This is a genomic window from Okeania sp. SIO2C9 (assembly GCF_010672455.1).
Taxonomy (GTDB): Bacteria; Cyanobacteriota; Cyanobacteriia; order Cyanobacteriales; family Microcoleaceae; genus Okeania.
Genome location: NZ_JAAHGO010000003.1, coordinates 57,672 through 115,342, shown reverse-complemented (window position 1 = coordinate 115,342; position 57,671 = coordinate 57,672). Strand labels below are relative to the sequence as shown.

At 38.9% G+C, this 57,671-nt stretch carries 46 protein-coding genes and 3 pseudogenes (1 of these 49 only partly in view); 19 read left to right on the top strand and 30 right to left on the bottom strand.

Annotated features, from left to right (window positions below; genetic code table 11):
• Positions 1-838: 838 nt before the first annotated feature.
• Positions 839-1,543 (bottom strand): annotated as a pseudogene (locus F6K23_RS02870) (RNA-guided endonuclease TnpB family protein); the annotation flags it as partial.
• A gap of 675 nt (positions 1,544-2,218) precedes the next feature.
• On the opposite strand from F6K23_RS02870, the gene F6K23_RS02865 reads away from it, so the two are divergent.
• A complete protein-coding gene (locus F6K23_RS02865; RefSeq protein ID WP_293150335.1) occupies positions 2,219-2,632 on the top strand; it encodes an NUDIX domain-containing protein in 414 nt (137 codons plus the stop codon).
• A gap of 349 nt (positions 2,633-2,981) precedes the next feature.
• On the opposite strand, the gene F6K23_RS02860 is transcribed toward F6K23_RS02865, so the two are convergent.
• The 4 genes from F6K23_RS02860 to def all read right to left on the bottom strand — a co-directional run bounded on the left by F6K23_RS02860 (position 2,982) and on the right by def (position 8,583).
• Positions 2,982-5,273 carry an ABC transporter substrate-binding protein gene (locus tag F6K23_RS02860; protein ID WP_293150333.1) on the bottom strand — a complete coding sequence of 764 codons (2,292 nt, stop codon included), beginning with the start codon at positions 5,271-5,273 and terminating at the stop codon, positions 2,982-2,984.
• 786 nt (positions 5,274-6,059) lie between these two features.
• Positions 6,060-7,421 carry a PrsW family glutamic-type intramembrane protease gene (locus tag F6K23_RS02855; protein WP_293150331.1) on the bottom strand — a complete coding sequence of 454 codons (1,362 nt, stop codon included), beginning with the start codon at positions 7,419-7,421 and terminating at the stop codon, positions 6,060-6,062.
• Between the two features lie 280 nt (positions 7,422-7,701).
• On the bottom strand, positions 7,702-7,902 hold the full coding sequence (locus tag F6K23_RS02850) for a hypothetical protein (protein WP_202221930.1): 201 nt from the start codon (positions 7,900-7,902) through the stop codon (positions 7,702-7,704).
• 114 nt (positions 7,903-8,016) lie between these two features.
• Positions 8,017-8,583: a peptide deformylase gene (gene def / locus F6K23_RS02845; RefSeq protein ID WP_293150329.1), complete on the bottom strand. Its 567-nt coding sequence runs from the start codon at positions 8,581-8,583 to the stop codon at positions 8,017-8,019.
• Between the two features lie 452 nt (positions 8,584-9,035).
• Between def and F6K23_RS02840 the strand changes: the two genes are divergently transcribed.
• Positions 9,036-10,343, top strand: coding sequence for a pentapeptide repeat-containing protein (locus tag F6K23_RS02840; protein ID WP_293150327.1), 1,308 nt, complete (start codon positions 9,036-9,038; stop codon positions 10,341-10,343).
• Positions 10,344-11,362: 1,019 nt separating this feature from the next.
• Here F6K23_RS02840 and F6K23_RS02835 read toward each other — a convergent pair.
• Positions 11,363-12,004: a TenA family protein gene (locus F6K23_RS02835; protein ID WP_367267599.1), complete on the bottom strand. Its 642-nt coding sequence runs from the start codon at positions 12,002-12,004 to the stop codon at positions 11,363-11,365.
• A gap of 410 nt (positions 12,005-12,414) precedes the next feature.
• On the opposite strand from F6K23_RS02835, the gene F6K23_RS02830 reads away from it, so the two are divergent.
• On the top strand, positions 12,415-13,353 hold the full coding sequence (locus F6K23_RS02830) for a glycosyltransferase family 2 protein (RefSeq protein ID WP_293150325.1): 939 nt from the start codon (positions 12,415-12,417) through the stop codon (positions 13,351-13,353).
• A gap of 643 nt (positions 13,354-13,996) precedes the next feature.
• On the opposite strand, the gene F6K23_RS02825 is transcribed toward F6K23_RS02830, so the two are convergent.
• The 4 genes from F6K23_RS02825 to F6K23_RS02810 form a co-directional block, all read right to left on the bottom strand.
• Positions 13,997-14,800: a Uma2 family endonuclease gene (locus F6K23_RS02825; RefSeq protein ID WP_293150323.1), complete on the bottom strand. Its 804-nt coding sequence runs from the start codon at positions 14,798-14,800 to the stop codon at positions 13,997-13,999.
• A gap of 518 nt (positions 14,801-15,318) precedes the next feature.
• Entirely contained in the window at positions 15,319-15,465 is a 147-nt protein-coding gene (locus tag F6K23_RS02820; RefSeq protein ID WP_293150321.1) for a hypothetical protein, read from the bottom strand.
• A 6-nt stretch (positions 15,466-15,471) separates the two neighbouring features.
• A complete protein-coding gene (locus F6K23_RS02815) occupies positions 15,472-16,659 on the bottom strand; it encodes a hypothetical protein (RefSeq protein ID WP_293150319.1) in 1,188 nt (395 codons plus the stop codon).
• 695 nt (positions 16,660-17,354) lie between these two features.
• Complete coding sequence (locus F6K23_RS02810; protein WP_293150317.1) at positions 17,355-17,624, bottom strand: hypothetical protein; 270 nt, start codon at positions 17,622-17,624, stop codon at positions 17,355-17,357.
• A 161-nt stretch (positions 17,625-17,785) separates the two neighbouring features.
• Between F6K23_RS02810 and F6K23_RS02805 the strand changes: the two genes are divergently transcribed.
• Entirely contained in the window at positions 17,786-19,003 is a 1,218-nt protein-coding gene (locus tag F6K23_RS02805) for a glutathione S-transferase family protein (RefSeq protein ID WP_293150315.1), read from the top strand.
• 344 nt (positions 19,004-19,347) lie between these two features.
• Here F6K23_RS02805 and F6K23_RS02800 read toward each other — a convergent pair whose 3' ends face one another.
• Positions 19,348-19,956, bottom strand: a complete 609-nt coding sequence (locus F6K23_RS02800; protein ID WP_293150313.1) for a hypothetical protein — start codon at positions 19,954-19,956, stop codon at positions 19,348-19,350.
• A gap of 283 nt (positions 19,957-20,239) precedes the next feature.
• On the opposite strand from F6K23_RS02800, the gene F6K23_RS02795 reads away from it, so the two are divergent.
• Complete coding sequence (locus tag F6K23_RS02795) at positions 20,240-20,425, top strand: hypothetical protein (RefSeq protein WP_293150311.1); 186 nt, start codon at positions 20,240-20,242, stop codon at positions 20,423-20,425.
• A 720-nt stretch (positions 20,426-21,145) separates the two neighbouring features.
• Here the strand turns inward: F6K23_RS02795 and F6K23_RS02790 are convergent.
• The 4 genes and pseudogenes from F6K23_RS02790 to F6K23_RS41405 form a co-directional block, all read right to left on the bottom strand.
• Positions 21,146-21,742 carry a Uma2 family endonuclease gene (locus F6K23_RS02790; protein WP_293150309.1) on the bottom strand — a complete coding sequence of 199 codons (597 nt, stop codon included), beginning with the start codon at positions 21,740-21,742 and terminating at the stop codon, positions 21,146-21,148.
• A 94-nt stretch (positions 21,743-21,836) separates the two neighbouring features.
• A pseudogene (locus F6K23_RS02785) lies at positions 21,837-22,035 on the bottom strand (DUF433 domain-containing protein).
• A 277-nt stretch (positions 22,036-22,312) separates the two neighbouring features.
• Positions 22,313-22,873 (bottom strand): hypothetical protein, encoded by a 561-nt coding sequence (locus tag F6K23_RS02780; RefSeq protein ID WP_293150307.1) that lies wholly within the window; start codon positions 22,871-22,873, stop codon positions 22,313-22,315.
• A 79-nt stretch (positions 22,874-22,952) separates the two neighbouring features.
• The gene (locus tag F6K23_RS41405) at positions 22,953-23,246 is read right to left on the bottom strand and encodes a VWA-like domain-containing protein (protein WP_367267608.1); all 294 of its coding nucleotides are present in this window, start codon (positions 23,244-23,246) and stop codon (positions 22,953-22,955) included.
• A gap of 35 nt (positions 23,247-23,281) precedes the next feature.
• On the opposite strand from F6K23_RS41405, the gene F6K23_RS02775 reads away from it, so the two are divergent.
• Positions 23,282-23,539: a type II toxin-antitoxin system HicA family toxin gene (locus tag F6K23_RS02775; RefSeq protein ID WP_293150305.1), complete on the top strand. Its 258-nt coding sequence runs from the start codon at positions 23,282-23,284 to the stop codon at positions 23,537-23,539.
• Positions 23,526-23,753, top strand: a complete 228-nt coding sequence (locus F6K23_RS02770) for a type II toxin-antitoxin system HicB family antitoxin (protein ID WP_293150303.1) — start codon at positions 23,526-23,528, stop codon at positions 23,751-23,753. The genes F6K23_RS02775 and F6K23_RS02770 overlap by 14 nt, the downstream gene beginning before the upstream one ends.
• A 7-nt stretch (positions 23,754-23,760) precedes the next feature.
• Here the strand turns inward: F6K23_RS02770 and F6K23_RS02765 are convergent, their stop codons facing one another.
• The 5 genes from F6K23_RS02765 to F6K23_RS02745 all read right to left on the bottom strand — a co-directional run bounded on the left by F6K23_RS02765 (position 23,761) and on the right by F6K23_RS02745 (position 29,490).
• Positions 23,761-25,059 carry a VWA-like domain-containing protein gene (locus F6K23_RS02765; protein ID WP_293150301.1) on the bottom strand — a complete coding sequence of 433 codons (1,299 nt, stop codon included), beginning with the start codon at positions 25,057-25,059 and terminating at the stop codon, positions 23,761-23,763.
• Between the two features lie 187 nt (positions 25,060-25,246).
• A complete protein-coding gene (locus F6K23_RS02760; RefSeq protein ID WP_293150299.1) occupies positions 25,247-25,867 on the bottom strand; it encodes a Uma2 family endonuclease in 621 nt (206 codons plus the stop codon).
• Between the two features lie 127 nt (positions 25,868-25,994).
• Positions 25,995-27,080, bottom strand: a complete 1,086-nt coding sequence (locus F6K23_RS02755) for an AAA family ATPase (RefSeq protein WP_293150297.1) — start codon at positions 27,078-27,080, stop codon at positions 25,995-25,997.
• 521 nt (positions 27,081-27,601) lie between these two features.
• Positions 27,602-28,132: a hypothetical protein gene (locus F6K23_RS02750; RefSeq protein WP_293150295.1), complete on the bottom strand. Its 531-nt coding sequence runs from the start codon at positions 28,130-28,132 to the stop codon at positions 27,602-27,604.
• A 491-nt stretch (positions 28,133-28,623) separates the two neighbouring features.
• On the bottom strand, positions 28,624-29,490 hold the full coding sequence (locus tag F6K23_RS02745) for a Uma2 family endonuclease (RefSeq protein ID WP_293150293.1): 867 nt from the start codon (positions 29,488-29,490) through the stop codon (positions 28,624-28,626).
• A 367-nt stretch (positions 29,491-29,857) separates the two neighbouring features.
• Between F6K23_RS02745 and F6K23_RS02740 the strand changes: the two genes are divergently transcribed.
• Together F6K23_RS02740 and F6K23_RS02735 are read left to right on the top strand one after the other, a co-directional pair.
• Positions 29,858-30,175, top strand: a complete 318-nt coding sequence (locus F6K23_RS02740) for a hypothetical protein (protein ID WP_293150291.1) — start codon at positions 29,858-29,860, stop codon at positions 30,173-30,175.
• The gene (locus tag F6K23_RS02735) at positions 30,172-30,303 is read left to right on the top strand and encodes a hypothetical protein (protein ID WP_293150289.1); all 132 of its coding nucleotides are present in this window, start codon (positions 30,172-30,174) and stop codon (positions 30,301-30,303) included. The genes F6K23_RS02740 and F6K23_RS02735 overlap by 4 nt, the downstream gene beginning before the upstream one ends.
• Before the next feature lie 8 nt (positions 30,304-30,311).
• Here F6K23_RS02735 and F6K23_RS02730 read toward each other — a convergent pair whose 3' ends face one another.
• Both F6K23_RS02730 and F6K23_RS02725 read right to left on the bottom strand, forming a co-directional pair.
• Positions 30,312-30,590, bottom strand: coding sequence for a DUF5615 family PIN-like protein (locus F6K23_RS02730; protein WP_293150287.1), 279 nt, complete (start codon positions 30,588-30,590; stop codon positions 30,312-30,314).
• A gap of 79 nt (positions 30,591-30,669) precedes the next feature.
• Entirely contained in the window at positions 30,670-31,020 is a 351-nt protein-coding gene (locus F6K23_RS02725; protein ID WP_293150286.1) for a DUF433 domain-containing protein, read from the bottom strand.
• A 168-nt stretch (positions 31,021-31,188) separates the two neighbouring features.
• On the opposite strand from F6K23_RS02725, the gene F6K23_RS02720 reads away from it, so the two are divergent.
• Together F6K23_RS02720 and F6K23_RS02715 are read left to right on the top strand one after the other, a co-directional pair.
• Positions 31,189-31,392, top strand: coding sequence for a transposase (locus F6K23_RS02720; protein ID WP_293150284.1), 204 nt, complete (start codon positions 31,189-31,191; stop codon positions 31,390-31,392).
• Between the two features lie 317 nt (positions 31,393-31,709).
• Positions 31,710-32,045 carry a hypothetical protein gene (locus tag F6K23_RS02715; RefSeq protein WP_293150282.1) on the top strand — a complete coding sequence of 112 codons (336 nt, stop codon included), beginning with the start codon at positions 31,710-31,712 and terminating at the stop codon, positions 32,043-32,045.
• Positions 32,046-32,112: 67 nt separating this feature from the next.
• Here F6K23_RS02715 and F6K23_RS02710 read toward each other — a convergent pair whose 3' ends face one another.
• From F6K23_RS02710 to F6K23_RS02685, 6 genes are all read right to left on the bottom strand, one after another.
• Positions 32,113-32,547: a hypothetical protein gene (locus F6K23_RS02710; RefSeq protein WP_293150280.1), complete on the bottom strand. Its 435-nt coding sequence runs from the start codon at positions 32,545-32,547 to the stop codon at positions 32,113-32,115.
• A gap of 787 nt (positions 32,548-33,334) precedes the next feature.
• Positions 33,335-36,145, bottom strand: a complete 2,811-nt coding sequence (gene secA / locus F6K23_RS02705) for a preprotein translocase subunit SecA (RefSeq protein ID WP_293150278.1) — start codon at positions 36,143-36,145, stop codon at positions 33,335-33,337.
• 487 nt (positions 36,146-36,632) lie between these two features.
• The gene (locus F6K23_RS02700; protein WP_293150276.1) at positions 36,633-37,922 is read right to left on the bottom strand and encodes an MAC/perforin domain-containing protein; all 1,290 of its coding nucleotides are present in this window, start codon (positions 37,920-37,922) and stop codon (positions 36,633-36,635) included.
• 119 nt (positions 37,923-38,041) lie between these two features.
• A complete protein-coding gene (locus tag F6K23_RS02695) occupies positions 38,042-38,701 on the bottom strand; it encodes a hypothetical protein (protein ID WP_293150274.1) in 660 nt (219 codons plus the stop codon).
• 665 nt (positions 38,702-39,366) lie between these two features.
• The gene (locus F6K23_RS02690; protein ID WP_293150272.1) at positions 39,367-39,912 is read right to left on the bottom strand and encodes a diheme cytochrome C; all 546 of its coding nucleotides are present in this window, start codon (positions 39,910-39,912) and stop codon (positions 39,367-39,369) included.
• Positions 39,913-40,101: 189 nt separating this feature from the next.
• Complete coding sequence (locus F6K23_RS02685; protein WP_293150270.1) at positions 40,102-41,007, bottom strand: MBL fold metallo-hydrolase; 906 nt, start codon at positions 41,005-41,007, stop codon at positions 40,102-40,104.
• 540 nt (positions 41,008-41,547) lie between these two features.
• Here F6K23_RS02685 and yqeK point away from each other — a divergent pair.
• The 7 genes and pseudogenes from yqeK to F6K23_RS02650 all read left to right on the top strand — a co-directional run bounded on the left by yqeK (position 41,548) and on the right by F6K23_RS02650 (position 54,870).
• On the top strand, positions 41,548-42,105 hold the full coding sequence (yqeK, locus tag F6K23_RS02680; protein ID WP_293150268.1) for a bis(5'-nucleosyl)-tetraphosphatase (symmetrical) YqeK: 558 nt from the start codon (positions 41,548-41,550) through the stop codon (positions 42,103-42,105).
• Positions 42,106-42,693: 588 nt separating this feature from the next.
• Complete coding sequence (ltrA, locus tag F6K23_RS02675) at positions 42,694-44,526, top strand: group II intron reverse transcriptase/maturase (protein ID WP_367267598.1); 1,833 nt, start codon at positions 42,694-42,696, stop codon at positions 44,524-44,526.
• Between the two features lie 302 nt (positions 44,527-44,828).
• On the top strand, positions 44,829-45,248 hold the full coding sequence (rsfS, locus tag F6K23_RS02670) for a ribosome silencing factor (protein ID WP_293150266.1): 420 nt from the start codon (positions 44,829-44,831) through the stop codon (positions 45,246-45,248).
• A gap of 66 nt (positions 45,249-45,314) precedes the next feature.
• The gene (locus F6K23_RS02665) at positions 45,315-45,815 is read left to right on the top strand and encodes a CGLD27 family protein (RefSeq protein ID WP_293150264.1); all 501 of its coding nucleotides are present in this window, start codon (positions 45,315-45,317) and stop codon (positions 45,813-45,815) included.
• A gap of 559 nt (positions 45,816-46,374) precedes the next feature.
• Positions 46,375-47,328, top strand: coding sequence for an asparaginase (locus tag F6K23_RS02660; RefSeq protein ID WP_293150262.1), 954 nt, complete (start codon positions 46,375-46,377; stop codon positions 47,326-47,328).
• A gap of 1,780 nt (positions 47,329-49,108) precedes the next feature.
• Entirely contained in the window at positions 49,109-51,796 is a 2,688-nt protein-coding gene (locus tag F6K23_RS02655) for a CHAT domain-containing protein (RefSeq protein ID WP_293150260.1), read from the top strand.
• Positions 51,797-52,413: 617 nt separating this feature from the next.
• A pseudogene (locus tag F6K23_RS02650) lies at positions 52,414-54,870 on the top strand (CHAT domain-containing protein).
• 464 nt (positions 54,871-55,334) lie between these two features.
• On the opposite strand, the gene F6K23_RS41400 reads toward F6K23_RS02650, so the two are convergent.
• Together F6K23_RS41400 and F6K23_RS02645 are read right to left on the bottom strand one after the other, a co-directional pair.
• Positions 55,335-55,484, bottom strand: a complete 150-nt coding sequence (locus F6K23_RS41400; RefSeq protein ID WP_367267607.1) for a DUF928 domain-containing protein — start codon at positions 55,482-55,484, stop codon at positions 55,335-55,337.
• Between the two features lie 47 nt (positions 55,485-55,531).
• Positions 55,532-56,200 (bottom strand): glutathione S-transferase family protein, encoded by a 669-nt coding sequence (locus tag F6K23_RS02645; protein ID WP_293150258.1) that lies wholly within the window; start codon positions 56,198-56,200, stop codon positions 55,532-55,534.
• A gap of 727 nt (positions 56,201-56,927) precedes the next feature.
• Between F6K23_RS02645 and F6K23_RS02640 the strand changes: the two genes are divergently transcribed.
• On the top strand, positions 56,928-57,671 hold the 5' end (the start) of the coding sequence (locus F6K23_RS02640) for a phytase (protein ID WP_293150256.1). It continues 5,274 nt past the right edge of the window; the window shows 744 of its 6,018 coding nt (coding positions 1-744); it begins with the start codon at positions 56,928-56,930; the stop codon falls past the right edge of the window.

Genomic DNA, 57,671 nt, shown 5'->3' with positions numbered 1-57,671 from the left:
CAACAAAAAGTAGTTTCAAAGCAAAAATTATATAAGAAGGACAAAATATAGGTTTAACTTATCAAGTCAGCTATTAATATTGTTTATTCCAATCAAACAAGCCCTGATTTTTCCCAAACCATTACAAAATATTTCACGAACTTGCGTTATTTCAGCAATTTGGTATCATACAGATACATAGCTTATTGTGCCAATGTTGTATTTAAAAATAAGAAATTTTGTCTAAAAAAAGCTACAACCTTCTATTTTTCGTCAATATAGGGTGCAAAAATTTATACTTTCTCCACGGTTGAATAAATCTCAAAAAAACAAATTTTAGAGCAGTATAAATGCTTAAGTAATTATGGCTATTGACAAAATACTTATTTATAGGGTAAAAAATTTCTCTTCAAGATAAAATATGTCATAAATGTCCAAATAATACTCTATCTATAATTTTGTTATTTTGTTCTGAGAGCGATCGCCAATCAAAATTTTTAATCTCTACTTAGGGCTTGCTGAAAAAGTCTTTTGGCAGGGGTAGGAGACAGGAGACAACCCACCCCTCGCCCCTCCCCCTCCCAGGAGGGGAAGACAGGAGACAGGAGAAATTGGAATTTATAGGAGGTAGGAGCTAAGTTTTGTCAGAGTGATTTTTCTGCCCAATTATGCGCCTAAAATACTAACTTTTTGAGCATAAAGAGCTGAAAAATCTGCACTTTTTTTCGACTCCAAAAAGGCTTTAGTCTTTATATATCAATGCTTTTAGATTTAATCAGCAAGCCCTACTTAGAAGAGGCGATCGCCGAAAATTATCGTGGTATTCAGAAAAATCGAACACAGCTAAGAACTACAATTCTTATAGAGAGCTTGCATTGACATCCTCCCGACGCTGCACTTGCGTGACAGCGTGGGATTCCCTAGCATCACTGTTAGAGGCTTTCTGTTTCAATGCACCAGCATAAGCGAGATTTACTCTCAGATGGTCTAAAAGCGCGCTCCACAGACAAGCCAGCGCGGTCTTGGGGGTCTCCCCCATGAGCGACTGGCGCTGACACTGCGAGTCCCGAGCCAAAATATTTATACTTGCATTAATGTCCCTGTCATGGTGGCTACCACACTCAGGGCAATCCCACTCTCTAATATTTAGAGGTAATTTTTCTACTATGTGCCCACAATTAGAGCAACGTTTAGAGCTAGGGAAATATCTATCAACTTTGATTAATTCTCGTCCATACCATTCAGCCTTATACTCTAATTGCCTGACTAATTCTCCCCAGTTGGCATCACTAATTGCTCTGGCTAATTTGTGATCTCTTGGTGCGCGTTCCCTTGCGACTATCGTCGTCGCGGGGTCGCACCGCTTCTTGACCATATTTTTTACCGCTAAATCTTCAACTACAATAGTTTGATTTTCTCTAATCAGTTGAGTCGTTACCTTGTGAGTATAGTCAAGCCTCGAATCTTTAATTTTTGCGTATATCCTAGCTACTTTAAGCCTAGCTTTTTGATAGTTATTAGACCCCTTAGTTTTTCTCTTTAGAGACTTCTGAGCTAACCTCAGTATAAATCAGAGTGTGGGAAGTGTCGGAAGTGTGGAGACCCACCCCTAACCTCTCCCAGGAGGGGAATGTGAGAAGTGTGGGGACACAGAGAAAGTAGGAGGAATAATTGTACCTGTATCTTTCTGTGCTTGTCTGCGTTTTATCCTAACTTTTTAGTCACTCAAGCTGAAAAGTCCGCACTTTTTTTCCCTCCAAAAAGGCGCTTACTTTTATCTGTCAGTGCTTTTAGAATGGGAATAATTGTTTTTTTCTTGCTATTTTGAATAATCAAGCATTAACAGAAAAAAAGTTGTAGAAAATCAGCAACTTTTATTGACAAACTCAAAAACAAGTCATAACAATACATTCAGCATAAATTGAGTTAAAATCGACAAAAGTAATTTTAAACATTGTCGATTTTCGACAGTCAACATTCATTATCAGGATGGTATAATATCGCGTCTGGTTTAATAGTTATAATTACCGAAAAATTGTGGTTTAAAGCCTCCCCTTTTAAGGGGATAATAAAAAAAAATTTTCATGAATTTGTCAATCCTCTTCTTTTCAAGGAGAGGTAATTATTCATTATTCATTATTAATTGTTGAAAGCGGTTTTCATTTGAGTAGACTACAAAGTAGGGATATTCCATGCAACGTCCCTACAGAATTATTATTTTTTTTACTAGGAGAAAAATATGAACAAGCTGCAAGGTTGTGTAATTATTTTGTTTAACAGCTCTCAGCAAATTTTACTCGTGCTTAGAGATAATAAATATTCTATTCCTTTTCCTAATACTTGGAATTTATTAGGAGGATTTATTGAAAATAGTGAACTTCCTGAAGATTGTATATGCAGAGAAATAAGGGAAGAAATCGAAATTGAATTAACAGATATTAACTTTTTTCAAAAGTACAATATTTATGATAGAGAACATTACGTTTTCTGGAAACAAATAGATTTAGACTTAACGGAAATTAAACTTAATGAAGGTCAGCGTTTAGCTTATTTTACTAAAGATGAATTAGACCAAAATCAACTGGCATTTCAATGTAACAAGATTTTGAATGATTTTTTTGTCCAGGTGTTATGGCCTCAGTTTGGTAGATAAATTTTAATATAGTTATGATTTACGGAAAAACACTATATGTGTACAAAAAAAACTAAAGTACTAAACTATATATAGGATTCATCAAGAAAATAGTTAAATTTGCATTACCATCGGAGGATGGGGACGCATACCTAATATAAAATACAAAAAATTGTGCAAATAATACGAATCTCTCCATCTCCCCATCAATCTTTGGTAGCAAACATTAACGTATTTCATATAAGTAATGGGGAAATTTATATAGGGCAATAAATACCCATAATTGCCTCATACACAACCCCGAAAATTTTCCCCTCTGCGAGTCCAAAAAGCAGAATGTAGAATATTTTCTATTGGGCTATCAACAGTGCTATAAATAAAGCAAATAAAGCCATATAGAGCCAACCAAAAGAATCACTGGAAACAGCACCCTCCCTAATAAAATTAACTGTTTACGCTGTGCTTTATTATTTTTAAACTTGTCCCTAGACCCTACTGTTACTAGCGTTAATTCTAACCCACATAAGAAGTACAATAAATAAAAAGCATAGTCAAGGGCCACAACATAACCTATTCCATCAGGCAGAGACTCTAGTAAACTCAAATGGTAAAATACAATCGCTAGTAATAGCCCACTAAATAACTCGGCTGAGAGTAGATCGAAAGGCAAAAATAATAACTGATATGCCACAACAACAAAAAACCACAGAGGCAGCAAATTTTTGATACTGAAACTGAGTAGTTTCCTTTTCATCTCAATGACAGCATTAAACTGGGAGTATTCTAAATTTGACTTAGTGTCGATCAATTGCCGATAGCCTAGTGTAGAATCATTTACTAGAGTATTTTGGAAAAAAGTTATTTTTGTAGGTGTCCAAGAGGTAATTTCTTTGAAAACTTTTTGTTTCCACTGGTTAAATAATTCCTTTCTAGTAATATTTTGCATACCAATTAAGTCAATAGCATAAATCAACCGATCTCTTGTTAGCTCTGTATGTCGAAACCTTACACTTAAACGCTGTTTATCAAACGGGTAACTGTGAAAATCAAACTCTTCGTGAAAATCGGCTTTAATTCTATATATTTTATACTTAACTCCATTTTCTTCCCCGCTTTGTATAGGTTCTCCGATAGTTAACCTTTCTCCAGAGTCTAAACGCTCGATTCCATAGTTGCTAAACTCAATTTGATCAGGATTCAGATTACCTTTATATCTAAACCACAAATAAAAATCCACAACATAGGTTGAACTTTTCTCGTCTAGATAGTTAACTTTGTTGATGTCAAGACCTACATAAACAATGTCAGTTTTTTCCAAGTATTGCTGCCCCATTTGTAAAATATTCCCACTAGCGATTTTTGCATCTGAATTTAAAATTGCCTCGATATTGGGAATTATTTGTAGTTGGGTAAAAGCTGATACAATCTGACCATGGTCAAAGATTCCCACACTAGGAGGAACAGCAACAGTATTATTCCTATCAAAGTAAAATCTTCTCGTTCCTGTTTCGACAGCAGTATCGGGACTGTCGAACCGAAGCAAAGCCTTTCTAACCCTAGAACGATCTTTTTTAATATCTTTACCAGTAAAAGCTGATTTTGCTAAATCTTTCTCTGTTAACAGAGTACGATGAATAGCTTCGACAACTGCGGTGGTAGCATCATAGTAAGAAGCAGCAGACCAACCGGGGGGAATTTCGTAAACCTTTTCAAATGTTTTCCTAAATTCTTGAGTTCGATCATTAGCTACGTCATAGATAATTGGTACTATGGCGAAAAGGCCGTTGGTAAAGAATCCTGGAGTTTCTTTTTCTTCAGGAAGGTCAGTAAAAGATTGAGCAATACCTACATCACCTATATCATCACCACCAAATAGGAATAAATTCAGATTGCGATTTTTGATTTCCCGGAGTAAGTTCGTCACTTGATCGCGATTAGTAGCAAAGACAATTGCTTCTGGAAGTCGCTCATCCTCTTTGAGTTCCTCCAATTCCTGAATAATTATCCGATCTGTAACTTTGCTCTGGTTTGTTGGTAGTTGCCACTGAGCTACTATCTCTCCTCCTAGTTCCCGAAAAGCTGTTTCAATAGTTTTACCTAAGTTTAAACCGTAAGCATCGTAACCCCGGATAATACTAATTTCTGAATATCCTAGAACTTTTCTCAAGTAAGTAGCGATAAATTTGCCTTGAAAGCTGTCGTTAAAAATTGTACGGAAGTACCACTCATTATCTGCGGTTACTGCGTCGGCAGTTGCTGAACCACTTATGGCTGGAATGCCAGTGGCTTGATAAATTTTTCCAGCTGCCAGAGATGCGCTACTAGAATAGTGACCAATGACGGCGATCGCTGGAGATTGGACAATCTCCCGAGCTACTTTCTCAGCTATGTCTATTTTCCCTTGATCATCATAAATTTGTAGTTGCAACTGCTTGCCTTGAATTCCGCCAGCTTTGTTTACCTGCTCAATGTAGAGTTGCGCCCCTCTAACCATTGATTTGCCTACTCTTTCTGTCACTGCTCCGGCATTGCTTAAGGGAGCAGCTATCGCGATCGTTATATTTTCTTGATTTTGTTCCTGAAATTTAGTAGTAACTATAACTGCCATCACCGTTAATAACACAGTTAGCAGCCAAATTATCAATTTTTTCTTTGGGCTCATTTTCCTCTAGATTTCTCTAAAAATTTTCTCATTGATTAATCGGTGGTGAATCAGTAATATCAAATCCGTTGGCTACGGTTCCCGAGAAATCGGAGTAATATAATTCTGTCATCGTCATACAATAGGTAGGGGCGAATGGCCATATAGCCTGACGGCATGGGCTTCGCAATTGCGCCCCTACAATGTAGACTCTATATCTTCAACGAAATAACACCGATGCTATCGGATTTGATATAAAGTATTAGGATAGCAAATCGAGTTTTTAAAGCTTAAACTAGGCATCTTTTTCTCACCCAGTTAAATATATTTAACTGGGTGATATTTTTTATATATATAGCGTTTTGAAAATTGATGAGATATACAAGTTTTAGATTTTAGGCAACAGGCAATAGGCAACAAAAAGCAGGGAATAAGGAATAAAAAAAATACTTTACCGAAAAATTGTGGGTATGCGTCTCCCCTTGGATAGGGGATAATAAGCGGTCGTTTGCGCAGCATGACCTAGGATGGGATGGCGAGGTCTCCTCGCCATATCCAATCGACTCCTGTGAAGAAAAATTTTCATGAATTTGTCAATCCTCTTCAATTCATGGAGAGGTAATTATTCATTATTCATTATTCATTGTTGAACTGATCGAGGATAATAACCACTATATCAACACTTCCTCAATCAAATAGCTTTTGGTGAAATTAGTTGAATTGTGGGTTTTACTAAATGTAATATGGTCACAAAGCCAAAACCTATAGACCATGGTTAATACTACTTTTTTTCCCTCCAATACAATTTCATTTATTAACTATAGCCTGAGTCGCAAAATTTTCATTTCTTGTCGGAGAGAGAACTCTTGCTTTTAAAATAGCTGCTCCTAAAAAAGCATAAGAAAGTACTCCTACAAATGCCAAAAGAAAAATATTTAAAATCCCAGAAGCATTCCATAAAGCATGAAGAATAGATGCGGTAAAATAACCAACTCCCAAAATTAACCAACTATTACGACGTCTTAAAACACTTAACCCGATAAAATAACCAAAATAACCACTATAAGCCATGTGTCCAGCTACTGAACCTAAAATTCTGGGAATTAACAATTGTAATCCTACCAATTGACTCCCATCTACTCCCAATTGTAAACTAGCACTATCCACAATACTCGGAACATATTGTCCTAGAGTTTCTAATAAAGTAAATCCTACTGCAGAAGCTGTACCTAATAAAATTCCATCTAAAGGTTCCCAAACACCAATTTTGTTTCCCCAAGGAGCGGGTAAATTACGACCTATTAATAGTACTAAAAACACGGGTAATGCTTTTAACAATTCCTCCATTAATCCTGCACCAAAAAACATTATAATCAGGAAATCAAGAAAGCCAACTTGTTGAGGATTTACTGATATATCACCAGGAAGTATAAAACGAAATACTCCAATAAACAATGTCAAAATTGGACTTAATAAGATAATAACAGTTGTTAAAGCTACTCCAAATAATACCCACCAAGGTTTTTTTTTGCCACAAAGTTGATAAACAAAATAATAAGCTGCACTAGCAATATAAGCTGCCAATAAAACATTGAAAGCTATTACTTGACCCACTGTTAAAAACATTAAAATCACAAAAAATACAGTGATAATACCTGGATAAAGATAGGCTTTTTTAGCTAATTGCTTTCCTGTAGAGGCAATAGGAAATAACTGGGTCAAAGTTATCGAACCAGTATCTCCAAGATCTTCAACACTACCAACAGAATTAACAGGAAGTGAAGTAGGGTTTACTGATGGTGATACTAATGAGGTAGGTTTTTGGTGGGATAAATTATCAAAGATGAATTCTGGCCCTTTGTAACCCAGACGAATACGATCGCCCACCTGTAAAATTTGACTTCCCTGTATTCTTCGTCCATTAATATAAGTACCATTAGAACTATTGAGGTCGCAGATTTCCCATATTAAACCAGTAGTTTTGGTCTGTTTAGTCTGAATACGAATTAGCGCATGACGGCGAGAAACCGTTCTATACAATTTTGTCTCTAGAACAATTTGACACTTTGGATCACGTCCTAGCACTACCTCCTCTGTCTCAGATAGATACTCTTTTATGAGTTTTTCCTCATATACCCCTCTTGTAGACAGTTGTCGCAGAAATGCCATTTTTTAGATATCTTTAAAATTTGTAGTCAAAATAATTATTGATAAGCAATGAACAATTAATTGTCAATTAAAAATTGTTCATTGTTCATTGCTTAACTAGCTATCAGCATTTTCCGTACCGGAATCCTCCGCAAACAGCTTTCAGGGGGCTAAAAGCTTGGGTTTAAATCCCCGACTTCTAGCTTGTCGTTTAATTTTATTAGGGGTCGCGTATCCCCTTTCTGACAGGTTCAAAAAAATAATCTTGCTGAGTGCTGAGTGCTGAGTGCTTCTTTAATTTCTACTGATTCGCCTTAGCGTCTTGAATTGCTAAATAAAAGAGTAAAGTAGCTAGAGGAATGCTCAGACTCAAAATTATCCCTGTTACTAGACCACCTAATTCTGGTTCCCCAGAAGATAACTCAAAAATAGAACCAACTGCTGCGATCGCTGCTATACAACACCCACCCAAAAGCAATGTTGATTTAGGAGTTCCTACCATACTTTCTTCTCCAAAAATATTGACTGTTTTGATTTTTTATGATATGCACTAAAGTTAAGAACTGATAAATCTTAGACTTCTGGACTATTGCTTTTGTATTAATTTCGCGAGACTTTAAGCAACAGATTTAACAGCTTTAGGAGAGAACTTATGCTTAGTCAACTCTTCATTCAGTGCCAATTTATTTTCTACTCGGTCTACAAATAGCACCCCTTGAAGATGGTCCATTTCATGCTGAATTGCTCTAGATAATAATTCTTTAGCCTGAAGAGTTTTCGGACGACCATTTTCATCTTTGTAGGCAACTTCAATTATTGCGGGACGTTTAACATCTAAATAAACCCCAGGAATACTCAAACATCCTTCTTGGAAAAGACAAACTTCTTTGCCATACCTTTTGATTGTAGGATTAATCAAAACTAGAGGGGGCGTAGCGGGATTATCTAGCTCGCAGTCTATCACAATTACTTGTTTTTGGACAGCCACCTGGGGTGCAGCCAGACCAATACCATCAGCAGTATACATAGTTTGGAGCATTTCTCGTATCAGTTTCCGAATATCATCATCTACCTTAGTCACCCGCTTCGCTGACTGACGCAAAGAGCGATCGCCCAAATAATTTATTTCCAAAGGTGGGTTCTTTAATTTTTCCTTCTTAACTAGAATTTCAGAAGTTGTCATAATTTTACACTTACAAAAAATGGCTAAATTTGAAACAAAGGTACTTTTTGAACCTCTTTCTATCTATCCTAATAGAAAATACACGGCCTCTGAGCCATGAATAGTCAAGCTAACTTATCAAATCCAACCCAAAGTCGAAGTCCTGATATTAATTAATCAAAATCCCTATATTAATCAATTAACACAACAGTATAAATTTTTTCTCTGGCCTGAGTCCGAGATTAATCAATATTTTTGCTTTTGACTTTTGACTTTTGACTTATAGGCAGCAGTTAACCTTTGTCTTGATAGGTTTAGTCCCAATATAATTGATATAAAGCCTAACCTCTAGCTAAACTTACCCGTAAAATTATTGGTATAACTTCCCTTTCCTAATCTTTCTAGCTTTTTATAGATATTACAAAAACTTAACTAATTAATTGTCTGTCAAAAAAATAAAAATTAAAAATTCTATGAATAATGATTCAAACTCTTCTCCAACTAATTCTCCAAACACCAGTCCTACCTCAGAAAATTCTAATGGTACAAAAGCAGCAATCGCTCCTGTAAAAACACCAATAGAACAATTAAACTTGGTAGAAAATGAAATAGAACAAATGCTACCCGCTTCTGCTACACAGCTCAATGGTTTGGCAAACAATCAAGTAGATGAAGGGCCAAAGAATCGAATTACGTCCATTGTCTCCCTCACAGCAATTGCAGTAATGATTCTGGGGTTAGCGATGGATAATGTGCTGCTTGGTTATACCAGTGCGGTTGTGGCAATGGCAGCTTCAATCAGAATGATTTGGCCTAGTTGGGGTAAAGTCTGGAAAACCCTCATTCCTCCAGTTTGGCGTAACCTGATTATTGCTTGCTTTGGCATATTGGCCGCTATTGTTGGCTTACTAATGTTAAGTGGGGCAAACCAAGAACCAGGTACTCGTAATATTCAGATTAACTGGGATGCCATTGGAGCGGTGGGCGAACTCATCGGAGCTTTGGGTCAAATCTTAATTGCAATTATTGCTGTATATGTAGCTTGGCGACAATACGTTATTTCCAAAGATTTGACCATTCAGCAAAACCGCATCACTCAACAACAAACCATTGATGCTTACTTTCAAGGAGTTTCCGATCTGGCAATGGATGAAAAAGGTTTCTTGGAAGATTGGCCACAGGAAAGAGCGATCGCTGAAGGACGTACAGCAGCTATTATTAAAAGTGTAGATGGAGAAGGTAAAGCGAAAATTCTCAGATTTTTATCTCAGTCTAGATTAATAACACCGATTAAGCGCGATCGCCAACTTGGTCGGCCTATTTTAGATGGTAATGGAGGTTATGCGGAAGATAGGGAATATGGTATTCGCGTGATTGACTTAGGAGTAATGTTAGCTGGTGCTGACCTGACAAAAACAGATTTGCGGTGGACAGAATTAAGTGACGCTAATCTTGTCAGAGCTAATCTTAGTTATTGTGACTTGGTCAAAGCCAACTTTTCCCGTACTATTTTGTATGAAGCAAGTCTGGTGGGTGCTGACTTGAGGGGAGCAAGATTTTTCTATGGTAGTGCGGAAACTGCTACTCCTCGCAGTCGTACTCATGTACCTAACTATCAAACAGGTGTTTGTACTGGTGCAGTGGTAGAAAATGTTGACTTTAATGGAGTTAAGCGGTTGTCTGACGAACAACGTTATTATTGTTGTGCTTGGTCTGGTGAAAAAAGTAGAAGAAAGATACCTGGTGGTTGTGAAGGTATTCCGAATAAGTTGGGACGTTAGAAGAAGGAGTCAGGAGTCAGGAGTCAGGAGTCAGGAATTATGTCAAATCCGGTTGAATACTTATTAGAATTCTTGGGAGATGGGGAGGCGGGGAGATAGAAGTGTGGATGGAATTATCAACATATACTGTATAACGGGATTCTATAGAACTCATTTGATAGCTATATAATTATGGTAGTCAAGTTTTTTCGCGCATCAATTTTGAGGAAAAACCATATGAAGGAGTGTTGAATTTTTTGTATTATCTCTCCCCACATCTTCTCCTCTTCCCTCCTGTCTCCAGTATAGCTGTCTCCTGTCTCCTGACTCCTAGCTAAAAAAACTTGATATTTATAAAGATACGATCGGGGGTTCTATATAAGGAGTCGGGAGAAAGGAAGGATGAGAGTGGGAATTATATCATGTCCGGTTGAACAGTTATAAATAAATAACTACGGAGGAGTCAGGAGTCAGGAGTCAGGAGTCAGGAGGGAAGAAAGAAGAAGGAAGAAGGAAGAGTAAGAACTGGAGTTGAAGGAGAAAGTTTTTTTTATAACTAATTATCCGGACATGATATTACCTAGTGCCACTACCCGGAAGTTAAAAGTCATGGATTTAAAAGCGAGTGCTAATTGGCGAGGTTTCCTACGGCGCGCCTACTGTGCGGAAATAGTTCCGCACACATCGCCTTCAAAATGTAAGACGCACATCTGACAGTCAATTATTTTTGATTTGTAATTGTTTTAGGATTTTGTAACAGGTCAGTTATTTCCGCCATCCTGCACTAGTGCCGCTACGCGGAAGTCAGAAGTCAGAAGTCAGAAGTCAGAAGTCAGAAGTATTGATTTGTAATTGTTTTCGGATTTTGTAACAGGTCAGTTATTTCCGCCATTCTGCACTAGGCATATTCCGGCATTTTATGTCTGCATTGATATGTAGTGGCGAATGGCATTTGCGTTCCGCATAGCTGCCGAATTGCGCCCTCACTGGATTTAGTATCCGTGCGTAAGTCCTGTTAAATTATTTTCTCCTCCTCCTACCTAGTCCCCTACTCTGTTGACACCTGCCATTTCCCAAGCTGCCTGAAAGAAATCTCGTTCGCAGAGCATGGCATAACAGTAAATTGATTCTGCTTCTTGAATATTGTCTGCGTAATTGTCTATCACTTTCTCCAGCTTTTGCGTCAAATGTTCAAAATCATGACTGCTGTAAGTACGAATCCATTCAGAATATTGATGCTCTGGAATTTGTGGTGTAGCTAACTTTTGTCCCAAAAAAGCATAAAGTCGCATACAAGGAGTCATTGCTGTGGCGATCGCTCCAATATTATTACTCCAAGCTGTTGCTAGCAGAAAATCTGTGTAACGCCGTGTAGAAAATCCTGGCGTAATAGTTTCTAGGTTGACTCCCCATTTTGCAGCATAGTTTTGATGAAGTTGTAGTTCCTCTTTTACCGCACCTGCGAGAGCATGAAACAGTTCAAATATTTTCCAGTCTGGGGACTTAGCTGCAGCAATACTGTAAGCACGAGCAAATGCTCTGAGGAAAAAAGCATCTTGTCCCACATAATAAGCAAAACTTTTATGAGGCAGTGTACCGTTAGCAATTCCTTGCACAAAAGGATGGGATAAACAGACTGTTGCTAATTGTTGATTTATTTTCCATAAATTATTTGATATCATAATATTTAACCCAAAAATTTATATAGTGGTATTATATTTCAATCAATCAGGACTTACCCATGAGGTAAAAAAAACTAGGGTTTGAGATTGCTTCTCTGTGGGTCGCAATGACGAAAATACCTTGTAATGCGTAAGTCCTATTAATATTATTAGACATCTCCAAAAATGTAAATATATTTCATCTAAAGTACTACAATAGTTGCTTGGAAAAGCTGGTATAATTTCTGGAAAAATCTATTTGAATAGAAAATTGTTGTTGCTTCCCTCTTTCTTTTTTTAGGAACAGGACTTACGCACGAACACTAAATCAAGAGGGCGAATGCCATTCGCCCCTACAGATGAGGAAATTATTATTTCTTCCCCCTTCCCCTTTCCTTCTTCCTTATTCCTTCTTCCCTCTTCCTTCTTGTATGAAATATTCTATAGTAATTCCTATTTATAATGAAGAGAAAAATATCCCAGAATTATATCGGCGTATGAGTGCCATTCTGAATAGAATGGATGGAGATGTAGAATTAATTTTAATTAATGATGGGAGTCGCGATCGCTCTCTACAAATACTCCGAGAATTACATCAACAAGATACTCGAATTTGTTATTTAAGTTTTGCCCGTAATTTCGGACATCAAATTGCTGTTACTGCTGGTTTAAATTTTGCTAGGGGGAAAGTTATTATAGTTTTAGACGGAGATTTGCAAGACCCACCAGAATTAATTCCAGACTTAATTGAAAAGTGGCGACAGGGTTATCAAGTTGTCTATGCTCAACGCACAAAAAGACATCAAGAAAGTTGGTTAAAAAAGTTGCCTGCTTTTCTATATTATCGGATTTTAAAACATTTAGCAGATGTGGAAATTCCCATTGATACAGGAGATTTTTGTTTAATGGATAGATGTGTGGTGGATGTGTTGAATAAAATGCCAGAAACTAATCGTTATATTCGAGGTTTAAGAGCATGGGTTGGTTTTAAACAAACGGCAATTAAATTTGAGCGCGAACCTCGTTTTGCTGGTGATATTCAATATACTTTTGCCAAGTCTTTAGCTTTAGCAATTAATGGTTTAGTCTCTTTTTCTAAAGTACCTTTACGACTATCTACTTATGTAGGATTATTTGCTGCTTGTGTTGCTTTATTGATGGCTTGTTTAGTTTTATATTGGCGAATTTTTTATCCAGATTCACCATTAACTGGTTTGGCAACAATTATCATGGCAATATTCTTTTTAGGAGCAGTACAATTAGTAAGTATTGGAATTTTAGGAGAATATATCGGACGTATTTATGAAGAAGTAAAAGGTAGACCTCTTTATACTTTATCTGAAGTGGCAGGATTTGAGGATAAGAATTAATACCAGTTTGATAAATCTTTGCTACAAATATTTAGATTACTGTTTAGGAGTCAGGAGACAGGAGTCAGGAGTCGTATGGGAATGGGTTTTATACCATTTATTATGTAGTAATTTATCTTTTTCCTCCAATAGATATTTCCTACAAATTATTTTAATACTGCTTATTATCTGTAACGTTCTTTTTTCAAATTGGTATAATACCATATTTTTTTGAGTAGGGGAGTAGGGGAGTAGGGGAGTAGGGGAGTAGGGAACCCACCCCTAACCCCTCCGGTGGAGGGGAAAATAGAAAGATTTACTGTTTAAGCAAGAGGATAAGTTTTTTCCAGATTGCTCTTATCCGGACATGATATGATTGACTAATATAGAATCCGGTTATATAGTATATGTTCATTATTCAATATCCCCATCTCCCCATCTCCCCATCTCCCCCAACAATACAATTAAGTATTCAACTGGATTTGATATTACTCGTTACTCGTTACTCGTTACTCGTTACTCGTTACTCGTTACTCGTTACTCGTTACTCGTTACTCGTTACTCCTTACTCCTTACTCCTCAGTAATACGATAACTAATTACCCGGATTCTATATAATTGAGGTTGAGTAGGGTACTGCCTCACCCAACCTACAAAAAAACTATTTAACTCAACTTGTCAGGATCGATACCCAACTCTCGCAGTTTTGCTGCCAAGCGATCTTTTTGTTGTTTAGCTGCTGCTAACTCCTCTTTAGCTACTGCTGCCTCTTGTTCCGCCTCGGTAGCTCGTTGCTTGGCCTCCTCTTCTGGAGTCAGTATCAAATCTCCTTCCAAGGTCATCCACCGCAACCAGAGTCTATCTATCTTATTGTAACTACCCTGCCACAAACCCAGACTAAGTTCTACCCTCGGAAGCAACAAACGTCCCTGACTCAACTCTGTCCTTTGGTAGCGATCGCCCACTAAATGAAACGCCTGTATTTGATTAGTATAGCGACTGAACGTCACATAATAAGGTACTCGCAGAATGCTCTCATAAACTTCCCATTTAGTAGGAGGTTTTCCCTGTTCTACTATTGTCTCTCCTAAATCTTCATCTTCTGTACCCGGAGATAATAACTCGACCACCACCAATGGGTTAACTCCTTCTTGCCAAACTACATAACTCAAGCGCATATCCCGTTGTTCGTACAACCTGGGTACTCCCACAACTGCAAACCAGTCTGGGCGTTTGTACCATTTAGGATGTTTGACATCGTAGTAGAGATTCATATCGGCGCCACAAAACAAGAGATCGGGATCTTTGTTAGGTGGTTGAAAAGTTTGACGCAAAAGTTCAGGTTGAAAGTTGTGAAATTCGTCTGGCAAACCAGGTTCTGTAGGGTCTTCGCTTGGTAAGTCGTACATGGTAGGCAAAGTTTCCTTTGCTGGAAGTGGTGGTTCATATTGAACGGATATATTAGTCATATTATTGCTTTCGACATAGTTTTTATAGTTTTAAAAGTTACCAAAAAATAAGGTCTCAATCCTTCCCTTGGCTGCGCCGCGAGCTGTCGCTCTACAAGGGGATGAACAAAAATAAACTTCAGTATTTCAATCCCAATCGTTTCCTAGGTCATGCTGCGCAAACAGCCAGAGGTACTGTTAACGCAGTTCCTCCGGAGGAGGCTAACTGAAATGACCCTATCTGCGCGCACTTTTTCCCATGCTTACAGAGTAACACAGTATTTTGATAAATGCGAATCAAATCTTACTTTTGACTTTTGACTTTTAACTCCTCAAGGGAATGGTGGCGGAGAGCATCCATTTATTGATAGATTGCTCTCCTGCTAGCTCACCCTAAACGAGCGGCAATCGCTCATTACTACAAAATCGGATCATCGAACTTGAAGAAAATTATTGTGTTTAGGATAAGTGGTGAGAGGGAAGCGGTTTGTCATATCATGTCCGAAGGCAATCGTTTGTGTAAACCCAAGGGTGAATATCTACAGGGAATTTAGATTTTTTTCTGGCTCAATAGCCTTCCTCCCTCTTCTTTCCTCTTCCCTCTTCCTTCTTCCTTCTTCCTTCTTCCTTCTTCCTTCTTCCTTACCTTTGCTATACAATACCGATGCTACCGGACATGATATCACTCATTTTTAGAGAACTGACTGAAGTATACGTGCTAACAAACGAATTCCGTCAGAACTTTTCATATTTTCCCAGGAAGGTGCCCAACCTTCAGATGCGGTCATTAAAGATTCATCAAGTTCTGGGTGAAACTGGGTAGTTAGTGCTTTCCGGCCGTTATCCCAATAAATACCGGTTGCTGCAACCTCACATAGCGGATCGCCAGTTTGAGTATGTGTTGAAGCTAAAATTTCGACACCAATGGGTGCAGTCATTAGGCTTTGTAGGTCTAGTGTCGAGGCGGCTTCAAGGCTGTAAGCAGTTATTGCATGGTTAATTTCCTGATAGGCCCAACATACGAAGCGTATTGATTCTTCTGATACTTCGTTGCCATGAAATGCCTGAATGTGCAGATCGTTCTCGTACTGGAGTGCTACATCAATGATGGCATCAAAACGTTTTGCTACTACACGATATGTCTCCGTGATTTCAGTCGGAACATGAGGAATCTCAATATCCCGGTAGGGGTATAAACGTGTATTAGAATGGCTAATTGCTTCATTCTTAGCAACGGCAAACGACTCATCGTTCCAAGATTGGGCGACAGTACCATAACTCTTTTCAACCTTTAGGCGATTTGCAACCTCGGTAATACGACGACTGACAGCAACAAACGCTGACTGTTTGGATTTTTCTAGACGATCCACAGATTCACGGATTAATTCTACATGAGCCTGCGCCGTAAGCTGATGAGAGAGACAAATGCCAATGAAAGGCACCTGTTTTAAGAGGAATTCAACAATCAGTTGTGTAGCATCTGAACGAGGAAATGCTTGCGAAAAAGTATCTTTTACATGAACATCTGGTTCGCCACCTTCCAATACTATAAGTTTTGCTACGCTTGCCAGGGAAGCAAAGCGCTTTAGGTCAGAAATACCATGCTTCCAAGCGGGCACAATAAGGGTGGGTAAACCCAGGATCTGATCGACAATATAGGCCACGTTCTGTGATGCAATGACGCCAACCTTATCCTTCGGTCGTTCGCCAACATGCTCCCAGGGTTCAATAACTACAACACTTTCTGCAATTTCTCCAGGATCGACCAGAGAAAGATCGTCTACATGACGACCCCAGGTAGGACTACGGTCACCGAGAGGATTTGGTGTATTACGTTCAGCGAGAAAAGCATCAATTAAAACTTGACTAGATTTAGACATTTATAGTGCCTCTGATTTTATTAGGACTTATATTTTACAATTTTTCTGAGTGCAGCCTTAATTCCTTAACAAAAAAATTAGAAGGTTTTAGAGCGGTAATTTCAATAAAGTCTTCTTCCAAATACTTGATAGTTATACTCTTGTTGAACTTGAGCAATAGTTTTATAATCACTAATATCATGTTCGGTTAAATACTTATAAATAATTGTTGTGAGGAGTCAGGAGTCAGGAGTCAGGACTCAGGAGGGAACAAAGGAGGAATGCATAGGAAATATTGGATAATAGTATTGATAATTTCAGTATTTCTTTGGTACTGTCGGTACTGTCAGTCCTTAAATTTTATTATAACTGACCCGTCCGAACATGATATAAAAGCCATGAATAACTTCTATCTCTCTTTTGTCACTTTCCGGTTTCTGCTATTATTAGGAAATTCGGCGTTGGTGAAGCGCGTGTATGATATTAATCTTAATTATTTAGGAGTCAGTAGGGGCGATTCGCGAATCGCCCGTACAGGAGTCAGGAGGGAAGAAAGAAGAAGAAAGAGTAGTAGAAGGAGAAAGTTTTTTGTTCGCGCTCTTATCCGAGCAGGATATCATACCTCAAATCACCAACGCCGGAAATTCTAGAGCCAAGCTATACTCGATGATATAGAGTGTTGAGACCGCGACACAATTATGCGTCCAGACAGAATTCTAGCACTTCGGAGATTTCTCCACCATCTCGGGGTTTGGTATCGTGAGAGCAGCAGTCAATTCGTCGGGTGCGTTAGGCCAGTCCTGCCAAGGTAGCAAACTGGACAAGAAAAAAAACCGAGTTGAATTCAAATCTGTTTCCCTTTTGCTTGACAATAGAAAACTTATCGTTCCGAAAATTTTATCTAAATCGGTAATAGTAATTCTCAACTTGCTTTTTGTGAATTCATTACCTACTAATTTTCCAAATTGCCATAATTCTCCATCCATTACTATCCCATATACAGAAAGTTCCTCGGCTTTATTTGATTTTTGGGCGAAAGTGTGAATAATCCCATGGTTTCCTATAGTTCTCAAGCTGCTAACCGTCAGACTCCGAATCGGATAAATGAAGTTGTGATAAAATTGAACATTATTTTCTGGAGTAACTTATGATATCGACCAAATCTTTGCCTTTGAGTTGGGAAGAACTACAACAACTCGCCACATTTGAGCGAGATACGGTGAACGGACTAACCAATTCCCAAGCGAGATTGCGGCTGTTTGGACAAGCAGAATCAGATGTGCGAGTTACTCTTTATCGCGATCATCATGCTTGGTGCCCTTATTGCCAAAAAGTGTGGCTGTGGTTAGAGGAAAAGCAGATTCCGTACCGTATTGAGAAAGTCACTATGTTCTGTTATGGAACCAAAGAAAAGTGGTATAAGCAAAAGGTGCGTTCGGGAATGCTTCCGGCGGTAGAACTTGACGGTCAGTTAATTACAGAAAGTGATGATATCTTATTAGCATTAGAAAAGGCATTTGGCCCATTAAACCAAGTAGGAATGGGCGATCGCCAAGCGCTGCCTCTGCGCCAGCTAGAACGCCTACTCTTTCGTGGTTGGTGTACTTGGTTGTGCTACCCCACGCGATCGCAAAGGGACGACCAACGCAGTCGAGAGCAATTTACCTCCATCGTGGCTCAAGTTGAAGCTGCTCTGGCCAATACTCCAGGACCTTATTTTCTGGAAGAATTTGGTATAGTTGATTTGGTTTTTACTCCTTATGTCGAGCGGATGAATGCTAGCCTCTACTATTACAAAGGCTATTCATTGCGGGAAGAAAACCCAAAGTTCTCTGATTGGTTTGATGCTATGGAAACCCGATCCACCTATCGAGGGACACAAAGCGATTTTCATACCCATGCCCACGATTTACCACCGCAAATGGGCGGATGTTATCCTAACCAAGAATCTCAAACTGAGATTAATCAAAAACGTGTCGATTGCGGTCCTTGGTTCGGATTACCAGATGTGATGTATCCAGAACCGGAAACGTCTCGAACAGAAGCTCTGCACCGGGTGATAAAGCATCGTCATAATATCATTCGCGTTAATCCAGCCGACGATCACCTTTTTGATGAAGCCTTGCGTTGCGCTCTGACTTACATGATAACAGGAGAAGTCTGTCCGCCACCATCTGCTTCCGATCCAGCCCTGCGCTACCTGCGCGATCGCATTAGTGTACCGAGAGATATGTCCATCTATGCTGCTAAACGACTGAGAGAAGCATTAGAAACCACGGCAGCACTATCTGGCGATCGCCAAGGAATACCCATTCCGGTGCGCGATCGGCGCGATCAAAATCCAGCTAATTTCACCCAAATTTAACAATGGAGTGGGAATTCCCCTCTTCAAATATTTGATTGTAGAGGGGCTATTCAGTTATCAGTTATCAGTTATCAGTTATCAGTTATATTATGTTCGGATAAACACTAACTATAAAGTCATTGCGACTGGAACGCAGTGGAAGGAAGCAATCTCAGAGGTTTGAGATCTCTCTTCCATCTATACCCTAATCATAACTATTCAACCGAACATGATATTATTGGCGAACCCAGAAACCCGGTTTCTCGTAGATGTTTATTGTCAAAAACAATGATTTACTATAGAAACCGGGTTTCTTTACGTAAGTGCTATTAAACTTTGGTGTTGAAGGCAAGAAAAAAACGAATTTAATTCAAATCTGCTTCTCTTTTGCTTGACAATAAAAAACTTATCGTTCCGAAAATTTTATCTAAATCGGTAATAGTAATTCTCAACTTGCTTTTTGTGAATTCATTACCTACTAATTTTCCAAATTGCCATAATTCTCCATCCGTTACTATCCCATACACAGGAAGTTCCTCGGCTTTATTTAATTTTTGCACGGCAATCAACTCAGCTAGACATTGCCCCCATCCCTCGCTAAAATCATTCTTTTTTGCTTCAACAACAACGACGATTGGAAAACCCAAAACAGTTTTACCTAATTCTGATTTGGTTGAGAACAAGTAATCAGGCGCTCCATTTAGTTTAGTATTGTATGTTATGAACTTGTGGCTCCAAAGAGTATATTTATCAGTAAAATCTTTATAAACTTCTCTTAAAATTGGATAAATAATACTTTCGCATCTTGATGATTCAGATGTGTATATATCCATATTCTGTTCGCTGAATTTCAATTCCTTAACAAACAGATCGGAAGGTTTTAAATCGGTAATTTCAATAAAGTCTGCTTCCAAATACTTGATATTATACTCTTCTTGAACTTGAGCAATAGTTTTATAATCACTAAAAGCCATGAATAACCCCTATTTTATCAGGACTAACGCAGAACCACCATATTTGGTAGGGGCAAATGGCATTTGCCCTCTACAGATAGCATATTATTTCATAATTTGCATAATATCATGTCCGCTTAATTAGGGATAAAAAAATTTTTCCTTGTAATACCCTATTTTTATTCCTCTTCTCCGCTCTAACTCCTATACGGGCGTTTTGCTGCGCAACATATAAAGCGCAGCTTTGCGTTAGCAAATGCCATTTGCTTCGCATAACTATCGTTAACGCCCCTAAGACTCCCTAATGGCTTTGTTGCATGACAGTAGCGATAGAACATCTCCATTCCGCAGTTATATCGCTGTCTTGAGATTGATGTTCTATTGGACAATAGTTATTGCTGTGCTAATTCGCGATCGCTCTGTGGAGATTGATGTTCTATTGGACAATAGTTATTGCTGTGCTAATTCGCGATCGCTCTGTGGAGATTGATGTTCTATTGGACAATAGTTATTGCTTTGGTAATTGGCGATCGCTCTGTGGAGATTGATGTTCTATTGGACAATAGTTATTGCTCTGGTAATTGACGATCGCTCTGTGGAGATTAATGATCTATTGGACAATAGTTATTGCTCTGGTAATTGACGATCGCTCTGTGGAGATTAATGATCTATTGGACAATAGTTATTGCTCTGGTAATTGGCGATCGCTGTCTTGAGATTGATGTTCTATTGGACAATAGTTATTGCTCTGGTAATTGGCGATCGCTGTCTTGAGATTGATGTTCTATTGGACAATAGTTATTGCTCTGGTAATTGACGATCGCTGTCTTGAGATTGATGTTCTATTGGACAATAGTTATTGCTCTGCTAATTCACGATCGCTCTGTTGAGATTGATGATCTATTGGACAATAGTTATTGCTCTGCTAATTCACGATCGCTCTGTTGAGATTGATGATCTATTGGACAATAGTTATTGCTCTGGTAATTGGCGATCGCTCTGTTGAGATTGATGTTCTATTGATCTATTGGACAATAGTTATATCAAATCCGTTGGCTTCGGAGTAATATAATTCTGTCGTCGTCTTACAATGCTTAAGGGCGAATGCCATTCGCCCCTACAATATAGACTCTTACCTTTGAATACTGAAACGCTGTAGTGTCATCACACTACCTTCACCCCCCCAATAGATTTATGCTGATAAGCAGTGCTACCTTTTTTCACCCCCTTCATCCTCCAACTCTAAAAAAACATCTTCATAAATAGCATTTAGGGATAACGTGATTCCCAAACTCATCAACTCAATCGTATCACCTTCACTGTAAGGAATGAATCGCCACTCTCCAACAGCATCCCGCCGAAAAATCTCAACCGTTTTGGTTTCAGAACTCACTAAAACATATTCTTGTAGGGTTGAGAGACGACGGTACAGGGCGAACTTACCACCGCGGTCGTAAGCCTCCGTACTCGGAGAAAGCACCTCAATAATGACACAGGGATAGCGGATGAATTGTCGGGCGGTACGATCGCGCTCATCGCAGCTAATACTAAGGTCTGGATAGGTAAACGGTCCTTCGTCAGTAATGCCCACCTTGGCATCAGAGTTACGCACCTTGCAGCGCCCCCGAAACAGTTCTCGTAACAGGGTTGCCAAATTTAGGGCAATGTCTGCATGGGGCAACGTTCCCCCTGCCATCGCAAACACTTCCCCATTAAAATATTCGTAGCGTAGTGGTTGTTGGACTTCCCATTCCAAATATTCCTGTGGTGTTAAGCGGGGGACAAATCTGGCAGTATCTTGCTTCATGGCATATTACCCAAACAATATGTTTATATTTTAGGCGATAGATTTTCATCAAAAAGTAATTTCATCGGGATAATGGAGCAGTCATAAACCGACGCTAGCGGTCAACAGCATAAGCAATGCAGGCTTTTAAATCTTCTCGCGTCAGATCGGGAAAATCGCCCTTGAATTTCTGCTTCAGTCATCTCGGAAGCTAGGTACTCAAGGACTTCATAGACTGTCATAGGCAAGCCACGGACGCAAGGCTTACCACCACGTTTTTCAGGCTCAATTGTAATGATGTCTCGGTAGTTCATAAACTGGCATAAGGGAAAAATGTTTACTTAGCATTATATCAAAAACTTTTGCTGTTCGCAGACAGAGAAGACTTAAGCGATCTTATTGGCAAACTCATTGCTGTATTCCCGCTCTAGAAAGTGCTTGAGCTTTAATGTCTTCCCAAGAGACCACCGATTGAGGATTAATTTGACGATCCGCGAGACGACGGGATAGTTCTTGCTGCTGTACTTCATATCACTATGCTGATGCTAACGCACCCTACACGATCTAACTTCTTGCTGTCTAACGAAAGTTTTATTCTTCAATACGCTGAAAAAATACACTGAAACCGTCACGCTGATCGGGATATTCAAGCAGTCCTGTTGCTGTTCTAGAGCTTATACATTCACCTCCACCTATCAATCTTGTACCTGAAACACCATCCTTTGAAACATCATAGTAATTATCAAACTTCCATTCATCATTTTCATAGCTAATTTGAAAACTTACAGGATTGGGAAAACGGCGAGGATATTGAGTTCCTGGTGGTAGAAGTACCCTGCTTATATCTGTGTCTCCAGGGTATGGATGATCGAGAAGATACACTTCTCCTGTTACTACTCCAGGTCTTTTTTCATCTAATTTTTCGACTAACCCCAATTGTACGTGTGCACCATCTCCATGACGATATTTGTATTCAATTTTTTGACCTTGCCTGAATAAAAGTTTACAATTTTCTTTCGGACAATATCGGTTAACAATTGGAATTGAGCATCTGATATCTGGTATCAATAAAGCAACAATAGCAACAATAAGACTAGCGCCTCCGATCGCCAAACCTATATTTTCTTTATTCCAATTAAATCCACTTCGCATAAATTTTATCTCTGTAGCAGAACATTTAAGAGAAGCACCTTGCCCCATACTAAGGAGCATAACCATCAATGACTGGCATCTATCTGGCGGAACGTTTGAGATAAGCCCCCTGCCCCAGATGCTCCAGCTTCGGATCACAACTCCGGTAATGCGCCTCGCTGACAAACAACCACAGAATGCAAGTCCGCCGATTCTGGGGCGGTGCGGGACAAGGAGCATAACCATCCGTGTAAATAATTAGACCATCATAATCCCGGTGTTCCTCCAGATACGCCAGCACTGGGCCAAAATCTGTCCCGCCTCGTCCCGTTAACTGGACTTCCCGCCGGGCCCGACGGAAGGTCATCACATCGGTTGTAATCTTAGCATCAATTAGGATATATTTATGATAAGGAAGAAAATTAGGATTTGCGATCGGGAAATACTAATGCCAAGAAAAGGGAGCTAAAAGCACAAATTGCTCGTGAAGGCTTTGTTTATTTGCCCAAACGCGGTAAAGGGAGTCACGAACGATGGAAACATCCTTTACTCAAAAAAACTTTAACGATTCCGGGAAAAGATGGTGGAGATGTTCCCCCTTATTTAGAAAAACAAGTAACACAGTTATTAGCGGAATTAGCTGAAATCAAAACACAACAGGAGGACAAACAAGATGAGTCAATATAGTATGCTCGTTCAATGGTCTGAGGAGGATGAGCTTTTTTTAGTGACCATTCCAGAGTTTGCTGATCGCGTTTTCATGCCTTGCACTCATGGGAAAACTCGCGGGGAAGCAATTCAGAATGGGGAAGAGGTTATTGATATGTATTTGGAAGCGTGGGAGGTTGAAGGAGAATCGATTCCTCAACCCAGTACGCTGAAAAGTGTTGTCAAACACTAGCAGGCTCTCATTGTGTAGCATTAACTTTCAGATAAGCCCCTTGCCCCAGATGCTGTAGCTTGGGATAACAACTCCGATAATGCCCCTCGCTCACAAACAACCACATAATACGAGTCCGCCGATTCTGGGGCGGTGCAGGGCAAGGAGCATAACCATCGGTGTAAATAATCAAACCATCATAATCCCGATGTTCCTCCAGATACGCCAAAACCGGGTCAAAATTCGTCCCACCTCGTCCCGTTAACTGAACTTCCCTCTGGGCACGACGGAACGTCATCACATCGGTTGTAATCTCAGCATCAAATTGAATCACATCGATCGCGGGCACACCATAATTAAAAAAGCGATTCACTACCGAAAACCCCTGCCGTAACTCCTCTGTCCCCATCGAACCACTCACATCAATGGCAAACAGCAACCGGGTGGTAAAATCACGACGACTGCCCATATAAGCGAACCCATAACGGCGATTCGGTTTCATCCTGGTTAGCCGTCGCTGTTGGCTGAGGATAGACGTGCGAAACTTGCGCAAAACCGCCCGATAGTCCAGCTTGGGGTGCAGATTCGCCAAAATCTGTTCCCGCAACTTGCCCCCAATGCTGCCCCAACTGTCATTCGCTTGAGCCATTCTCACCAGCTCATCCAGGCGATCGCTCAACAATTCATCTCGATCCCACTGGTTAGTATTTTCAACACCGCTAAGGGTTGGGTCGGTATAGACCGAGAGGAGATCCGGGGAGCGATCGCTCGGTTCTGAAGTCGCCTCAGATTCCTCTGCCAATTCGGGTTCAAATAATTCAGATTGAGCAGAACCAGACGCTCCGGACCAAGGTGCAGCATCAACTTCCCCCGTTCCTCCTCCCGGCGCTCCAGAGACTGCCCCCTCCAGACTGGGGGACTCTTGGTCAAGCAGCTTGTGATAGTAGAACTCGAAGAATTGTAGATCGTAACTGCGATCGCCAAATACATCCCGGGCCCGAGGAAACGGCAGCTCGGTCTGCAAATATTCCTGGAGCGTTAAATTGCTGGCAGCATAGCTAATCGCTGAATGAGCTTGGCGACGACTGTAGGGGTGTTTCAGCAGAATCCGTAGAGCTTCAAAGCGCAGGGTGGCTTCCAGGTGGCGATCGCTCAACTCGTCAATAAACTCAGGATTGTACTCAATCCGGCCTCGTTGAATGCGAATGGTTTGAATGCGTGGCTCAGAGACCAAAGCGTGACTCGTCCAGGTAGCCAGCAACAGTGGCTCAACGAGCAGCCACTTTTCCACAATCCGAGCAATACGGTGACGGGCGATCGGTTTCATTCTCATATCGTATTTAATATTATATCCAGTTGAAGAGTTGTCATTACGAACGCAGCGACAGCGGAGTGAAGTAATCGCATCACTTGGCGATTGCTTTCCGTTCCGGAATGCTCCGCAAACGCTTCACTTCGTTCCGCTCGCAATGACATATTGTAACTGATTTACCGGACATTATATAATATAGTAATCAAATAGTTTTGGCAGCAAAAATCTCTGCGGCGCTCAGTTGCAATTCCGGGAAAGCCAAAGATTCAATCCTCTCGTTTCCCGTAAACAGTGTTACCTCATACTCCCCATCCACCAGTTGGTAAACAGAGAGAGTCGGTTGTTTGGGATTACCGATAAACCGCCGACCACCTAAACCCAGATAATCCACAATCCAGTATTCGGGTATACCCATCATTTCGTATTCCCAGACTTTTCTCAGATAATCATCTTGCCAGTTTGTACTGACAACTTCTATCGCCAGTCGCACAGAATCTCCCTTAGTAATAATTGATTCTTTTTGCCAACGGGTTTCCTCAGACAGTTGCGCTTTATTAAGGACAATAATATCAGGTTGGTAACCGGATTCGTCATGGATTGGTTTCAGCAAGCAATCGCCCGGAATTGCACAAGGTAATTCGTAACGCTTGATGTGAATTCCCAGTTTTCCGATTAAAAAACCGATAATGGCAGAATGTTCTCCAGTTCCTAAAGGTATTTTGACGATCGCTCCATTATGTAGTTCGTATTTATCAGTCGCGTCTTCCGGATACCAGTCAACAAATGCATCGAATGATACGGGTGTTGTTAAAGTTGCAATCATAGTTATTCAGCACGATAGATTAAGACAAAAAAGGATTGGGGTTAGGTTTGTCGGTGTATTGACAAATCGCTGGATGGGTGTTAAATGAAACTCCTACAAAATTAGCGTGGGAGAGGGATTTTCGGGTTCATACCTCGATCGCCTCCAAATACTCCGACAAGAAATCAATCATATCCATCGATTCAGCGATAAACCCCATGGCATCGCTAAATTTGGGGCTTTGAACCAGGGAGGAAAAATGAGCGATCGCTTCCTGTTGTTTAGCCTTACGGAGATACTGGAGATATTTTAACAGATTTTTGCGGGCATTATCTGCTTTTGTTTCGGGGCAATGCCCGGTATTCAGCCAGAGCAAGACCCGTTCGTTCAAACTGGCAAAGTCCTGAATTTCCATGTCTTTGAGCTGTCTGGAATACTTAGAATATTGCAACAGGAGTTGCTCAGGCCCCAGACCCCGTTGAGTAGCGATACTTTGACGAAAGGCTATACTAGCCCGACTCCCCACCATACCAGCAATCAGTTTGAAATGAATCTCCTCCAGCTTTGTATGGTTGCGAACAAAATCCGCAACTTTGACCCAAGCGCGGCGATCGGGGGTTTTGATGAGGCCAGCGGTGGCGATCGCTGCATCCGCATCTGGGTTGTCACCATCAAGATACTCCGGATGTTGTTGGATAAATGTCAGCACCCGTGCATCGATATCGTGTCCGGCCGCCCAAAGCAGCCAATCTTCCACCGTCGGCACAAACTCGTAGAGATTGAACCGCGATACCAGAGCCGGATCGAGTTCCGTCAGTTGATATTCTTCCCCCGCATTCACCGCAGCAATGACAATACTGCCAGGGGGGAGGGGTTTACCAGCCAAAGTTTTGTTGAGGGTCAGGTCTTGAACGGCCTGCAAAATTTCGGGGCGAGCCCGGTTAAGTTCGTCCAGAAAAAGCACCACCGGGCGATCGGGGTCAGGCCACCAGTAAGGGGGTAAAAAAACCGAACGGCCTGTTGTCTCATCTTTATGCAACAAGCCAATCAAATCCCCCGGATCGCTCATCTGACCCAAAAAGAAGGGGATTACGGGCAGTTTCTGACGCTGACGGTAGAAATGGCTAATAATTTCTGATTTGCCAATACCATGCTTGCCCACCAGGAGGATATTTTGCTCCGGTGGGGTCAGTTCCAGAACTTGATAAAGTTCGCGGGCATCAATACGAATCATTTTCTTGTACTTTTATCCTTCTAACTTTACAGCATTTTCCTCTGCTATGCAATACATCTCGATCCCCCTAAATCCCCCTTATAAAGTGGGACTTTCCTCGTTCCCCCCTTAGAAAGGGGGGCTAGGGAGGATCGCACTGTACCTTATGAGAGCGCCAAGTGCTGTAACTATAAATCCTGATGACGAATCATTTTCTTCTACCTTTATAGCATTTTCCTCTGCTATGCAATACATCTCGATCCCCCTAAATCCCCCTTATAAAGGGGGACTTTCCTCGTTCCCCCCTTAGAAAGGGGGGCTAGGGGGGATCGCACTGTACCTTATGAGAGCGCCAAGTGCTGTAACTATAAATCCTGATGACGAATCATTTTCTTCTACCTTTATAGCATTTTCCTCTGCTATGCAATACATCTCGATCACCCTAAATCCCCCTTATAAAGGGGGACTTTCCTCGTTCCCCCCTTAGAAAGGGGGGCTAGGGGGGATCGCACTGTACCTTATGAGAGCGCCAAGTGCTGTAACTATAAATCCTGATGACGAACCCAATCAGAACGGCCATAGCCCCGCTTGAGATGGGTTGTAAAGCGAACGCCACTGTTGTAAGTCTCGCGGAGAGCCTGAATAGCAGTGCGCAATTTTGGTAGCACCTCCTTGAACTGGTTAAAGGGAATCAAAATTGCAAAGTAGTCTTGGTCAGACAGACGAATAATCAGCTTGAGCTTAACAGTATCGACTTCGGTGGCAAAGTCAAATCCATCTTCCTTGGCAATTTTACGCACCTGAGCCAAGATAGCTTGCACTTTCAAGTCTTTCTGTTTTTGGCGCTTGGCAGCTTGTGCTTTTTGCTGCTCAACCCGCTGCAAAAATGCTTGGACTAGGGCAACTACCTCACCAATGTCTGAAACGGGGGCGGGCGATCGCTTGCTATTTAACTCTACCCAGAGCTGTTGCTCCGGAGTCCTGAACAAATGTAAATGGGTCTCATTTCGATACCAGCGATCGCTTGATTCTTCGAGGAGAACACAACAACAGAGGGTGTTGATGGGGGGCATGTCTCCGTTTGGCCCGGATAGAATATTATTGTAATGGTAACAGTTATCATTCCGCTTTGCGCCAGCGAGAGGCTCAACTCGCGCCAACAAGTCTTCCACCAGTTTTTTTGCCTGTTCGGGGTCAACGCTGAGGGGTTTTTCCCCCGAAATATTTTCCCGGAGGAGCTTTTGCAAACTTCGTGATGTGATGGACATAAGATAAACAACCTTCTTTAGCTAATATTTGATGACAACAGAAATCACAGCTGGTTTAAAACCTCTCCTTTTAAGGGGAAAAAAGCGGTCGAGGGATGATGCCATTCGGAGCGGCTCTGATAAGAGCGGGTCTCCTCGCCATATCCATGAGACCAAGAGAAGAAATAATATTTCCTGATATTCAATTCCGTAACGGTTTTAACCAGAGGTAATTATCCATTATCAATTAATGAATATTCCTAATTTGAGGTTGAGTAGGGTACTACCTCACCCAACCTACAAAAAATTAAAACTATTTAACTGAAATCGTCAGGAATGATACCCAACTCTCGCAGTTTCGCTAGTAAGCGATCGCTTTGTTTTTTGGCTGCTGCTAACTCTTCTTTAACTGCTGCTACCTCTTGTTCGGCATTGGCAGCTCGTTGTTTAGCTACTGTGGCCTCCTCTTTAGCTACTGTGGCCTCCTGTTTGGCTGCTGCTGCTTCCTGTTTGGCTTTCTCTTCAGGAGTCGGTATCAAATCTCCTTCTGGGGTCATCCACCGCAACCAGAGTCTATCTCTCTCCTTGTAACTTCCCTGCCACAAACCCAGACTGAGTTCTACCTCCCGAAGCAACAAACGTCCCTCACTTAACTCTGCTCTTTGGTAGCGATCGCCCACTAAATGAAACGCCTGCATTTCATTAGTATAGCGACTGAATGTCACATAATAAGGAACTTTCAGAATACTCTCGTAAACTTCCCACTTAGTCGGAGGTTTTCCCGGTTCTCCTAGTGTCTCTCCTAAGTCTTCATCTTCTGTACCTGGAGATAATAACTCGACTACTACCAACGGGTTAATTTTTTCGTCCCAAACTACATAACTCAAGCGCATATCCCGTTCTTGATACCACCTTGGCACTCCCACAACTGCAAACCAGTCTGGGCGTTTGTACCATTTAGGATGTTTGACATCGTAATAAAGATTCATATCGGTGCCACAAAACAATTTATCGGGATACCAGTTGCGCGGTTGGAAAGTTTCGCGCAAAAGTTCAGGTTGAAAGTCATGAAATTCGTCTGGCAAACCAGGTTCCTCCGGGTTTTCGCTTGGTAAATCATACATGGTAGGCAAAGTTTCCTTTGCTGGCAGTTGTGGTTCATGTTGAACGGATATATTTGTCATATTATTGCTCTCGACATAGTTTTTATAGTTTTCAAAGCGACTCTATCTGCGCGTACTTTTTCCCATTATTACATAGTAACACACTATGCTTGATAAATGCGAACAGAGTTAAAAAAAATTTTGATATAGCAACCGCCTTGGCGGCGCGCGACAATTAGTGCGAGCATCTTGCTCGCGTCATAAATCATCATAATTACCGGATGTCCTAACTATAGTGGCGACTGCTATAAATCTAAAGTCAGCATTATATTTTGGCTCAAAGTGATCGCCCTGCAAAAATAAGGCAAGTGAGTGAGGGTTTCTCCATTTACTCAAAATAATGATACAATAGGAAAAATTCCCAAAACATTTATGTTCAGAGAATAATATGACAAAATATCCATATCCCCCACTGGTTTTAGAACCAGAACAGTACGACTCCTTACTCCAACTAGCTACTCAAAAACATCAGACACTCTCTGAAGTAGCTGTGGAAGTAGTGCGTCTGGGATTAGAAACCCTGAAACAAAGAAGCGATAGAATCTCTGGTGAAGGCGATCGCCAATCTCAAAAGGCTTTAGAATGTTTAAATTCCCTCCGAGCAGAAATACAACAAACTCATGGTATCTATTCGGGCGATCTGCTTGCGGAAGTTAGAACCGAACGAGAAGAACAAAGGTCGAAAATAATTACATGGGAACTATGAAAATTTTACCTCTCTTAAACAAGAGCGATCGCCCCTTCCCAAACAAACGAGATTTTCAGAGCGACCGCGCAGCGTTGCGGATGCAAAATCGCCTTTTATTCAAGACAGTTGAACCCTACTTCCCGTAACGCACCACTTATTTACTCAATGGTAAGTATTCAAACCGATCTTGATATTCATTGAAAAAGGAAGCACCTGCAATAATAATTAATTCTGTGAGAATTTCACCAATATTTTTGGATGGATCGATGATAAAAATGCCCGGTATGTGGCGACCTTCTGCCAGATGATCTGCCAGATGTTTAGGCATAGATTTTCGATTGTTTGTCACTAAGATGAAATTATGAGTCTCACACCAAATTAAAATCTCTGGATCGAGAGTTCCTTTTGGAGGAGCGTCTGGATCGCCAATCATTCTGACAACAAGACCGGGCGCTTGACTGGTTGGGTTCGGTATAGGGGAGCGATATGTTCATCAAGCAAATATTGAATTGTCATACAGTGTTCCCTGACTCAGTGTACTCTTGCTGAACATCTGCTTCTGCCTTTAATTTGCAAAATCTCTGCCGTGCAGGAGAAGGATTACGCATTTGCTCTTCCCGTTGTTGGCGGCAAAACTCTAGCCAGTCAGCTAAGTAAGTTCTGACTTCCTCTTTATTGTGTAAATAGTAGAGGATGGTGGCGTAGACATCTTCCAGGGTAATAGTCTCAAATTGTTCAGCAATTTCTTCGGGAGTTTTAGCACGATAAATGTATTCATAGAGAACACTTTCGATACCAATGCGGCTACCTTTGATGCGGATATCATCAGGCGCTAGGAAATTGAAGTAGTCTTGGATGTGCATCGCTCTTTCTGTTAATAGTGAGTTGTATGATTATGTGTAATTCCTGAATAATACCGCAAATTCCCATTACCAGTGCGGACATCTTGCCCGCGATGGGTATACTTCACTAAGGTGGAATCCGCTGTAACTGATAACTGATAACTGATAACTGATGACTGAAATATTGCGGTGCGCTGCAATAATAAAGAATTTAACTTGGCCAAACGTGCCACCAGAGAACTTTTATTAGAGGTCATTGCTAAGGCCAAGAAGAAATTTGACTTTAAACTCTATGGCCTCTGCATTATGCGAAACCATGTCCATTACTTATTGGCGCCAGAAAATCCAGAGGACTTACCTAAGTTGATGCACTGGCTAATTATTAGTGCATAAAAAGGCTCATTGTTGTCATTGCGAGGCGGTGATGTTGGAGTTAACCTCTATCTGAAAGAGTCAAGCTAGCCGAAGCAATCTCGTAGATCCCTGAGATTGCTTCCTTCCACTCCGTTCCAGTCGCAATGACTTGGCTATAGTAATTATCCGGATTCTATATAACTGATAACTGATAACTGAAATAAAGTGAGGCCATTTCTAACAATGACTCGGACCGAATTCTCAAGACTCTGCGCTATATTCATGCCAACCCCAAAGCGGCAGGGTTACGTCTGGGGTTTACCTATGCTTTTAGCAATTATGGTAGCTATGCACAATTGACTGATGATGGTTTGACGGAATGGCATCCCGCTTTTCTGGAATTGGCCACAACCTTAGAGGAATGTGCCAAACGGTATCGGGAGTTTTGTAAGCGGTACACCCCTAAAAAGAAAAAAACAACTCCCCGCCGTAATTGGGGGAGTTGCTTTTTGGACAAAATGACTAAGGGTTTTCAGGCCAAACCAAAGGGTAAGGAAGGGGTTCCTGGACAACTGAAGTTAGACCTAGAGGGGTATCAGGAGGTGTACCAGGTAGACCCGTTGGGAAGTTGGTTTGGCTCAAAGGCTGCTCATACATTCATTACAGCAAATGGGGCGGCAATGATGGGTTGACGACTTGTATTGGGATGATGCTAATATCTACTCTCTTGTCTATCTGACCTATTTTTTTCTCCTGGGGTTAGGGATTTCCTATAATCAAAGTTCTTTCTGGGAGCACAACTTCCTCCAATATTATAGTTTTAGTTTCAATTTTTCTTTTTCTTTCAAAATCACACTTATGATCTAAATTTTCTTTTACTATCTTCCCCGAAAATTCCACCCCAAACCAACTCTCCTCCACCTCCATCCTAATACATAAATCGTTATATCTTAACACATTATTTTTCTTATTCGTCCAAAACTTATCCAACAAGTTACTTTTCATTTCCACCGCTCCAACTTTCTTTAACCTTAATTCAAGTTCTTCTAACCGCTTCCTTCCCCACTCCCACTGTTCGCTTGTGCTTGCGCTTGTGGGAGTAGCAAACCCACCACACAGCGACAGTGAAAGCAACAACACAGCGACCCAAGTAGCGACCCAACTCACATCAAATTTCCATAATTTTTTTTTCACTTTTTTTTTCCTTTTATTTATTTATTAAATCATAGTAATTATAGTAGATTATTTTGTTATTTGATTTTTTTATCTCTTTAATAAATAAAATAATTACCAATTATCCATATTAATATTTCTGCTACAGTCTTCAATTTAGCTTTGGTAGCTTTGGTAGGGTGCGTTAATGAAATGTAACGCACCATCTATTTTGTCTTTGGTGCGTTACTGGACTAGGGGGTTATTTTTTCACACTGTCTCCGCCGCAGCTTTGGTAGGGTGCGTTAATGAAATGTAACGCACCATCTATTTTGTCTTTGGTGCGTTACGCTGACGCTAACACACCCTACTGGACCGTTTCACCTAAAATAGTGCATTAGGCTTTTTGATAATCACCGCATCAACCGGTAATTACATTCCCCCACCCCCCCATTTTCTAATGCACATTTTTAGATGAAACAATCCACTACTGGACTATCCATTAAAGAAAACTACACCGTCTCCGCCGCCGTAGTCTGCACTGCAGTATTTGGTGCGTTACGCTAACGCTAACACACCCTACTGGACTAGGGGGTTATTTTTTCACACTGTCTCCGCCGCAGCTTTGGTAGGGTGCGTTAATGAAATGTAACGCACCATCTATTTTGTCTTTGGTGCGTTACGCTGACGTTAACACACCCTACTGGACTAGGGGGTTATTTTTTCACACTGTCTCCGCCGCAGCTTTGGTAGGGTGCGTTAATGAAATGTAACGCACCATCTATTTTGTCTTTGGTGCGTTACGCTGACGCTAACACACCCTACTGGACTACACAGTCTCTGCCGCCGTAGTCTGCACTGCAGGTTGCGGTTGAAACTGGAACATAGAATAAACCACATTCCGACGAATATCCGTCATCATATCCAAAAACAACTCATAACCCTCACTCTTATACTCAATCAACGGATCTTTCTGCCCATAACCCCGCAAACCAACCGACTCCCGCAACGCATCCATCTGCTGCAAATGCTCCCGCCACAAAGTATCAATTTGCTGCAAAATAAAGAACCTTTCCGCATCCCGCATCAAACCACCACGAATCTGATTAACCTGCGCTTCCTTAATATCATAAGCATTCCTTACCTGCTCATGCATAAAAGTCTTAATATCATCCATCGACAAATCAAATAACTGCTCCGGAGTTAAATCTGCCAACAAATACACAAACTCCTTCACCTTACTTACCAACTTATCCAACTCCCACTCTTCCGAAGGCAACTCAGGATTAATATACGCCTCCACAATATCATCCATAGTTTGCTCCGCATACTTAATCACCTGTTCCTTCAAATCCCTACCTTCCAATACCCGTCGGCGTTCCGCATAAATCGCCCGACGTTGATTATTCATCACCTCATCATACTCAAACACTTGCTTCCGCATATCATAATAATAAGTCTCCACCTTCTTCTGAGCACCTTCCAACGAACGAGTCAATAACCCAGATTCAATTGGCATATCTTCCTCAACCCCAAACGCTTGCATCATTCCAGCAACACGATCGCCACCAAAAATCCGTAATAAATTATCGTCCAAACTCAAGAAAAACCTAGTCGAACCAGGGTCTCCTTGTCGCCCCGCTCTACCTCGCAACTGATTATCAATACGCCTTGACTCATGGCGCTCAGTACCAATAACGTGCAACCCACCCAGATTTATCACATTATCATGTTCCTTCTCCGTATAACCTTCATATTCTTTGCGAATCAAATTGTACACCTCCCGTAACTTTTGAATTACCGGATCTTGAGTAGGAGCTTTTTCCGCAGCGATCGCCACTTTATCTTCCACCACCAACTCAGGTAACGCTCTCTCTCCCCACTCTTGCACAGCAAAATTCACCGTATCCTTCAACATCTTTTCAGTTTGTGGCGACAACTTAACTGGAAAAATTTCTGGCGACACTTTCCAGGTTTTCACCTTCTTCTGTTCGCCAAAACCTTTAGCTAAATTTGGCTTTTTAGCTCCTGGTACGCGCATCATCCCCATACCATCATCTTCTTCCGGTTTAACAACCCTCGGCATCAGATACTCCCGTACTTTCAACCTTGCCATATACTCAGCATTTCCACCCAAAATAATATCAGTACCTCGACCTGCCATATTAGTCGCAATAGTAACCGTACCCTTACCCCCTGCTTGTGCCACAATTTCTGACTCTCGCTCCACATTTTCTGGTTTAGCATTCAGCAACTGGTGGGGAATTTTCAGTTGAGCAAGTAACCTAGAAAGTAACTCTGATTTTTCCACACTGGTTGTACCCACCAAAACTGGGCGACCCGCTGTGTGCATTTCCGCACATTCATTAGCGATCGCTTGCCATTTCCCTTTTTCTGTTTTATAAACCACATCTGATAAATCTGCTCTACCAGTTGGTCTATTAGTCGGTACAATTGTCACTTGCAAATTATAAATCTTCTCAAATTCCGTTTCTTCTGTTTTTGCCGTTCCCGTCATCCCCGATAATTTCGGATAAAGTAAGAAGAAATTTTGATAAGTAATAGTTGCTAATGTTTGAGTTTCTGGTTGAATATCTACCCTTTCCTTAGCTTCGATCGCCTGATGCAAACCATCACTCCAACGTCGTCCAGGCATTACTCTTCCCGTAAATTCATCAACAATAACTACTTCCTCATCACGAACAATATAGTTAACATCTTTGATAAATAATTCTTTTGCCTTCAAAGCATTAAATACAAAATGTGCCCAAGGATCTTCCGGGTTATATAAATCTTGTACTCCCAACAACTCTTCTGCTTGAGCAAAACCCTCATCACTCAATAACACATTACGAGCTTTTTCATCTACTTCATAATGTTCTTTTTCTTTATCCAAAGCTGCTGCAATTTCTGCTGCTTTAATATACTTTTCACTAGGTCTTTCTACCTGCCCAGAAATAATTAGAGGAGTCCGTGCTTCATCTACTAATACTGAGTCAACTTCGTCAATAGTGCAAAAATTAAATGGACGTTGTACTACCTCATCCATGCTAGTTGCCATATTATCGCGCAAGTAGTCAAATCCAACTTCACTGTTAGTAGCATAAGTAATGTCGCAGGCATAATTTTTTTTCCGTTCTTCTGGATTCATTCCCTGTTGAATTAACCCTACAGTTAAACCCAGAAACCTATGCACTTGTCCCATCCATTCGGCATCTCGTCTGGCTAAGTAGTCGTTAACTGTAATAACGTGTACGCCTTTACCTGCTAGGCCATTTAAGTATGCTGGTAGGGTCGATACAAGGGTTTTACCCTCCCCTGTTTTCATTTCTGCGATTTGGCCTTGATGCAAAATGATGCCCCCCAAAAGTTGGACATCAAAGTGTCGCATACCTAGCACTCGCTTTCCTGCTTCTCGGACTACTGCAAAAGCTTCCGGTAGAATTTCTTCTAATATTTCTTTTTCTTCCTCCTTAGACGTTGCTTTTTCTAGAGCTTGTCTAAATTCTCCTGTTTTTGCCCTTAGCTCTTCATCTGAAAGTTGTTGAATATCTTCTTCGAGAATATTAATCTCTGTCACCCAAGGTTGAAATTTCTTGAGTTTGCGTGCGTTGGGGTCTCCGAGAAGTTTTTTGAACATAGTTGTTATTTAAGTTAAATTCCAATTATTAACTATCAAAATGGTTTTTTGCATACCATTTTTTATTAATTTTGTCAATATACCTCTTGTCTGAGTTTAGTCAGTTTAGAACTATTTGGTTGTTAAAAAATGGGTATCAATTATTTTATCAAAAATTCACTGGTCTAAAACCACGGCCAATTGGGGATAGGTGTTATGATCGGAAAAATTAGGGGTGTCGGTGAGCTTTGTTCACCGACACCCCAATATTACTTAAGGCGATAATTAGCAGGAGTATGAATATTTAGACTCAAAATATTCAGGTAATTTCCCCGCCACTTGTCTATTCTCAGTGTATTATATTTGAATTACAGAATGTAGGTTCTGAGGCAGAGTCATGGCACAAGACAATTCTACTGGAATCAAGCTTTGAGGAATTTGGGAATACCGGAAAACTTAAAGGCTTCGGTACACCTACTTTTAGGAAAACCTAACTAGCACACTATATTTATGGTTGAGATAAATCTTCTTGATCCGAACTGGGAGACTCTGTATTCTTCCTATATGAGAATAATAGGTTAAATTTCTTCGGCTTTTTCTGATTAAAAAATTGCATTGTTAGTTTTCGTGATTCTCTATCTGGATCTCCCGGGAAGAAACCCGAACCCCCATCTGGATCTCCCTGGAAGAAACTCCTCTTACTCATTAATTCTACAGCCAGACTAGCATAAGAAATGCCATTTAGTAACAACGGTTTATCAGTGTCTGGATAATATGAATAACGCATAAATGCACGAATCGCCTTATTTCTTAAGTCTTCGTCAAAAAAGCAGATGATAGGAACAAGCTCAGAATATTTAATGACTGTCCATGCTATGTAATACTCCAAAGACGCCATCCATCCCATAGGATTCATTGCTGCCGATCCAATGCCACCGTAGTATTCCAGTTCCATATTGCTTTCACTAGACATATTTTGACTAGCCTGCGTATAACCTAATGATGTACTACTCGCTTCACTTTCAGGACGGCCGAAGAGATTTAGTCTAGATGCAAAGGAAGATTGAAAGGATGTAAATTCTTGGGAATTAGAATCAACCTTTGAATTTACCTTACTTTGCGCAGATATCTTACCCCCGATCGTAAATTTCAATGGGACAAAATAACCATATTCGTTCAAAAGATGATTTAATTTTACAAAGCTAGACCACTCATTATCTATATTTGTTAAAGGCTCAATCTTTGTTTTGAAGTCAGAGTTCAATTCAATATTTTCCCAGCCTACAGATAGAATCACTTTTGGTATTGTATACTCTGCAAGCAGGTAGCTATTTCTTTCTGCTTTTAGTGAGCTGCTTCCATAAGATTCACTTTCCTCCTCTGAATATAAACCACCAAATAAACCGACTTCTTGATTACTACTTCCCTTTGAAATAAGTTTTCCTACTTGATGAGCTACAAAATCTGTTTCGACATCTACTGTCAAAAATCCTTTTTTTCTAGGCACGATCCAATTAGGATGGTAAGGCATGGAAGAAAGGTCGATAGTTTTAGTCTTCCAAGAAATAGCTTCCTTGAATGCTTTTGATATGACCCAATCTTCATCCTCAGACTGAATTTTGCTAACGGTAAGAGCCTTTTTTAATTCCAATCTTCTGTACAAATTTTCCTTCTGCTCGGAAGGTAAATCTTGAAAAAAATTTGGTGCTGGAGATGGAGGTGAAATTTGTTCAAATTTGAGATGAATATTTTCCGGTACTAGAGGTAGCTTAGTATCCCCATTGTCTGGTGGTGTCATTTTAGATTTTTCTCCTTAATAATTCCGTCGATACAAATATGATGAATTTAGTTCAATCAATACTAATCATCAAATGAATTACGTCTCAAAAGTCAAATTGGCGAGTATAGTGCGGGACTTTAAAACTCACATATATCTTTGATATCTTCGCCTTCTTTGAGTACATAGAAAAACATATGGATAGAGCCATTGGTGATCAAATTTAATTTGTCCCTATCCTCTATTATGTTACTGATAATTGTAGATTGTTGCTGTGAATTAGAATTTCTGAGCCTGACCGGAGAAAGTCCTGGACGATATTTATAATTATCTTTTTCATAGCCATAAATAGGCCATGTGACAATATTAACCAAGTGGTTTCTTAGAACATTGCTATTTATCTGGTTATCCAAGTACTGAAAATCTCTAACTCTAATAGGATCTTGTCCATATTGGTATGCATCGACTGTGACTTCTAATTTTCCCTCTTTTTTCTCATCACCTTTATTAACAGCATAGTATCTATTGACTATGCTATTTTCTGTTGTAAATATTTTAAAACCATATCCACAAGGACCGTTCGATCTAATAGTAAATGAAATATACGAACCTTCGTATAAGAAGACCACGTAATCAAAGTACCATGTATTTTCTCCTTCCTGGTCAAGTTTAACTAGAGTAGGTTCTTTGTGTGCATAATTTTCACTGAAATCTAGTTCCTTATTCAAAGAAACCTTTACTTCTAAGTCGCGATCTTCAAAGAAAGGGCATTTAGTGCCTTTTAGTTCTTGATCACTCATTGTGCTTTTTCTCCTTTTTTGAATTCCTTAAAAAATAACTTGCACCAATTTATGTAATTGGGATATCTTGTGCGACTAATATTACTTCAGCTTCATTTACTTACCACCCATGCCTGTATGAATAATTACACAATAGTGGTCAAAATTATAGGTAAAAGCTTGTCTTTTGTATGTCTCAAACAGATAATATTCTTTATTTTTCTAGATGTCAATATCCTACATTCCCTACTGCAAAATGTAGTATCTAGGGACACTTAAATAATTTAATAATTAATAATTAACCCTTCTATAATAGGAGGATTTACGGTTTTTTTTCTCCATGAATGGAGAGGCTTTATACCTTAAATATTTCGGTAAAACTTTTGAATATTTATACTTATTAATCTTATAAAACTTAAAGGTAAAAATTTCCATCATGTTATATCATGTCCGAAGGCAATCGTTTGTGTAAAAGTTAGCGTGGATATCTACAGGAAATTTAAGTTTTTTCTTGCCTGTTGCCTGTTGCCTGTTGCCTGTTGCCTATTTACTATACAAGACCGATGCTACCGGACATGATATTAGATGGGTTTGCCCTGAGGTAGTTTTTTTATTGTTTTTCAACCTATATTCCTACTTCTATGTACCTTTAAATTCTAAATTCTAAATTCTAAATTCTAAATTCTTTAATCTGGCCATTCTGAGTTGAGAGTCCGAAAGTCAAATTTTGCAGCGCTAGGATGACAAGAAACACAACCCTTGATATTCACATTTTGAGGAAGTTCTACTCTGGGATGAAGTGCCTTAAAATAACGAGAACTAGAAATTCTGTAAGGTATTCTTTCCTCTTGCTGTGATTTTGAACGAGAAGATACTTGCAGGTAATTCCAAATAAGTTGACGAGGTGGATCTACAAGAGTGGGGAGTTGTATACCGTAGTGTTGATAATCCTCTAGAATTATTTTCCAACTTTCTGTGGGAAGGACTTGAGGTGGTACTGGAATATGACAAGTAGTACAATTGTTTAAATATAATGACAGTCCTAATTGGTGACGTTTGGGAACCACATCAACATTACTCATTAGTTGAGGCTCAATTTGTGAAATAGTTGTTGCAGTAGAAATTTTTGCCATAACTAAACCACAACTTGCACTCCATAAAAATATCAGTAGTAAAAGTAAAAAAACAGATGGTCGTCGTCTACCTTTATTTCTGAGATTAGATATTGGCATTAATATAATCTCTATGCTAATACTTTATTATTTTTTGTGACTTGAACTAGCTATCAGCGCTTCAGGCTAAAAAGGTAGTTCATAGATAATGGTATCTAAAAGCTTGGGTTGTTCATTCCCTTTCCGTTCCAGAATGTTCCGCTTTCCACGCAAAGCTGACCGCTGAACTGCTGAGGTGCTAAACGCTTTTTAAAGAATTGGAATTGTCATACCTTCTTTTGCTACTAACCCATTGGGAAATACTGACTGGAGAGCAACTTGCACTTCATCCAATAAATTATCATGATGAGAAGGGTCGTGTTGAAACATAACTACTTGTTTGACTCCTGCTTTTTTTGCTATTTCCACACCTACTTGCCAAGTAGAGTGTCCCCAACCAATTTTAGGAGATTCAGGATTATAGTATTCTTCATTTGTGTAGGTACCATCATAAATAAGTAAATCAGCTTTACGAGCTAGATGAAGTACATTTTCATCAAAACGATCTTCATAATGTTCTGTATCTGGACAATAAACTACAGTTTTACCCTGCCAACAAATTCTATATCCAATGGCAAAATTCGGATGATTTAGAGGAGCTGTTTCAATCTCAATATCATCAATCCTAATTACATCTCCAGTGCTAAAGTCATAAAACTTCATCTCAGAACCCATTACCTGTAAAGGAATAGGAAAGTTAGGATTTACCATTTGATCGGATAAACATTCCTTAATTGTAGTCCCATCAGGTGCTATTACTCCATGTATGTGAAACTTATTGACAGGCATAAATGCAGGAACGAAAAATGGGAATCCTTGAATATGGTCCCAGTGAGTATGACTGAAGAAGATATGAGCTTCTACTGGCATTTGCTTCATTAGGTTTAAACCCAATACTCTTAAACCTGTACCTCCATCAAAAATCAAACGTTTTTCTCCTACGCGCATTTCTACACAGGAGGTATTACCACCATAGCGAACTGTACTACTACCAGGGGTAGGTATACTACCTCGTACACCCCAGAATTCAACTACAAACTTGGTTTTCAAGGAGGCTGAGTGAGTATCTATCTCCTCAGATTGTGATATTGGGGCTGACTGCTCTGAAGACTGCATATTTCTGTGTTTCAGACTTGCGGTTAATACGAATCTGTTAAGAAATTCTTAACTGTCAATTGAGATTATTCTAGCAAAATCAGGTACTAATCATTGCTAGTATATCTTTAAAAATATAATTTAGTTTAGTTTAGTATAGAAAGCTATACTTTAAATCATAAAATTTTTATTGTCTAGTTTGAAAGAGGTTATAGTTAAATCTTTATATATCTTAGCCTCTAGTAAAATCTCTGTATAACTAAACTAGTTTAAATAGCGAATTAGTAAATCAATATTTATTCAAAAAATTATAACTTTTCAATTTGGAGAACTGGGGGTTTATAAGTCAGTTAATTTTGATAATTTAACCAAAAACAAATATAAGCATTTCCTGCGGAATGCTTACAAACAAATACTAAAATCTGCCGAAACATTATAATTGTTTTTCCCTGTTGTTGTCCCTTAGGTAAAAATCCGATCAATTTATACTTTAAGAAAATCACAAACTCTGATCAAAATCATCAGTGTGAAGTCAAAATAATTGTTATGAAATATGAGGAATTGTCAATTCCAAAATCGGAAAAATTAGATTTAGTTCAACTTAAAGACAAAGTATTAACATGGCTTTCCGTTCATGTTCCAGTCTCTAGGGTCAAACATATTCTGAGAGTAGAAAAAATCGCACAGGATCTAGCAAACTATTATGCTATAAACCAGGAAAAAGCTCAACTAGCAGCATTGATGCACGATCTTGCTAAATATTTTTCTCCCCAAGTATTATTACAAATTTCTAAGTCAGAGGGTTTAGAAATAGATTTAGTATCAGAAGTCTCTCCTCATTTGCTTCATGCTAATGTTAGTGCAATTGTGGCCAAAAAAGAGTTTGGCATCAAGGATAAGGAGATTTTAGCAGCGATCGCTAATCATACATTAGGAGAGCCAGCTATGAATCAGCTAAGTTGCATAATTTTCCTCGCAGATACTTTAGAACCAGGTAGAGGTGACAATCCAGAGTTACAGCATTTGAGACAACTTAGTAAGGAAAATCTCTACCAAGCAGTTTGGTTAACCTGCGATTATACTATAAGTGCGACTCGTTGGCTAGTAAATACTGTCTAAAGGCAGGCATAACAAGCCTTCCAGGTCACTACATGAAGTAAACTTTCCCTACGGGATAACTTCGTTAACGACCTGTGAAAACTCTTATATCCTTAGTGGTGAAATTCCACCGCCCTGTTGTTGGGTAGAAAGCATAGGCCACACGGTAGCGACTGAACATCAATTCGTGAAGCTGGTCTAAATGGGGTCAAAGCTTTAACTACCAAATAAGTGAGACTTCTAGCAGAGGCTGACAAGTGGACCAACAGGAAGGTAATTAAACTCTCGTGATAATCAGCCACTCCAAAGGTAGCTATGGAATGTAGGGCGAAAGCCAGGGGGTTTATGGATAATCTTATTTATAGGAGGTTATCAACAACCATATCGTACCCTCCGGGAGATTTTACCCCACTAAATCAGCCGTAATAAAGGAATAAGGGAACGAGGAAACCCCCCTAAGACACCTAAGAATATAGGTCGAGAACTTAGGAAGCCATTCAAGGTCAATCTACGCGATTGGACGTAGGTCTTCGGGGGAGTAGGATTGGGTAAAAAGCTTTATTTGCAGACTTACCCACTGTTAGACGTAATGTAAGGCAATGAATAGTAATGAATAAAGCTCAGACATTAAAAAGAAAGCTAGGAAATCCTAAGCCATTTTTAAGTGTAGCATGGGATACAGAGGACATACCTTCACAAGCTTCAATTAATCCTAACCTTAAATGGAAGGATATTGATTGGAAGAAGGTAGAGAAATCTGTGTTCAAATTGCAAAAATTGATTTACAGAGCATCCATGAGTGGCGAATTCCGCAAGATGCACAGATACCAAAAACTTCTTTTAAAAAGTTATTACGCAAGGTTGCTAGCTGTTAGACGCGTGACACAGGATAACCAAGGTAAGAAAACTGCTGGAATAGATGGTATTAAAAATCTCTCTCCAATGCAGCGATTTAACCTGGTGAACCTACTCGCGTCATGCCATCTCAAAGCCAGCCCCACCCGCAGGGTCTATATACCAAAACCAGGTAAAGATGAAAAACGTCCATTAGGCATCCCAACGATGTATGACAGAGCTTTACAAGCCTTGGTGAAGTTAGGTATGGAACCAGAGTGGGAAGCACGCTTTGAACCTAACAGTTATGGTTTTAGACCGGGACGGTCAACGCATGATGCTATTGAAGCAATCTTTAAAAGCATCAATCAAAAACCAAAATATGTGTTAGACGCTGACATATGCAAATGTTTTGACCGAATTAACCATGATGTACTGCTAGGAAAAGTCGGCAGAACCCCTTACAGACGATTAATCAAACAATGGTTAAAGTCTGGAGTGCTGGACAATAATCAATTCCTAGAATCTGTGGAAGGTACACCACAGGGAGGGGTAATTAGTCCCCTGCTAGCAAACATCGCTCTACACGGTATGGAAGAATGCTTGGATAAGTTCGCCGAATCCCTATCAGGAAGGAAACGAAACAATAAAAAAGCACTATCCCTAATACGCTATGCTGATGACTTTGTAATCCTACACGAGGACATCAAAGTAGTGTTAAAGGCAAAGACCGTAATACAGGAATGGTTAAACCAGTTAGGATTAGAACTAAAACCAGAAAAGACCAGAATTGTCCACACCTTAGAGGAATATAAAGGGAACAAACCTGGATTTGACTTCTTAGGGTTTACGGTGAGGCAATGGAAACGCAAGACAACCAAGCAAGGGTTTAAAACGCTGATTAAACCATCCTCCAAGAGTATAAAAACTCATTATCGGAAACTGGCGGATATATGTGGCAAGAACAAAACCGCTCCTGCTAAAGCTTTAATAGCTAAACTAAACCCGGTAATAAGAGGATGGGCTAACTACTTTTCAACTGTAGTCAGTAAAGAAGTATTCACTGAGATGGATCACCTTATATGGAAAAGACTAGGTCGATGGGGGAGTAGAAGGCATCCAAATAAGTCAGCCACATGGGTTAAGAAAAAGTATTTCCCCAGAGTAAAGGATACCAGAGATTGGATTCTTAACGATGGCGAATATATACTAAACCTGCACTCGGACGTCCCCATTGTCAGGCACATCAAAGTTAAAGGTAATAAATCACCCTATGACGGTGACTGGACTTATTGGAGTAATAGAATCGGCAAATATCCAGGTGTAAGGAAAGAAGTCACGACGCTGTTAAAACGGCAAAAGAATAAATGCGCATCTTGTGGACTAACTTTTAGACCAACTGACCTACTCGAAGTTGACCATATAAAACCAAGGTCTAAAGGTGGTGACAACACATACAAAAATAAACAATTGTTGCACCGACATTGTCACGACAGTAAAACTGCCTTAGATAAAAAGACATACATACAACCGAAGTTACAGGACTTACCTGAAGGTTATTTATGGGTTGACGATATGTTGACTTTAAGGGAAAGGATGTACCCATGACAAGGGACGTTTAAGAGAGGAGCCGATTTGGAGGTGAAAGTCTCACGTCCGGTTCTGAAGACGAGTCGGTTTGGTAACAAACTGGCTTAGTTTAACAGCACTTGCTAGCTACTAATTGTTTGATTCACCCAAAAATTATATTAACTAGAAATTGGTTCTTAAAAAAGGCCCAAAAACCCGAGGATGAACAAAAAATTAAGCAGCAATAAAATCAATCAGATTATGACTAATACAAAGGCTAAAAATTAGTCAACAGAAATATCCAATACAATACATATAAAAAAAAGGAAACAGATAATTTAATGTCGAATTACCCGCATATTCAGTCCTTGTCAACTGAATTAAGTCAGACAAATTCAGAACTCGATCAAACCTTAGAATTGACATCGACAATAGTTAACGCAGCATTAGACCGTAAAGGAGATAACATTGTTGTGATTAAAGTATCAGAAGTATCTTATTTAGCAGACTACTTCGTAATTATCACAGGTTACTCTAATGTTCAAGTCAGAGCTATATCTCAGGCGATCGCCCAAAAGGTAGAACAAGATAGAGAACTTTATCCTCTAGGAGTAGAAGGCCAAAACGAAAGTTCTTGGATATTAATGGATTATGGTGATGTCATAGTCCACATATTGAAGCCCGAAGAACGAGAATTCTACAATTTAGAAGCATTTTGGAGTCATGCAGAAAAAGTAGATATTTTATCATTGCTCAATTAGGAGCAGGCTGTCAATATGAATTACTTATTTGACTGGCATAAAATATAAGTGAGGAAAAATTGATTTATGACTAGACAGATAATATCTAGCTCTCCAGTTCCACCAGAACAACAACCAGTTAACGAATACGAAGAACTCAAAAATTCCTGGTTATTTTGTTGGGTAACATTAGAAAGACTTCAGTATATAAAGAAGTTAGTTTGGGTTTGGCTCTGGAGTTGGCTAGTATCAGGCCCAGTAGCAGCAGCAAGTTTTTTTCCAGAGAAATATCCGATCGAGTTTTTTCTAAGTGGGTCAGCAGGTGCAAGCTTTATTCTAATTTTAGTATTATTGCGACTTTATTTAGGTTGGAATTATATACGATCGCGTCTTGCTAGTACTACTGTTTTTTATGAAGAGTCTGGTTGGTATGATGGACAAACATGGCTGAAAACATCAGAGGAAATTACAAAGGATAGGTTAATAGTTAACTATCAAGTTCAACCGCTTCTCAAAAGATTACGCAAAACTTTTTATAGTTTGGTGTTAATAATTTGTCTCGGTGGAATAATCTGGGTTTCGATCTAAAATTCACCCAAAATAGTTACAAAAAATCATAGTAATTTTGATTTAGGTAGTCAAGTAATTACAGTTATTTTTACCTGACTCATTCTCAGAGTATATGCTGAACTATTTGTCTAAAATATCTGCTACATCACACTATTCTATACAATAATCTAATACGGAATTGTACTTAAATAGTTTGTATTTAGAGACTGTTTGTAAACAAAAGATTAAGTAGGGTATGTGACGGCACGCTTACCATTGATGGAATAATGCTAGAACTCCGTTCCGCTTTGCGAACGGTTTTACACCTCACGCACCGGGTGCTGTGGGATGGTGCGTTACGTGAAACTAACGCACCCTAGGTGATTTAATATTCATTTAACAAAGACTCTCTTAAGACGATTATCTTAGCTGACATGACTAAAGATACTTATACTTTTAAGGAAGAAATATTGATGAGTATAACTTAGTTTAGTATAAGAGAATCAGTTGAGACTTATTAAGATTAAATTGATGTCAAAAATACAGTTAAATTAATTTACTTGATGAATACTCAACTTGCCCAAAACAATAAATAAAAATGACAAGGGGAAAAAGAACACAAACTTCGCAACTAGAAGTCAGACTACTCCGAGAAGGTATCCTTGAATCAATTCACCAAGTTCAGGCCACTGTGTGCGACCATAGAGGTCGAGTTTTGTCCGTGGCCGGAGGTGCAGATACTGCCACATTTGTCCGTTCAGCTCTCAAACCATTTCAAGCTTTAGCAGTTACTACTACAGGCACTCTAGAACGTTATGACTTAACTGACTTAGACTTGGCCATTATCTGTAGTTCCCATCAAGGTACAATAGAGCAAGCAAGACAGGTATTTAACGTTTTATGGCGTTGTGATATTGACCCATCAAAGCTCCAATGTCCAACTCCTGCCAATAAAAATAGTCCTTTGCAATATAACTGTTCTGGTAAGCACGCAGGTATGCTGGCTGTTTGTCAGCAAAGAAATTGGCCGATGGAGTCTTACCTGCAAATGAAGCATCCAGTTCAACAGTTGATTATTAGCAAAGTAGCTGAGTTACTGGCAATGCCCGCAGCAGAATTTATTGGCGCTCGTGATGACTGTGGTGCTCCAACTTATCTCCTGCAACTGAGTCAAATGGCAACTTTATACGCCAAACTGGCTTCAGGTGATAGTTTGGACCTAGAACGAATTGTCAGGGCGATGACCTATCATCCAGAAATGGTTGGGGGAGAGGGAAGTTTTGATACAGAGTTGATGCGCTTGACGGCAGGAGAACTTGTTAGTAAGTCTGGGGCTGAGGGAGTGCAATGTATTGGCCGGGTAGGTGAAGGGATGGGTTTGGCCATTAAAGTTAATGATGGTGCTAAACGAGCGAAATATGCAGTGGCTATTCACTTGTTAACTCAGATGGGTTGGATAAGTCCAACTATTGCTGAGACTCTAGCGGAAAACTATATGTCTCTCACCAATGTCAAGCGTTTGGAAGTAATCGGAGAAATGTGTATGGTATAGTTCAACAATTAATAATTAATAATTAATAATGGCATTGCATAATTGCGGGATGATTTTGTCACCAGAGCACAAACCATAATCCCTGTGTCTCCCTGTGTCCGTGTCTCCGTGGAGCGCCAAAATCATCCCAGTATTCAGCAACGCCTTAATAATTACCTCTCCTTGAAAATGAAGAGGATTGACTAATAATGAAAATTTTTTCTTCTCTTGGTCGATTGGATATGGCGCAGGAAACCTGCGCCATCCCATCCTAACGGACTGCTCCGCAAACGACCGCTGTTTCTCCTTTAAAGGAGAGGCTTTAAGCTTTAATTATTCGGTAATATAGAATCCGGTTATATACTATATGTTTATAACTATGCTTCAACCCTTCAATCTCCCCTACTCCCCTACTCCCCCAACTATATGATAAGTATTAAAGCGGATTTGATATAATTGGACAGCTCTGAAAAAAAATTTGGAAAATATTTTGAGTAAGGGGTTGCAATTTTGATGAGGTTATGGTTATACTAATAAAAGACGACGCGGGATAGAGCAGTCTGGTAGCTCGTCGGGCTCAAGTTATAAGGTAAGACAAACAAAACAGGCATAAATGACACCGCTAGTCACCAAGCTTGAACTTGTACCTTGTAAGGGGCGGCATACAAAGAAATTTGTATGTGATTACTTGTCAAATTCGGGGAAACCGTTAGCGGGGTAATCCCGAGCCAAGCTCCGAATGAAAGGAGAAGGTGTAGAGACTGGTTGGCAAGTACCCTAGCAGTTCTAGTTTGATAGAAGCTGAGGGTAAAGGGACAGTCCAGACTACAAACTAATTCTGATAGTTTCAGAGTTAAGGCAGTGAAAGCTGTAGTAGTAAGCATAACCCGAAGGTCGGTGGTTCAAATCCGCCTCCCGCCATAAAAATAAATAATATAAAAGAAAGTCTGGTAAATCTTAAAATTTATCAGGCTTTTTTGATTTTAGGTCTCAATATAAGTCATAAGTCAAGATTAAGGAGTCATAAGTCAGGAGGGAATAAAGAAGGAAGAGGAGGAGGAAGAAAAGGAGAAATTTTTTTGGTCGCGTAAGCGGAACGGAGTTCTATCACGCTCTTATCCGGACATGGTATAAAACCCACATTCCGCACCACAAAATGTAGTATCGAATCAGGAGTCAGGAGTCAGGAGACAGGAGACAGAATTTTAGAATAAAATCATAGCTACCGTGATTGAGTAATCATAAGAGCAAGTATTTATACTTAATATTTAACTGAGAATTTGACTCCTGATCGAGGTAAATGAAGATAATTTATATAGTATAAATACCTAAGCAAGCTACGGATTTTATACTAATTTTTATGTTACAAATTGAAGTGCGGAATGTGGGATAAAAGGCAAAAAGCAACATAAGTGCAGTTTCAACCTACTCAAGAAGTTGGGTTTATGAGGAACATACCATGGCGTTGCATATTTGCGCATTGGAAGGGGTGTGGGGAAGTTTGGAGAGTGTGGTAACCCACCCCTAACCCCTCCTGGGAGGGGAATGTGGGGAGTTTGGAGGGTGTTACATATTTGCGCATTGGAATTATAGTTTGAGAAAAAGAGGAAGTAAAAGATGGGTTACCTTTTCTGCTTTCGTACCTTTTTCCTAAAAATCTCTTCCCTGTTGCCTGTTGCCTACTATGCGCAAAAAGTCTATATCTTTTTCGGAGAGGTCTAAAACAGATAAAAGTTTACCTCACTTAAAACCTAGCATCTACTCAAAAAATTCAATGTAGCAAAATTTTATGAATTAGAAAATGACAAATTGGAAATATTTGAGATTAATTATCAGTACTGTATTTTTCTTGATTTTGCCTCCATCTCTAGTCACAGAGAAAATAGAGAAAGTGCAGATATATTCAAAAGCAGTTGCACAAGAGACTAAAAAATATAGCGATCGCCTTACCCAAGAAAACCTACAAACTCAAGCACAACAACTGGATGAGAAAGCTAAACAACAACTTGAAAATGGGGAATTAGAAACTGCCTTAGAAACTTTGCAGCAACTCCTAGATATTCATACTCAACAGGGCGATCGCCTAAATATCAGCAGCACCCTCTACAATATGGCCAGCATCGATGGGCAACTACAGCAGTATCAGAAAGCTTTAGAGCATTATCAGCAAGCTTTGGAAATTCGTCAACAGTTAGACGATATAGAGCAAGTTGCTGCCATCCTAGATAATATTGGTACAGTTTATTCTCAGCTCAGTCAATATCCCCAAGCATTAGCATCATTAAATAAAGCACTGAAAATGCGTAGGCAACTGCGCGACACTACTGCTATTAGTAGCACTTTAAATAAAATAGGTGTTATCTACGATCGCCAAGGTAGATATCCAAAAGCTATAGAGTTTTATGAAGAAGCTTTAGAAATGGCTAAAAGGGAAAAAGATAATGTCAATCTTACTGCAATTTTAAGTAATCTTGGTTTGGTTAATTCAAGGTTAGGTCGCTATAAGCAAGCTATAGATTTTTATCAGAAAATTTTACAGAATAATCCCCCAAACAAAGCCAAGTTTTTCACATATATTGGAGCAATTTATCGTCACTTAGAAGAGTTTTCTAAGGCTTTAAAGTTTTATAGACAAGCTTTAGAAATTTATGAAGAAAATCAAGACCGTTTGAATATAGCAATAACTATAGATAATATAGGTATAATTTATCGAGAACAGGAAAAATATTCCCAAGCATTAGAATATCATCAACAAGCGTTAATTATTTGGGAAGAGTTAGGCGATCGGGAAGGTAAATCTGCTTCTGTTCATAATATTGGTATAGTGTATCGAGAGTCCGGTAAGTATTCTGAATCTCTAGAATTTTTGACTCATACTTTAATTCTTGCTCGACAACTTGAAAACCAAAATCGAGAAAGAATTGCCCTTGCTGATATTGGAAAATTATTAGCAAAAAATAATCAACCAGAATTGGCAGTAATATTTTATAAACAATCAATTAATATTACAGAAAAAATCCGCAAAGATTTACAGGTTTTGCCAGTAGAGGAACAAAGGGATTATTTAGACGGTACTTTTACTGAAGTCTATCGGGATTTAGCTAATTTATTGCTTGAGCAAAAACGAGCCATAGAATCACATCAAATTCTCGATTTTTTGAAAGTGCAAGAAGTATTTGAGTATATGGGAGGCATCAAAGCTGATGATAAATCCAATGAAGTTATTATGCTAAAACTGGAAAATATTTTTATAGAAAAATATACTAATTTCTTAGATAACATAGGCACAACTGAGGAGCAAAATCAGAATATTTCATTAGAAAAGTTAGTTGCTATTCACGATTTTATTCGTAGTGAGGAAATAACAGAAATTAGCTCAGAAATAAAGAAGAAAGCTAAGAGTCAAAGACTTAGTCCTGAGATGTTGGTTTTGTTACAGTATGAACTAAAGAAACATAAAAAAGAAAATACAGTAGTTTTATATCCTTTAATTTTAGAAGACCGCCTAGAATTAATCTTAGTTACTGCTAATTCTGCCCCAGTTCATCGTACTGTGTTAGTTAATCAGGAAGAATTTGAACGAGTGCTTTTTACATTTAGGGTAGGATTAATTGATAGACGAAAAGTTGATAATATTTTTGATTCTAGAGTTGCGAAAGCTGGATTAAAACTTTATAACTGGTTAATTAAGCCAATAGAAAATGACCTAAAAACTAATAAAGTTAAAACTATTATTTATGCACCAGATGGGAAGCTCCGTTATATTCCTTTAGCAGCTTTATATGATGGAGAAAAATGGCTGGCAGAGAGGTTTAAAATTAATAATATTACTGCTGCAAGTATTATGGATTTAAGTCCAAGGAGAAATAGAAATATCCGAATTTTGGCAGGTGCTTTAACTGAAGGAAATTATAGCTTTGCAATTGGCAAAAGAAAGTTTGAGTTTGAAGGTTTGCCTTTTGCTAAAGTAGAGGTAGAAAAGCTAGCTAGTATGTTTCCTCAAACCAAGAAATTATTAGGAGATGATTTTACTAAACAATTTATGGAATTAAGGATGGGTAGTCATAGTTTAATACATTTTGCTACTCATTCTGCTTTTGTTAATGGCAGTCCAGAAGACTCTTTTATATTATATGGAGATGGAGAACTCGCTAGCTTACGAGAAGTAGAAAAGTGGAATTTATATGGTGTAGAATTAGTGGTTTTGAGCGCTTGTGAAACTGGTAAAGGAAAACTGTTAGGAGATGGTTCAGAAATTCTAGGTTTTGGTTATCAAATGCAAGTTGCGGGTGCAGCAGCAAGTTTAGCAACTTTATGGCAAGTGGATGACCAGGGTACTTCTGAATTTATGAATGATTTTTATACAGCTTTAAAGAGTGGGAAAAATAAGGCTCGAGCTGTACAAAAGACACAAATTGCAATGATTAATAGTGAGTTTAATCATCCCTATTATTGGGCACCATTTATTTTAATTGGTAATGGTTTTTAATTGAAGCATTCAGCAGTCAGCAGTCAGCTATCAGCTATTTGTGTTGATAAAAATCAAAATTTATGACTGAATTTATTTATCCCAATTTCTCATGTTTCTAAATAATTTATCTGTATATTATACCAAGCGTGAAAAAAGAATGTTACGAATAATAAGTGCAATAAAAAAATTTTACAGGAAATGCCCCTTTGACAAAAAAGAGAATTTATGACCTAAAAACTGGTATTAAATCTATTCATTCTGACTCCTGACTCCTGACTCCTGACTCCTAAGAAGTACCCTAACTATTTGTAGCAAACATTTATAAAATTGGTATTATATATAGAGACAATATCTAGCACTACGCATTAAGCTGAGTACAGCTACGAAACTTGAAAACATTAGAGGTAATAGTTTTGAAGATATAACTAACAAAGAATTGGTGTTTGACTTATGCGGATGATGGATCTTAGACTAGGAAATGTTTTTCTAACTGTTCCCTATTCCCTGCTATATTTGTAAGTTCCTATTTCTCCTGTCTCCTGTCTCCTCTCTCCTCTCTCCTACCCTCACCCATAAGACTAGTGAAGCGCAAACCCTAGTTATATATAACACACATAAAAAATATAGTTGAAAAAATGATAAATTGGAAATATTTCAGATTAATTACATCTACTGTATGTTTATTAATTATTATTCCATCTATACCAGTCGAGAAAAATTTTAATCTAAATTCAAAAGCACAAGCACAAGTTAAGACAAATTCTGTTAGTCCTATTTTGCAGAACAATCAAAAAATTGAAATACAGCAACAAGAAAAGCAAGTTATATCAGAATTTAACAACGATAAACCTGATGAAAGTTTGGAAAAATTACAAGAAAAATTAGAAAAATTAACTCCAGAAGGCGACCGCTTAGAGATTATTCGTACTTTGAATAAAATTGCTGTTGTTTATGATGCTCAAGGTAAATATTTCAAAGCCTTAGAATTTTATCAAAAAGCTTTCAATAATGCTCAGAAAAATAGGGATAGTGAAAATATTATTGCTATTTTAAATAAGATTAGCCTGGTGTATTCCCAGTTAGGTTTGTATGAGCAGGCTATTGATTTTTATAAACAAGCTTTAAAGAAAAATCCTCCAGAAAAAAGCAAGATATTCAGTAAGATTGGAGCAATTTATCGTCACTTAAAAAAATATTCTCAAGCCTTAGAATATGCTCGACAAGCTTTAGAAATTTATCAAGAAAATAAAGACAATCTTGGTATAGCTAAAACCCTCAATCATATAGGTACAATTTATCGAGAGCAAGAGGAATATTCTCAAGCATTAGAATACCATCAACAAGCATTAGCTATTCAAGAAGAAGAAGGCGACAAAAAAGGTAAAGCACTTACTCTTCATAATATTGGTAGAGTTCATCAAGAGTCAAATAAGTATCGGGAGTCCCTAAATTTTTTTACTCATAGTTTAATTATAGATAGACAGCTTGATAACAAAGAAAGAGAGAGAATTCATCTTGCTAATCTAGGTAAATTATTAGAAACAAAAAATCAGACTGAATTAGCAATAATCTTCTATAAACAATCAATTAATATTACAGAAAGTATTAGGAAAAATTTAAAAGTTTTACCAGCAGAACAGCAAGAGACTGATGTAGAAAGTGTTGGTGAAACATATCGCACTTTAGCTGAATTATTGCTACAAAAAAAACGCGCGCTCGAAGCACATCAAATTATAGATTTAATCAAAGTCCAAGAAATATTTGAGCATATGGGCAGTTTACAGATTGACAACCATAAATATAGTGAATTGCCATTCCTAGAATCAGAAGAACTATTTTGGAAAAAATATAGTCAGCTCATAGAAGCAGCAAGTGATACTAAAAACCAAAATCAACTAGAGAAAAAATTACTAGAAATTATTGAATTTTTTGATAGTAAAGAAGTGAAATTTATCGTATCAGAATTAGAAGAAAATGCTGAAGAGCAAAAACTAAGTTCAGATATAGTATTTTCCTTACAATTTGAACTAAAAGAACATCAAAAGAAAAATACAGTAGTATTATATCCATTAGTTTTAGAAGACCGACTAGAATTAATATTAGTAAGTTCAAATTCTCCCCCTGTACATCGTACTGTGTCGGTAAAACGAGAAGAATTTAATCAAGCTATCTTTGAATTAAGAGTGAGATTAATCAATAGAAATAATTCTCAATCATTATCCAAAGAAAATAATAATCAATCGGACAAAAGAGTTATGCTGGCAGGATTTAAACTCTACAATTGGTTGATTAAACCTCTAGAGAAAGAACTAAGACTTACTAAAGCTAAAACTATTATTTATGCACCAGATGGGCAATTACGTTATATTCCTTTAGCAGCTTTATATGATGGTAGAAAATGGCTAGTATAAAGGTTTTAAATTAATAATATTACTGCTGCAAGTTTAATGGATTTAGAACCTAGTGAAAATTTTCAACCAGTCATTTTTGTAGGTGCTTTAACTGAAGGTAGTTATCAATTTCAGGTAGGTAGACGAAGATATGAATTTGAAGGATTACCATTTGCGGGAGTAGAAGTAGAGAATATAGAGCAGATATTTCCTGAAACCAATAAATTATTAGGAAATTACTTTACTAAAGAAGCTATGGAATTAAACATGGATAGCTATAATATTGTACATTTTGCCACTCATTCTGCCTTTGTCAATGGTCATCCAGAAGAATCTTTTATATTATTTGGAGATGGCGATCGCGCCACATTAGGAGATGTGAAAAATTGAAATTTAAAGGATGTAGAATTAGTGGTTTTAAGTGCTTGTCAAACTGCTCTGGGAAAAGATATAGGAAATGGTCAAGAAATACTCGGTTTTGGTTATCGAGTGCAAGAAGCTGGTGCAACAGCAACATTAGCAACTTTATGGTTAGTTGACGACCAAGCTACTCATGAATTTATGAATTATTTTTATGCAGCTTTGAATAAAGGAATGAGTAAGGTAGAGTCCCTAAGAAAAGCACAAATTAATATGATTAATAGTGAGTATAATAATCCTTATTATTGGGCACCTTTTATTTTAATTGGGAATGGGTTTTAATTGAAGCAGTCAGCAGTCAGCTATCAGCAAAATTTGTTAGGGTGTATTAGACGGCTTAAATTTAGACTGTGACAGAAATTTAGCAATCCCTCTTCATTAATGGATAATGGATAATTGATAATTGATAATTACCTCTGGTTAAAACCGTTACGGAATTGAATATCAGGAGATATTATTTCTTTTCTCTTGGTCGATTGGAGGACAGCGAGGAGACCTCGCCATCCCATCCTAACGGACTGCTCCGCAAACGACCGCTTTTTCCCCTTAAAAGGGGAGGCTTCAAGGCGCGAATTATTTAATAATTAATAATTAATAATTAATAATTTGGTAACGCACCATCTAGGAATTAGTACGGGAGCAAGATGCTCCCACTACTATACCTAAATCTACTCTCCTAATAATGGCATTTCTGCTAAATTATTTTAATTTAATCCTGCTGATTCTAATAATTCTTTCCACTCATTTTATAACTCTAAATTATCCGGTTTAGCAAAACGTAATTCAGCGAAACTTTTCACTGCATCAAACCAAATTCCATTACTGGCATAGATGCTGGGATATTCAGTTTTTTCAGCATTTTTTAGTTGCTTTGCAAGATTGGAATTAGGCTCAATTTGTGCTACTCCCTCTTTTGCGGGGATAACTATTTAATCAACTATGTTTAACGCCAGTCAGGAGGATAAAGACTATCAACATTAGGCATTTCATCAATCTTTTGTAGCAAATCTCCTAATTTTGGATATTTTTTTTCTATAGGTAAGATGTCTATGTTTAATTTACTTACATCTTCCTGAGCTGCTAATTTTTCGACAAATTTAAAAATAGGATAAATAGCAATATCCGCAGCAGATAATCGATCACCTGCCAACCAATTTTTATCTGCTAAAACATCGTCATTGAGTATGGTAAATTCTTCTTTTAATTTCTGGAAATTTTCAATAACTTCCTTCTCTTTCTCTGCTAAACCTCCAAAGAAAATTGGAGGAATAAGCTGAAGTACACAGGGCACAATTACATTTTCAACTTCACAGACTTGTTGCCAAATTATTGCTTTTTCTTGGCTAGTATTACCAAAAAGTTGCCACTCAGGATAGAGAGAATCTAAATACACTAAAATTGCTATAGATTCACGCACAAACAATTCCCCATGTTTTAGTAATGGCACTTTACCACGAGGATTTAAAGCTAGATAATTGGGCTGTTTATGTTCTCCTATTGATGGGTCTAAATAATGAGAGACATAATCAACATTATGAATTGCTAAGGCCAGTTGTACTCGCCAAGCAAAAAGACTACCTTGAAAGCAAAAAAGTTCTATTGTTGGATTCATTTTCTTGAATAGAATTCCTCATTATTAAAGAATAAATTATGGCAAAAATTTAGGCTACTAAAACCAAATTAACTCGAACATATCCTTTAATTGAGATAATGTCAAGAGCCAGTATTTAGATAAATTAACGATATTGCGCACAAAAGAGGGACTAGGGAGTAGGCAGTAGGGGGAAATAATTGATAATTTCTGTGTGAATGATGACGAGGGAGTTTAAGGAAAAGCTAAAAGTAATATCATGTCCGGTTGAATACTTATAGGAGGAGTCAGGAGTCAGGAGGAAAAACTAATTTTATACCTTACCAGTATAGGAATTGCTATATCAAATTAAACTTTAACCCAAATATTTAGCTTAAATTGTATGGGTTAAAAACTCAAAACAAGTCTTTCTTGTGCTTCAATTTATGGGTGGAAAATGTAGTATAAGTTAAACGAATTTTTACTTCATTCATTAAAAAGCTGACCGCTGACAGCTAATAGCTGTTTGCGCAGCATTCCCCAGGAAATGCTTACCCCCTATTCCCTATTTCCTATTGCCTATTCCCTCTTTTCTGGAGATTTATAATTGAATAACTACAATAAAAAATACAGTCAACTATTTAGATTTGAATCTTTTGAAACTGTACCAATAAACCAAATTTAACCTAAACATAAACATAACTTAAATTAGAACCTATAAAATCCCATTACGGTTATGACTATAATTAATTTCAAGGGTTTCTAGTTTATGCCAAATCCAATCCGCTTTGCCACCTTCAACGCATCTCTAAACCGCAACGAAGAAGGTCAATTAGTCGCAGACCTTTCTACACAACAAGACCAACAAGCACAGACAGTAGCAGAAATTATTCAAAGAGTCAATCCTGATGTTTTATTAGTTAATGAAGTTGACTTTGACTCAGAAGGGGAAGCAGCCGAATTATTTCAAGAAAACTATTTAGGAATAAGTCAAAATGGAGTAGACCCTGTAGAATATCCCTTCGTATATTTTGCTCCTTCTAATACAGGTATTGCTTCTGGTTTTGACCTAGATAATAATGAGGAAATAGTCACGACAGCTGGTGAAAATGGTTATGGGAATGATGCTTTTGGTTTTGGTAATTTTCCCGGTCAATTCGGAATGGTTTTATATTCAAAATATCCTATTGTTGAAGAGGAAGTAAGAACTTTTCAAAACTTTCTTTGGCAAGATATGCCAGGAGCATTATTACCAGATAATCTTGATACACCCCAACCTAATGATTGGTATTCGGAGGAAGAATTAGAAGTATTTCGTCTTTCTTCTAAAAGTCATTGGGATGTGCCAATAAATGTGAATGGGGAAATAGTTCATGTTTTAGTTAGTCATCCTACTCCGCCAGTTTTTGATGGGGAGGAAGATAGAAATGGTAGAAGAAATCATGATGAAATTCGGTTTTGGGCAGATTATGTTACTCCTGGAGAGGGTAATTATATTTATGATGACGAAGGT

Bases quoted from the DNA above. Each gene is read 5' to 3' on its own strand.
- F6K23_RS02865 (WP_293150335.1), top strand. From the start codon at position 2,219: ATGAACAAGCTGCAAGGTTGTGTAATTATTTTGTTTAACAGCTCTCAG.
- F6K23_RS02860 (WP_293150333.1), bottom strand. From the start codon at position 5,273: ATGAGCCCAAAGAAAAAATTGATAATTTGGCTGCTAACTGTGTTATTA.
- F6K23_RS02855 (WP_293150331.1), bottom strand. From the start codon at position 7,421: ATGGCATTTCTGCGACAACTGTCTACAAGAGGGGTATATGAGGAAAAA.
- F6K23_RS02850 (WP_202221930.1), bottom strand. From the start codon at position 7,902: ATGGTAGGAACTCCTAAATCAACATTGCTTTTGGGTGGGTGTTGTATA.
- def (WP_293150329.1), bottom strand. From the start codon at position 8,583: ATGACAACTTCTGAAATTCTAGTTAAGAAGGAAAAATTAAAGAACCCA.
- F6K23_RS02840 (WP_293150327.1), top strand. From the start codon at position 9,036: ATGAATAATGATTCAAACTCTTCTCCAACTAATTCTCCAAACACCAGT.
- F6K23_RS02835 (WP_367267599.1), bottom strand. From the start codon at position 12,004: ATGATATCAAATAATTTATGGAAAATAAATCAACAATTAGCAACAGTC.
- F6K23_RS02830 (WP_293150325.1), top strand. From the start codon at position 12,415: ATGAAATATTCTATAGTAATTCCTATTTATAATGAAGAGAAAAATATC.
- F6K23_RS02825 (WP_293150323.1), bottom strand. From the start codon at position 14,800: ATGACTAATATATCCGTTCAATATGAACCACCACTTCCAGCAAAGGAA.
- F6K23_RS02815 (WP_293150319.1), bottom strand. From the start codon at position 16,659: ATGTCTAAATCTAGTCAAGTTTTAATTGATGCTTTTCTCGCTGAACGT.
- F6K23_RS02810 (WP_293150317.1), bottom strand. From the start codon at position 17,624: ATGGATGGAGAATTATGGCAATTTGGAAAATTAGTAGGTAATGAATTC.
- F6K23_RS02805 (WP_293150315.1), top strand. From the start codon at position 17,786: ATGATATCGACCAAATCTTTGCCTTTGAGTTGGGAAGAACTACAACAA.
- F6K23_RS02800 (WP_293150313.1), bottom strand. From the start codon at position 19,956: ATGGCTTTTAGTGATTATAAAACTATTGCTCAAGTTCAAGAAGAGTAT.
- F6K23_RS02795 (WP_293150311.1), top strand. From the start codon at position 20,240: ATGGCTTTGTTGCATGACAGTAGCGATAGAACATCTCCATTCCGCAGT.
- F6K23_RS02790 (WP_293150309.1), bottom strand. From the start codon at position 21,742: ATGAAGCAAGATACTGCCAGATTTGTCCCCCGCTTAACACCACAGGAA.
- F6K23_RS02780 (WP_293150307.1), bottom strand. From the start codon at position 22,873: ATGCGAAGTGGATTTAATTGGAATAAAGAAAATATAGGTTTGGCGATC.
- F6K23_RS02770 (WP_293150303.1), top strand. From the start codon at position 23,526: ATGAGTCAATATAGTATGCTCGTTCAATGGTCTGAGGAGGATGAGCTT.
- F6K23_RS02765 (WP_293150301.1), bottom strand. From the start codon at position 25,059: ATGAAACCGATCGCCCGTCACCGTATTGCTCGGATTGTGGAAAAGTGG.
- F6K23_RS02760 (WP_293150299.1), bottom strand. From the start codon at position 25,867: ATGATTGCAACTTTAACAACACCCGTATCATTCGATGCATTTGTTGAC.
- F6K23_RS02755 (WP_293150297.1), bottom strand. From the start codon at position 27,080: ATGATTCGTATTGATGCCCGCGAACTTTATCAAGTTCTGGAACTGACC.
- F6K23_RS02750 (WP_293150295.1), bottom strand. From the start codon at position 28,132: ATGCCCCCCATCAACACCCTCTGTTGTTGTGTTCTCCTCGAAGAATCA.
- F6K23_RS02745 (WP_293150293.1), bottom strand. From the start codon at position 29,490: ATGACAAATATATCCGTTCAACATGAACCACAACTGCCAGCAAAGGAA.
- F6K23_RS02740 (WP_293150291.1), top strand. From the start codon at position 29,858: ATGACAAAATATCCATATCCCCCACTGGTTTTAGAACCAGAACAGTAC.
- F6K23_RS02735 (WP_293150289.1), top strand. From the start codon at position 30,172: ATGAAAATTTTACCTCTCTTAAACAAGAGCGATCGCCCCTTCCCAAAC.
- F6K23_RS02730 (WP_293150287.1), bottom strand. From the start codon at position 30,590: ATGATTGGCGATCCAGACGCTCCTCCAAAAGGAACTCTCGATCCAGAG.
- F6K23_RS02725 (WP_293150286.1), bottom strand. From the start codon at position 31,020: ATGCACATCCAAGACTACTTCAATTTCCTAGCGCCTGATGATATCCGC.
- secA (WP_293150278.1), bottom strand. From the start codon at position 36,145: ATGTTCAAAAAACTTCTCGGAGACCCCAACGCACGCAAACTCAAGAAA.
- F6K23_RS02700 (WP_293150276.1), bottom strand. From the start codon at position 37,922: ATGACACCACCAGACAATGGGGATACTAAGCTACCTCTAGTACCGGAA.
- F6K23_RS02695 (WP_293150274.1), bottom strand. From the start codon at position 38,701: ATGAGTGATCAAGAACTAAAAGGCACTAAATGCCCTTTCTTTGAAGAT.
- F6K23_RS02690 (WP_293150272.1), bottom strand. From the start codon at position 39,912: ATGCCAATATCTAATCTCAGAAATAAAGGTAGACGACGACCATCTGTT.
- F6K23_RS02685 (WP_293150270.1), bottom strand. From the start codon at position 41,007: ATGCAGTCTTCAGAGCAGTCAGCCCCAATATCACAATCTGAGGAGATA.
- ltrA (WP_367267598.1), top strand. From the start codon at position 42,694: ATGAATAAAGCTCAGACATTAAAAAGAAAGCTAGGAAATCCTAAGCCA.
- rsfS (WP_293150266.1), top strand. From the start codon at position 44,829: ATGTCGAATTACCCGCATATTCAGTCCTTGTCAACTGAATTAAGTCAG.
- F6K23_RS02665 (WP_293150264.1), top strand. From the start codon at position 45,315: ATGACTAGACAGATAATATCTAGCTCTCCAGTTCCACCAGAACAACAA.
- F6K23_RS02660 (WP_293150262.1), top strand. From the start codon at position 46,375: ATGACAAGGGGAAAAAGAACACAAACTTCGCAACTAGAAGTCAGACTA.
- F6K23_RS02655 (WP_293150260.1), top strand. From the start codon at position 49,109: ATGACAAATTGGAAATATTTGAGATTAATTATCAGTACTGTATTTTTC.
- F6K23_RS02645 (WP_293150258.1), bottom strand. From the start codon at position 56,200: ATGAATCCAACAATAGAACTTTTTTGCTTTCAAGGTAGTCTTTTTGCT.